The organism is Massilia soli (assembly GCF_016809835.1).
GTDB classification, from domain to species: Bacteria; Pseudomonadota; Gammaproteobacteria; order Burkholderiales; family Burkholderiaceae_D; genus Telluria_A; species Telluria_A soli.
The window spans coordinates 451,716-497,251 of sequence record NZ_JAFBIL020000005.1; the positions used below are offsets into that span (position 1 = coordinate 451,716).

Annotated in this window: 45 protein-coding genes; 22 read left to right on the forward strand and 23 right to left on the reverse strand. The window is 64.0% G+C overall.

Annotated features, from left to right (window positions below; all coding sequences use genetic code 11):
• Positions 1-29: 29 nt before the first annotated feature.
• Both priB and rpsF read right to left on the reverse strand, forming a co-directional pair.
• Positions 30-323, reverse strand: a complete 294-nt coding sequence (gene priB / locus I4X03_RS14845; protein WP_223469008.1) for a primosomal replication protein N — start codon at positions 321-323, stop codon at positions 30-32.
• Between the two features lie 42 nt (positions 324-365).
• Complete coding sequence (gene rpsF, locus I4X03_RS14850; protein WP_223469009.1) at positions 366-785, reverse strand: 30S ribosomal protein S6; 420 nt, start codon at positions 783-785, stop codon at positions 366-368.
• Between the two features lie 239 nt (positions 786-1,024).
• On the opposite strand from rpsF, the gene lexA reads away from it, so the two are divergent.
• Complete coding sequence (gene lexA, locus I4X03_RS14855; RefSeq protein ID WP_223469010.1) at positions 1,025-1,660, forward strand: transcriptional repressor LexA; 636 nt, start codon at positions 1,025-1,027, stop codon at positions 1,658-1,660.
• A 43-nt stretch (positions 1,661-1,703) separates the two neighbouring features.
• Here the strand turns inward: lexA and I4X03_RS14860 are convergent, their stop codons facing one another.
• From I4X03_RS14860 to accD, 8 genes are all read right to left on the reverse strand, one after another.
• Positions 1,704-2,411, reverse strand: coding sequence for a tetratricopeptide repeat protein (locus I4X03_RS14860; RefSeq protein ID WP_223469011.1), 708 nt, complete (start codon positions 2,409-2,411; stop codon positions 1,704-1,706).
• A gap of 90 nt (positions 2,412-2,501) precedes the next feature.
• A complete protein-coding gene (locus I4X03_RS14865) occupies positions 2,502-3,317 on the reverse strand; it encodes an SEL1-like repeat protein (protein ID WP_223469012.1) in 816 nt (271 codons plus the stop codon).
• 92 nt (positions 3,318-3,409) lie between these two features.
• Positions 3,410-4,645, reverse strand: a complete 1,236-nt coding sequence (locus I4X03_RS14870; RefSeq protein ID WP_223469013.1) for a cystathionine gamma-synthase family protein — start codon at positions 4,643-4,645, stop codon at positions 3,410-3,412.
• A gap of 50 nt (positions 4,646-4,695) precedes the next feature.
• Positions 4,696-6,216 carry an amidophosphoribosyltransferase gene (gene purF, locus I4X03_RS14875; RefSeq protein WP_223469014.1) on the reverse strand — a complete coding sequence of 507 codons (1,521 nt, stop codon included), beginning with the start codon at positions 6,214-6,216 and terminating at the stop codon, positions 4,696-4,698.
• Positions 6,217-6,257: 41 nt separating this feature from the next.
• Positions 6,258-6,746 carry a CvpA family protein gene (locus I4X03_RS14880; protein WP_223469015.1) on the reverse strand — a complete coding sequence of 163 codons (489 nt, stop codon included), beginning with the start codon at positions 6,744-6,746 and terminating at the stop codon, positions 6,258-6,260.
• Between the two features lie 26 nt (positions 6,747-6,772).
• Complete coding sequence (locus I4X03_RS14885; RefSeq protein WP_223469016.1) at positions 6,773-7,633, reverse strand: SPOR domain-containing protein; 861 nt, start codon at positions 7,631-7,633, stop codon at positions 6,773-6,775.
• Between the two features lie 4 nt (positions 7,634-7,637).
• Positions 7,638-8,942, reverse strand: coding sequence for a bifunctional tetrahydrofolate synthase/dihydrofolate synthase (folC, locus tag I4X03_RS14890; protein WP_223469017.1), 1,305 nt, complete (start codon positions 8,940-8,942; stop codon positions 7,638-7,640).
• A 58-nt stretch (positions 8,943-9,000) separates the two neighbouring features.
• Positions 9,001-9,876 carry an acetyl-CoA carboxylase, carboxyltransferase subunit beta gene (gene accD, locus I4X03_RS14895; protein ID WP_223469018.1) on the reverse strand — a complete coding sequence of 292 codons (876 nt, stop codon included), beginning with the start codon at positions 9,874-9,876 and terminating at the stop codon, positions 9,001-9,003.
• A 736-nt stretch (positions 9,877-10,612) separates the two neighbouring features.
• Here accD and I4X03_RS14900 point away from each other — a divergent pair.
• The 18 genes from I4X03_RS14900 to I4X03_RS14985 all read left to right on the forward strand — a co-directional run bounded on the left by I4X03_RS14900 (position 10,613) and on the right by I4X03_RS14985 (position 27,956).
• Entirely contained in the window at positions 10,613-12,013 is a 1,401-nt protein-coding gene (locus I4X03_RS14900) for a GAF domain-containing sensor histidine kinase (RefSeq protein ID WP_223469019.1), read from the forward strand.
• A gap of 5 nt (positions 12,014-12,018) precedes the next feature.
• Positions 12,019-12,708: a LuxR C-terminal-related transcriptional regulator gene (locus I4X03_RS14905; RefSeq protein ID WP_223469020.1), complete on the forward strand. Its 690-nt coding sequence runs from the start codon at positions 12,019-12,021 to the stop codon at positions 12,706-12,708.
• Positions 12,709-12,735: 27 nt separating this feature from the next.
• Positions 12,736-13,047, forward strand: a complete 312-nt coding sequence (locus tag I4X03_RS14910; RefSeq protein ID WP_223469021.1) for a hypothetical protein — start codon at positions 12,736-12,738, stop codon at positions 13,045-13,047.
• Between the two features lie 54 nt (positions 13,048-13,101).
• On the forward strand, positions 13,102-13,281 hold the full coding sequence (locus I4X03_RS14915) for a Flp family type IVb pilin (RefSeq protein WP_223469022.1): 180 nt from the start codon (positions 13,102-13,104) through the stop codon (positions 13,279-13,281).
• A 64-nt stretch (positions 13,282-13,345) separates the two neighbouring features.
• Positions 13,346-13,915 carry an A24 family peptidase gene (locus tag I4X03_RS14920; protein WP_223469023.1) on the forward strand — a complete coding sequence of 190 codons (570 nt, stop codon included), beginning with the start codon at positions 13,346-13,348 and terminating at the stop codon, positions 13,913-13,915.
• Between the two features lie 14 nt (positions 13,916-13,929).
• On the forward strand, positions 13,930-15,297 hold the full coding sequence (locus tag I4X03_RS14925; RefSeq protein ID WP_223469024.1) for an ATP-binding protein: 1,368 nt from the start codon (positions 13,930-13,932) through the stop codon (positions 15,295-15,297).
• 1 nt (position 15,298) lies between these two features.
• Positions 15,299-16,120 carry a Flp pilus assembly protein CpaB gene (gene cpaB / locus I4X03_RS14930; RefSeq protein ID WP_223469025.1) on the forward strand — a complete coding sequence of 274 codons (822 nt, stop codon included), beginning with the start codon at positions 15,299-15,301 and terminating at the stop codon, positions 16,118-16,120.
• Positions 16,121-16,139: 19 nt separating this feature from the next.
• Complete coding sequence (locus I4X03_RS14935) at positions 16,140-17,612, forward strand: type II and III secretion system protein family protein (protein ID WP_223469026.1); 1,473 nt, start codon at positions 16,140-16,142, stop codon at positions 17,610-17,612.
• Between the two features lie 9 nt (positions 17,613-17,621).
• Positions 17,622-17,903, forward strand: a complete 282-nt coding sequence (locus I4X03_RS14940) for a pilus assembly protein (RefSeq protein WP_223469027.1) — start codon at positions 17,622-17,624, stop codon at positions 17,901-17,903.
• 8 nt (positions 17,904-17,911) lie between these two features.
• Positions 17,912-19,204, forward strand: coding sequence for a pilus assembly protein TadG-related protein (locus I4X03_RS14945; RefSeq protein ID WP_223469028.1), 1,293 nt, complete (start codon positions 17,912-17,914; stop codon positions 19,202-19,204).
• An 8-nt stretch (positions 19,205-19,212) separates the two neighbouring features.
• Positions 19,213-19,665 (forward strand): TadE/TadG family type IV pilus assembly protein, encoded by a 453-nt coding sequence (locus I4X03_RS14950; protein WP_223469029.1) that lies wholly within the window; start codon positions 19,213-19,215, stop codon positions 19,663-19,665.
• Positions 19,662-20,108 carry a TadE family protein gene (locus tag I4X03_RS14955; RefSeq protein WP_223469030.1) on the forward strand — a complete coding sequence of 149 codons (447 nt, stop codon included), beginning with the start codon at positions 19,662-19,664 and terminating at the stop codon, positions 20,106-20,108. Before I4X03_RS14950 ends, I4X03_RS14955 begins: the two co-directional genes overlap by 4 nt.
• A 42-nt stretch (positions 20,109-20,150) precedes the next feature.
• The gene (locus tag I4X03_RS14960) at positions 20,151-21,377 is read left to right on the forward strand and encodes a CpaE/TadZ family protein (RefSeq protein ID WP_223469031.1); all 1,227 of its coding nucleotides are present in this window, start codon (positions 20,151-20,153) and stop codon (positions 21,375-21,377) included.
• On the forward strand, positions 21,359-22,702 hold the full coding sequence (locus tag I4X03_RS14965) for a TadA family conjugal transfer-associated ATPase (RefSeq protein ID WP_223469032.1): 1,344 nt from the start codon (positions 21,359-21,361) through the stop codon (positions 22,700-22,702). The genes I4X03_RS14960 and I4X03_RS14965 overlap by 19 nt, the downstream gene beginning before the upstream one ends.
• Positions 22,703-22,711: 9 nt before the next feature.
• Positions 22,712-23,683 (forward strand): type II secretion system F family protein, encoded by a 972-nt coding sequence (locus I4X03_RS14970; protein WP_223469033.1) that lies wholly within the window; start codon positions 22,712-22,714, stop codon positions 23,681-23,683.
• A 28-nt stretch (positions 23,684-23,711) separates the two neighbouring features.
• Entirely contained in the window at positions 23,712-24,653 is a 942-nt protein-coding gene (locus tag I4X03_RS14975; RefSeq protein ID WP_223469034.1) for a type II secretion system F family protein, read from the forward strand.
• Between the two features lie 10 nt (positions 24,654-24,663).
• Positions 24,664-25,692, forward strand: a complete 1,029-nt coding sequence (locus I4X03_RS14980) for a LytR C-terminal domain-containing protein (protein ID WP_223469035.1) — start codon at positions 24,664-24,666, stop codon at positions 25,690-25,692.
• A 20-nt stretch (positions 25,693-25,712) separates the two neighbouring features.
• Positions 25,713-27,956: an Ig-like domain-containing protein gene (locus tag I4X03_RS14985; protein ID WP_223469036.1), complete on the forward strand. Its 2,244-nt coding sequence runs from the start codon at positions 25,713-25,715 to the stop codon at positions 27,954-27,956.
• Positions 27,957-28,164: 208 nt separating this feature from the next.
• Here the strand turns inward: I4X03_RS14985 and I4X03_RS14990 are convergent, their stop codons facing one another.
• From I4X03_RS14990 to I4X03_RS15050, 13 genes are all read right to left on the reverse strand, one after another.
• Positions 28,165-28,431 (reverse strand): hypothetical protein, encoded by a 267-nt coding sequence (locus I4X03_RS14990; RefSeq protein ID WP_223469037.1) that lies wholly within the window; start codon positions 28,429-28,431, stop codon positions 28,165-28,167.
• 158 nt (positions 28,432-28,589) lie between these two features.
• Positions 28,590-29,393 carry a tryptophan synthase subunit alpha gene (gene trpA / locus I4X03_RS14995; RefSeq protein WP_223469038.1) on the reverse strand — a complete coding sequence of 268 codons (804 nt, stop codon included), beginning with the start codon at positions 29,391-29,393 and terminating at the stop codon, positions 28,590-28,592.
• Positions 29,394-29,428: 35 nt separating this feature from the next.
• Complete coding sequence (gene trpB / locus I4X03_RS15000) at positions 29,429-30,676, reverse strand: tryptophan synthase subunit beta (protein WP_223469039.1); 1,248 nt, start codon at positions 30,674-30,676, stop codon at positions 29,429-29,431.
• Positions 30,660-31,367: a phosphoribosylanthranilate isomerase gene (locus I4X03_RS15005; protein WP_223469060.1), complete on the reverse strand. Its 708-nt coding sequence runs from the start codon at positions 31,365-31,367 to the stop codon at positions 30,660-30,662. Before I4X03_RS15005 ends, trpB begins: the two co-directional genes overlap by 17 nt.
• A gap of 1 nt (position 31,368) precedes the next feature.
• Positions 31,369-32,193: a tRNA pseudouridine(38-40) synthase TruA gene (gene truA, locus I4X03_RS15010; RefSeq protein WP_223469040.1), complete on the reverse strand. Its 825-nt coding sequence runs from the start codon at positions 32,191-32,193 to the stop codon at positions 31,369-31,371.
• Entirely contained in the window at positions 32,193-35,063 is a 2,871-nt protein-coding gene (locus I4X03_RS15015) for a motility hub landmark protein FimV (protein ID WP_223469041.1), read from the reverse strand. Before I4X03_RS15015 ends, truA begins: the two co-directional genes overlap by 1 nt.
• 203 nt (positions 35,064-35,266) lie before the next feature.
• Complete coding sequence (gene asd, locus I4X03_RS15020; RefSeq protein ID WP_223469042.1) at positions 35,267-36,394, reverse strand: aspartate-semialdehyde dehydrogenase; 1,128 nt, start codon at positions 36,392-36,394, stop codon at positions 35,267-35,269.
• Positions 36,395-36,418: 24 nt separating this feature from the next.
• A complete protein-coding gene (leuB, locus tag I4X03_RS15025; RefSeq protein WP_223469043.1) occupies positions 36,419-37,489 on the reverse strand; it encodes a 3-isopropylmalate dehydrogenase in 1,071 nt (356 codons plus the stop codon).
• 14 nt (positions 37,490-37,503) lie between these two features.
• A complete protein-coding gene (gene leuD / locus I4X03_RS15030) occupies positions 37,504-38,151 on the reverse strand; it encodes a 3-isopropylmalate dehydratase small subunit (RefSeq protein WP_223469044.1) in 648 nt (215 codons plus the stop codon).
• 104 nt (positions 38,152-38,255) lie between these two features.
• Positions 38,256-38,378: an entericidin A/B family lipoprotein gene (locus tag I4X03_RS15035; RefSeq protein WP_223469045.1), complete on the reverse strand. Its 123-nt coding sequence runs from the start codon at positions 38,376-38,378 to the stop codon at positions 38,256-38,258.
• 29 nt (positions 38,379-38,407) lie between these two features.
• The gene (gene leuC, locus I4X03_RS15040) at positions 38,408-39,811 is read right to left on the reverse strand and encodes a 3-isopropylmalate dehydratase large subunit (RefSeq protein WP_223469046.1); all 1,404 of its coding nucleotides are present in this window, start codon (positions 39,809-39,811) and stop codon (positions 38,408-38,410) included.
• A 216-nt stretch (positions 39,812-40,027) separates the two neighbouring features.
• Complete coding sequence (locus I4X03_RS15045; RefSeq protein WP_223469047.1) at positions 40,028-41,896, reverse strand: chemotaxis protein CheA; 1,869 nt, start codon at positions 41,894-41,896, stop codon at positions 40,028-40,030.
• Entirely contained in the window at positions 41,896-42,738 is an 843-nt protein-coding gene (locus I4X03_RS15050; protein WP_223469048.1) for a protein phosphatase CheZ, read from the reverse strand. The genes I4X03_RS15045 and I4X03_RS15050 overlap by 1 nt, the downstream gene beginning before the upstream one ends.
• A 434-nt stretch (positions 42,739-43,172) precedes the next feature.
• On the opposite strand from I4X03_RS15050, the gene I4X03_RS15055 reads away from it, so the two are divergent.
• From I4X03_RS15055 to I4X03_RS15065, 3 genes are all read left to right on the forward strand, one after another.
• A complete protein-coding gene (locus I4X03_RS15055) occupies positions 43,173-43,637 on the forward strand; it encodes a universal stress protein (protein WP_223469049.1) in 465 nt (154 codons plus the stop codon).
• A gap of 106 nt (positions 43,638-43,743) precedes the next feature.
• Positions 43,744-44,388, forward strand: coding sequence for a response regulator (locus I4X03_RS15060; protein ID WP_223469050.1), 645 nt, complete (start codon positions 43,744-43,746; stop codon positions 44,386-44,388).
• Positions 44,389-44,842: 454 nt separating this feature from the next.
• A partial coding sequence (locus I4X03_RS15065; RefSeq protein ID WP_223469061.1) for a Crp/Fnr family transcriptional regulator occupies positions 44,843-45,536 on the forward strand: 694 nt, incomplete at its 3' end.

The window sequence follows — 45,536 nt, forward strand, 5'->3', positions numbered from 1 at the left end:
GAGGCTCCTGTATCTAAAATGTGCTCCGCTTAGGCGGTGGCACTGAAATCAATGATGTGAAACACCAGGCTTTTGCTATTGCGGTTCTTCTTGGCGAGGAAACCTGTGAACTGGTGCACCGCCCCTAACTCGGCCTGGCTGAAGCGGCCTGAAATTTCGCCCGCGGCAAGCGCGGCAATTTCAAACTCGGTCAACCTGGCTACCCCTGCTTCCATCTGCTGCGAACTGTGCAGCAAGGTGGCGGACACGATCGGCACGCCGGCCGGGGTATAGCGCAATACGTCGCGCTCGATAATCTGGGCTACTACCTGAAGTTGATTCACCGAGGTGCAATCAAGTTCGCGTTCACGTTTCCGTGCAAAGAATTAAGCCGCTGTAGCTGGAGCGGCAGCCGATGCTGCTGGAGCAGGCGCTGCGGCTGGTGCCGGAGCTTCTGCACGGTGGCTCTTGGCTGCGTCTTCACGTTGTACCGACTTCATCATCGGCGACGGCGCGGTTTCAGCCTTCTTCATCTTAACGGTGAGGTGACGCAGCACGGCATCATTGAATTTGAACGCGGTTTCGAGTTCCACCAGGGTCTCGTTGTCGCATTCGATATTCATGCAGATGTAGTGCGCTTTTGGCAGCTTCTGGATCGAGTAAGCCATCTGGCGACGGCCCCAGTCTTCGACGCGGTGAATGTTACCGCCGCGTGCGGTGACGCTGGCCTTGTAACGTTCGATCATCGCCGGGACTTGCTCGCTTTGGTCCGGGTGGACGATAAAAACGATTTCATAATGACGCATGCATAACTCCTTAAGGACGTTTAAACAAGTGCCCACCTCGGCGTCAAGACGAGTGTGGGAAGGGAAATAGCCGGCTATTATAAACCGGAAATGGCGCAATGGGCAATCCCCCTGCGTCGTTCATGGCGCTTCCTGCAGCGCTTAGAGTGCAGTTCAGCGAGAAAATTCAACTTTTACTTGCATTAGGCGAAATACTGTACAAAAATACAGGCTGATCATCCACCCAGCACCCAACAGCCATGCTAAAGCTCACTCCGCGGCAAGAACAAATCCTGAACCTGATCAGGGACGCGATCGAAAACACCGGCTTCCCTCCGACCCGCGCCGAAATCGCCAATGAACTGGGATTCAAGTCCGCCAACGCGGCCGAGGAACACCTGCAGGCGCTGGCGCGCAAGGGCGCCATCGAGATTTCGCCGGGCACCTCGCGCGGCATCCGCCTGGTTGGCGCCAGCGTCGAAGCGATGCCGGTCGTGCCGGCCGCGCTGATGATGTCGCTGCCGCTGGTTGGCCGTGTCGCCGCCGGCTCGCCCATCCTCGCGCAGGAACATGTCGAAGCCACCTACAGCGTCGATCCGGCGATGTTTTCGGCCAAGCCCGATTTCCTGCTGAAAGTGCGCGGCGAGTCGATGCGCGACGCCGGCATCATGGATGGCGATTTATTGGCGGTCAAAAAGATCGACAGCGCGAAGAACGGCCAGATCGTGGTCGCCCGCCTGGGACAGGAAGTGACGGTCAAGCGCTACAAGAAGACCGGCGACCTGATCGAATTGTTCCCTGAGAATCCCGATTTCAAGGTGATCCGCGTCGATCCGTCGGAAGACGACTTCGCGCTCGAAGGCCTGGCGGTTGGCCTGATGCGGACCTGGCACTAAAACGTGCCGGTCGTTCCCGCGCAAGCGGGAACCCACTGCCGCCTCAGCGGCTCTTTGCCGACTTCACCATCTGGTTATGCTCGGTGACATATTTGTCGGTGGCATCGCGCCACACGGCAAAGTCAGCCAGCACCAGCTTCGACGACACCCGCGCTTCTTCAGACAGGTTCGCCAGCACCCGCGCCAGGTGCTTGTTGGCCTGTTCGCTTTCGTCCTTGGTCAGCAGGTCGGCGATGTCTTTCGGGATCAGCTTGGTCAGCGGCGACGAATTATTCAGATGCTGCACGTAGCCGTTGTAGCACTCCTGCCACGCAGACACCTTCGCACTCACCGCTTCGATCTCGTCGTTCTGCTTCGACATCGCCGGGATGCGCGGCGCCACGCAGCGATACTTGCCCGCCTTCAGGTCGGACCCATCGTAGGTCGAGATCCAGTACGCGATGTCGGCGCGGCGCGTTTCGCGCCGCTTCATCATCTCCAGCGCGGCGATCGCGGTCTTGTTGCCCTTGGCGGCTGATTTCTTGAACCACCCCTCGGCCTTCTCGAGGTCGATGACCCCTGCTTCGCCGTACAGATACATTTCGCCAAGGTGCAACTGCGCTTCCGCATTGCCAGCATTGGCGAGTTTGGTGTACGCCTGCATGGCTTGCGGATAGGACTTTTTGGCGAACAGCGCATTGGCGTCGCCGATCGGGTCGGCCAGCGCGGCGCCGCAGATCAGGAGGGAGAGAACGAACAGGTATTTCTTCATTGTCGCGCCTGGATGGTCATGGAGAATCCCAGATCATAACTGGAATTTCCACAACCATCCATCGGCTTGGCGCATGGCGCCAAGCCGCTGTTACTTGCCTACGGCTCGCGGCCGTGGCGGCGGCGCGCTGTCGCGCGGCGGATTGGCTTCCGTCTGGCGCCCTGCCAATTGATGCATCCGCAGCTCAAGCTGCTCTTTCTCCATCTTGCTGCGCACACTGAGCAGGCGGTTCTTGTCGGCGACGAAGGTCACCGTCGATTTTTCCCACGCGCCGTGCTGAGCGACCATCTCGGCTGCGCCGGCCTGGGCGGTATCGGCAACCCGGGCGTACACGCGGTCCAGGTGGGTTCGGGCCTTGTCGAATTCGGCTTCGGTCATCAGGTCGATGATATCGGCAGGAATGCGCTTACCCGGCGGCATCGCATCGGACAGATTGGCGATCATGCCGTTGTAGCAGGCGGTCCAGGCGTTATAGGCCGCGCTTGTCGCGGCGATCTCGCTGTTGGACTTGGACATGGCCGGCATGGCCGGGCGCTCGCAACGGTACTTGCCGGACGTCAGGTCGGCACCGTCATATTTGTCGGTCCAGTAGGCGATCTCGGCACTGCGTTGCGCGCGCAGCCCGGTGCGCGCCATGGCGGTCCTGGCGTCCGCAATACCCGCGGCGGCTGCTTGCGCAAACAGGGCGTCGCCCTTGGCGCTGTCGGCGGGAACCCCCTGGCCGTACCAGTACATCTCGCCGAGCCGGAAGCGCGCCTCCGCATTGCCGGCGGCAGCCAGCTTGGTATAGAGCTGCAACGCTTGCGGGTACGATTTGGCAACCAGCGCCTTGTTGGCGTCAAGCAGGTCATCCGCGAACGCGGCGCCGGGAAGCGACAGTGCGACAGCGAGTATGAAGGCACGCATGATCGGTCTCATCAAAAAGTTGAAAACCTGATCATACGCCCGGTCTCGCGCTGTGGAACATCACCTAGCAAAAATACTAGGTTTCCAAGTATTTACAATGCGCCTCTGAAGTCCGCCAGCAAATCCGCCGTGTCTTCGATGCCCACCGACACCCGGATCAGCGACTCGGCGATCCCCATGCTGGCGCGGCGCTCGGCGCCCATCTCGAAGAAGATCGTGTGGGATACCGGGATCACCAGCGTTCGCGTATCGCCCAGGTTGCTGGCCGATACTGCGATGGTCAAGCGATTCAGGTAATCGAAACAGTCGATGCCGTCTTTCAGCTCGAAGCTGAACAGCGAGCCGTACGACTTGAACAGCTCCGTGGCGATGGCGTGCTGCGGATGCGATGCCAGCCCGGGATAGTGGACCGCGGCGACGCGTTCGTCGGCCTCGAGCATCCGCGCCAGCGCCAGCGCGTTGGCGCAGGTGCGCTCCATGCGCAGGGCCAGCGTTTCGGCGCCGACCGCGATGTGGTGCGCCGCTTCCGGCCCCAGCGAAGCGCCGAAGTCGCGCAGCGCCTTGGCGCGCAGCTGCGCCAGGCCCCACTGGGCGGGGGCGGCGCGCTTGTAATTGGCCGCGATGTGCGGGTAGTTGCTCCAGTCGTAGGCGCCGGTATCGGTCAGGCTGCCGCCCAGCGCGTTGCCGTGTCCGCCGATCGACTTGGTCAGCGAATTGACCACCAGGCCCGCGCCCACCGACTTCGGGCGGAACAGATAGGGCGTCGTCATCGTGTTGTCGACCACGTACAAGATGCCGCGCTGCGCGCACAGCTTGCCGATGCGCGCCAGGTCGGCGACCTGGGTGCGCGGGTTGGCGATGGTCTCGACGAACACGATGCGCGTGGCGGGCGTGAGCGCCGCTTCAACGTTCGCCACATCGGTCGCATCGACGAAATCGACCGCGATGCCCTGCCCTGCCGTGGTCTGCCACAGGCTGTTGGTATTCCCGAATAAAAAGCTTGAAGACACCACATGGTCGCCGGCGCGCAGCAGCGCCTGGAAAAGCGCGCCAATCGCACCCATGCCGGTAGCGAAGCACAGGGTGCCGACGCCGTCTTCCATGCGGGTGATCTTGTCTTCCAGCGCAGAGATGGTCGGGTTGCCCTGGCGGCCGTAGCGGAAGCCCGGCTCCTTGCCCTGGAAGACGGCGGCCAGCTGGCGCGCGTCGTCGTAGCCGAAGGTGACGGAGGTGTGCACCGGCTTGTGCAAGGAACCGTGCTCGATCCCCTTGCGGCGATCGTTGTGCAGGATGGTGGTGGTAAAGCCGTAGTTCTTCTTGTCGCTCATGATCGATGAGGTGAAGCCCGGCGGCGCAGGACCGCCGGGATGCGGCGCGATTACTCGCTGGTCGCGAGGTTCAGGTTCAGGCGCGTGCGGGCTGCGTCTTCTTCAACGGCGGCCTTCGGATTGTGGCGCGCGAACTCCAGGCGGTCGAGGTACTCCGGGGTCACGTCGCCGGTCACGTACACGCCATCGAAGCAGGACGCTTCGAAGCTTTGCAGCGCCGGATTGACGTCCGAGATCGAACGCTTGAGCGCATCGACGTCCTGGTACACCAGCGCGTCGGCGGTGATCTCGCGGCAGATCTCCTCGTTGCTGCGGCCGTAGGCGATCAGTTCGTCGCGGGTCGGCATGTCGATGCCGTACACGTTCGGGAACAGCACCGGCGGCGCGGCCGAGGCAAAGTACACATTGCGGGCGCCGGCTTCGCGCGCCATCTGCACGATTTCACGGCTGGTGGTGCCGCGCACGATCGAGTCGTCGACCAGCAGCACGTTCTTGCCCTTGAATTCGGCGGTAATCGCGTTGAGCTTCTGGCGCACCGACTTGCGGCGGATCGCCTGCCCAGGCATCAGGAAGGTACGGCCGATGTAGCGATTCTTGATGAAGCCTTCGCGGTATTCGACGCCGAGCTTGAGCGCCAGCTGGATCGCCGCCGGCCGCGACGAATCGGGAATCGGCATCACCACATCGATATCGCCCGCGGTGAACTGGGCGCGCACTTTCTCGGCCAGGTATTCGCCCATCTTGAGGCGGGTGGCGTAGACCGACGCGCCGTCGAGGATCGAGTCCGGACGCGCGAGGTACACGTATTCGAACGCGCACGGGTTGAGCGACGGATTGTCGGCGCATTGGCGCTCGTGCAGCTTGCCGTCCATGTCGATGAACAGCGCTTCGCCCGGGGCGACATCGCGCAAGAAGGTAAAGCCCATGCCTTCGAGGGCCACCGATTCGCTGGCCACCAGGTACTCGGTGCCGTTGTCGGTTTCATTGATGCCGACGCACAGCGGACGGATGCCGAACGGGTCGCGGAATGCCAGCAAGCCGTGGCCGGCGATCTGGGCGACGACCGCGTAGGCGCCGCGCACGCGGCGGTGCACCGCGGCGACGGCCTTGAACACCGAGTCGGGATCGAGCGCCAGGCCGGTGGTGCTTTCCTGGATCTCGTGGGCCAGCACGTTGAGCAGGACTTCCGAATCGGAGTCGGTGTTGATGTGGCGGCGGTCATTGCGGAACATCTCGGACTTGAGCTGCTCCTGGTTGGTCAGGTTGCCGTTGTGCGCCAGCGTGATGCCGAACGGCGCATTGACGTAGAACGGCTGCGCTTCCTCTTCGCTGGACGAGCCTGCGGTCGGATAGCGGCAGTGGCCGATACCGGAATTGCCCTGCAGCGAACGCATGTTGCGCGTGCGGAAAACGTCACGCACGAGGCCGTTTGCCTTGTGCATGGAAAACATGCTGCTGTGATTGGTTGCGATACCGGCTGCGTCCTGGCCGCGGTGCTGCAACAGCAGCAACGCGTCATACAACAGCTGGTTGACGGGATTATTCGAGACGACGCCGACGATGCCACACATGGTGCGCTCCTAAAGACTGGACTTGCTGGATTTTAAAAATTTCAAAACTTAACGTGTTGTGCGAGTGAGCCTGGCAGGAAAGGCCGGACAGTACGGGCGCCGGTTTCAGCCATCGGGCTGAGCAAGGCGTCCTTCCAGAACGCCTGCTGGGGAATCGATGTCATGCCGCACAATATGACGCCGGCTAGCACGATTACAATGCCCCGCGCCAAACCGAACAGGCCGCCAAGGCCGCGGTCGGCGATGCTCAGGCCGGACGCCTTGACCAGCGCATCGACCGCCATCGTGAACAGGCCCATCAGGATGCGCACGCCGAGGAACAAGGCGACGAACGCCACCATCAGGCGCACCGCCTCCCCGGGAATCATCGACGGCAGCATCGGCGCCAGTTGCGCGCCGTAGGCATTGGCGACCACAAACGCGGTCACCCAGCTCACCAGCGACAGGATTTCCTTGACCAGGCCGCGCAAGGTGCTGATGACAACCGAGGCAGCCAGCACGAACAACACCAAATAATCAAAAAGCGTCACGCGCTGCTTCCGTCCGCGCTAAGCCATCAGGCCGGAACCACGCTGCCGCCAAGACCGAGCTTGCTTAGCTTCGCGCGCGTCTTGTCGGCATCTTCCTTGCTCGACGGTCCGACGCGCACGCGAATCAGTTCGCCCTCTTTGGTCTTCACCTTCTGGGTGAACGAATTGATCCCCTCGGCGCGCAGCCTGGCGCGCAGTTCGTCGACCTTTTCCTGGCTGGCCAGCGAGGCGACCTGCACCACGAACTTCTGGCCTGCCGCGTCAACCGGCTTGTCTTCCAGAATCGCGATCGCCCGCGCGGCTTCGGCCGGGACCGGCTTTTCCTCGACTTTTTTGGCCACTACCTTGTCGGCCGGCTTCTCGGCTGGCTTCTCGACCGGCTTGGGCGGCGCTGCCACCTTGGCTTCGGCAGACTTGTCTTCCTTTGGCACCATCTTCAGGGCCGGCTTGGGCGTGGCCACATCGACCGTCGCGACCTCGCGCGGCGCTGCCGCCGCCGGCGTTTCGACGATCTCTTCGCGCTCGTCGAGCGCGGCCGATGGCGCTACCGGGGCCGCGGCGACCACGCGCTCCTTGGACGGGATGCGGATATCGATATCGGACGACAGTGGTTTCGGCTCGGAGTCGAGCAGCATCGGCAAGCCGACGGCGACGGCCAGCGCCAGCGCGATGGCGCCGACCAGGCGGCGCCGGGCACGCTTTTTCTCTGGGAGGATCGGATCGGCGCCGGCCTTGGCGCGCGCGCGCCGCGGCGCTGGCGCGCCAGCGCTCGAGGCGCGCTTGGAGCGCGCTTCCGCGCCGGCTGCGTCGTCTGGCGAGGTGTAAAAACCACTCTCTTCTGCAGTGGTCTCTTGCTTGTTTTTACCGGAATTCGAGAACAAGCCCATGCGTTTATTTGTCAGTGTTTGAGGATTTTCGGGCTGCCATTACGCCAGCGACGGTGTAAAACGAGCCAAAGACCACAATTCTATCATTCTCCCCGGCCCGGCTCATCGCATTCGCGAAAGCGGCGCCCGGATCGGCAAAGGCGCTGACCGAAAAATCGCCATCTTTGGCGTCGGCTGGCCGCAGCGCGTCCAGCTTGGCGGCCAGCTTGCCGGCAGACGCCGACCGCGGCGATGGCAGGTCCGCCACGCACCAGTGGTCGACAAATTCGGCCATCGGCGCAACCACGCCGTCGATGTCCTTGTCTTCCATGATGCCGAACACCGCATAGGTGAACGGATGGAAGCCCATGTTGCCGAGGTTCTGGCCGAGCGCAGACGCGGCATGCGGGTTGTGCGCCACGTCGAGGATCACGGTCGGGCGTCCCGGCAGCACCTGGAAGCGGCCCGGCAGCTCGACCAGCACCAGGCCAGTGCGCACTTCCTGCGCGCCGACCGGCAGTTCGAGGCGCAGCACTTCCAGCGCCGCCAGCGCGGCCGAGGCGTTGAGCAGCTGGTTGGCCCCGCGCAGGCTCGGGTAGCCGAGCGAGTTGCGGCGCTGGCCGCGGCCGCCGTAGTTCCACTGCTGCTTGTCGCCCGAGTAGTTGAAGTCGCGCCCCAGCAGCCACAGGTCCGCTTGAATCGCTTCGGCATGCGCCACCAGCGAGGCAGGCGGTACCGGATCGCTGCAGATGGCCGCTTTACCGGGCCGGAAGATGCCGGCCTTTTCGAAACCGATCTTCTCGCGCGTGTCGCCCAGGTAGTCGGTGTGGTCGATGTCGACCGATGTGACGATGGCCACGTCGGCGTCGATCACGTTGACCGCGTCGAGGCGTCCGCCCAGGCCCACTTCGAGGATCGCGACATCGATGCCTGACCCGGCCAGCAGGTGCATGATCGCCAGCGTGGTGAACTCGAAGTAGGTCAGCGCCGCGTCGCCGCGCTGGGCTTCGACGGCGTTGAAGCTGGCCACCAGCGCCTCGTCGGACGCCAGTTCGCCGCCAATCCGGGCGCGCTCGTTAAAGTCGAGGAAGTGCGGCTTGATGTACAGGCCAACCTTGTACCCGGCGCGCAGCAGGATCGATTCGAGCATCGCGCAGGTCGAGCCCTTGCCGTTGGTGCCGGCGACCATGATCACCGGGCAATCGAAGGCAAGCGCCATGCGCTCCTTGACCGCGCGCACCCGGTCCAGGCCCATGTCGATGTGGACTTCGGCGTGGCGCGACTCGAGCAGCGCAAGCCAGGCAGGCAATGTGGTCGGGAGGTTTGGCATGGGATGTACTTCGGTGGCGGCGCGCGCGCAGCAACTGCGCGCGGCCTGATGGAACGAGTTATTCTGCGATGACTTCGACCGCCTGGTTCTGCAGCAGTGCCAGCAGGCGGGCGATTTCTTCACGCATTTTGCGGCGGTCGACGATCATGTCGACGGCGCCCTTGGTGACCAGGAACTCGGCGCGCTGGAAGCCTTCAGGCAGCTTCTCGCGTACGGTGTTTTCGATCACGCGCGGACCGGCAAAGCCGATCAGCGCTTTTGGCTCGGCGATCACGACGTCGCCCATGAAGGCGAACGACGCGGACACGCCGCCCATGGTCGGATCGGTCAGCACGCTGATGAACGGCAGCTTCTTTTCCGACAGCTTGGTCAGCATCGAGGTGGTTTTCGCCATCTGCATCAGCGACAGCAAGCCTTCCTGCATGCGCGCACCGCCGGTGGCGGTAATGCAGATGAACGGTACTTTCTGTTCCAGCGCAATCTGGGCGCCGCGCACGAAGCGCTCGCCGACCACCGAACCCATCGAGCCGCCCATGAACTCGAATTCGAAGCAGGCCACGACCACCGGCAAGCTCATGATGGAGCCGCCCAGCACGATCAGCGCATCGGTCTCGCCGGTCGCTTCCATGGCCGCTTTCAGGCGGTCAGGGTATTTCTTGCTGTCCTTGAACTTGAGCGTGTCGACCGGCAGGGTCTCCTGGCCGATTTCATAGCGGCCACCCTCGTCGAGCAGCGCATCGAGACGCTCGCGGGCGCGGATGCGCATGTGGTGGCTGCATTTTGGGCATACATGCAGGTTTGATTCAAGGTCGGTGCGGTAGAGAACCGCTTCACACGACGGACACTTCACCCAGAGGCCTTCCGGCATGGTTTTGCGCGCAGCGGCATCGGAGCGCTGAATCCGCGGGGGTAGCAGTTTTTCTAACCAACTCATGTGTTCTCCTCGTGCAGCGTTCTACAGTGGTCGATAGTTTAGCCGCTAAGGCGATGCTTGTCGAACACTACGTCCCGAACATTGCCTAGTTGACATTGTTAAACATGCAGCACCCATGATTGGACCGCGTGTTCAACTGCAAGTTCGGTTGAACTTTTTATAATCAACACGGTTGCCTGTGATTAGCCCGGCGCGTACGCCGTATCGTCGAAACGGAAACGTACTGGAGATGGAAGATATAGCTTTTACACAACCAAAATCGAAAAAACCGATGTTTTTTTGATTAGATATTCAAGCTGATGGTATATTTACTAATCAAAATGCATACGTTGGATTTGCGCTAGCGCAAAGAATCGTCGAATAACAGCACACCATAACAATCCTCCGGGCGCAGGGTAAAAGCGCACCGGTTTGGGACTTTCATCAAAGGCGATGGATTCGCCTTTGCACTGGCAGTGGGGGCCATGTGAAAACTGTTCGCTGGCGCGTCGCCTCGGACCGGGACGACGCCGATGAAATAGTGCTAATCGCCAAGATGCGGCTGATACTTGCCAGCGCGACGTTACTAACAGTGACAATTGACCCGGACGGTCTCGGCCAACCCAGCCCAGTCACTGAATTTGTGTTTTATTTATATACAGCGCACAGTCTCCTCATCTACATTCTCACAGAAACTAACGCCGCGATCCGGCGCTCCAAGCTGATCCATTGGCTGGACGTGTTCTGGTTTGCCCTGTTGCTGACCCTTAGCGGGCCCTTGTCCGCCTTCTTCTTCCTGTTCTTCTTTGCCATCTCGACGGCCGCATTCCGCTGGGGCTACGACGAGGGCGCGCGGGTTACCCTGGCGTGCGCGGCGCTATACGCCCTGGCGGCGATTCGCGCACCGGATGCGACGGTACTGGCACGGGTCATGCTGCGCACCGCCTACCTGATCGGGCTCGGTTACATGGTATCGCACTGGGCCAATCTGCTGCTGACCCATCGGCGCCAGATCGGCCTGCTGCGCGACGTCAGCCGCCTGTCCAACCCACGCTTCGGCGTCGACCACACGATCGCCTCGGTGCTCGAACATGCGCGCGACTACTTCAAGGCATCGAGCTGCCTGATCGTGACACGCGACCGGCAGGCCAACGGATGGCTGCTGCGGTCGGCAGGCAGCAATGCCGGGGCCTTCAACTGCGGCCAGTGCGTGCTCGATGATGCCGCAGCCGCCCCGCTGCTGTCCTTGCCCGCCGGGATCAGCGCATTATTCTGCGCTCCAGCGTTGGAGCGACTTCCATGGCCGGGGAAATTCCTCACCTGCGAAAACGGCTCGGACGACTGGCAACGCGGCCCGGCACAGGAAGGCCGCCGCCTGGCCGACCTGCTGGGCGGGCGCAGCTTCATCTGCGTGCCGATCCCCTTGCGCGGCGAAGACGGCAGGATGTTCGTCGTCGCGCCCGGCGCCACGCTGGGTCGCGCCGACGCGCGTTTCCTCGCCCAGGTAGCCGCCCAGGCCTTCCCTGTCATCGAAAATATCGAACTGCTCGACCGCATGGCGTCGGACGCCGCGCGGCGCGAGCGCGAGAAGTTCAGCAACGACCTGCACGACACCACGCTGCAGCCCTATATCGGCCTGTCGCACGCCTTGCAAGGGCTGCTCGACAAGGTGCGCGCGGACGACCCGATCGCGGGCGAACTGCGCCAGGTGGCCGACATGGCCGACAACTTCATCCGCGACCTGCGCCACTTCAGGGGGACGATCAGCCATAAGGCATCCGCGGCCGGCGAGCCGGCGTTCCTGCTGGCGCTGCGCGCCCATGCCGCCCAGGTCAAGGATTACTTCAACCTCGATATCACGGTAGGCGAACATGAGCGGCTCGGAATCAACGACCGCCTCGGCGCGGAGGTGTTCCAGCTGGTCAGCGAAGGCATGAGCAACATCCGCCGCCATACGCTGGCCGCGCGCGGCAGCGTCAGCATGCGCCGCAGCATGGGATGGCTGCACATCCGCATCGAAAACGAAGGCAGCGGCACCCGGCCGGCGCCATTCGTGCCGCGCTCGATCTCCGAACGCGCCGCATCGCTCGGCGGCTATGCCTACGTGGCCAGCGGCGACGACGGCGCCACTGCCGTCAACATCGACATTCCGGTGTAAGCGCCATGATGCCCGCTCCCTGCCAGGCAGTCAGCGTCATGCTGGTCGACGATCACAAGACGATGCTGTGGGGGCTCGAGCGGCTGATCGGCGGCGAGCGCACCGGCATGAAGGTCGTCGCCAGCGCCAGCAATCGCGCCGAAGCCCTGGCGCAGGCTGCGGCCTGCTCGCCCGATGTGATCTTGCTTGACCTCGACCTCAATGGCGACTGTTCGCTCGATTTCCTGCCTGCCCTTCTGGTCAGCGGGGTGTCGCGCGCGCTTGTATTTAGCGGCACGCGCGACCAGGCCATGCTCGACCGCGCCATACTGGCCGGCGCGCGCGGCGTGCTGCGCAAGGACGCCCCGGCCGAAGTGGTGCTGCGCGCGATCGACAAGATCCATCAGGGCGAACTGTGGATCGATCATGAAATGATGGCACGGCTGTTCGGCCACTTCACCCGGCCGCGGCCCACCGTCAAGGCGGACCCCGAAGCAGAGAAGATTGCCTCTTTGACGGCCAGGGAACGTGCGATCGTCAGCGCGATCACCAACGGCAACGGCATGACCAACAAGGCACTGGCCCAGAGCCTGTTCATCTCGGAGCACACGCTGCGCAACTACCTCGTGTCGATCTATAAGAAGCTGGGCGTGAACAACCGCCTGGAACTGTACGTCTACGCCGTCAGGCACCCCATCGCGCACGCCGCGTGCTAAGTACGGGGCAACCGCACCGCCTGCCCCGTGACACTTGTCACGCTTCGGCCGGGAAAAATCAACACAAATGTCGGCGCCTCAAAGGTGCTTTTGTGCGATGCCCGCGACGGCGCATGCGCCTACAGTAAGACATCAGCGCCGGAGTTGAAAGCCGGACGAAAAATTCCGAGCGATGCGCAGCAGAACCGTGGAAGCCCAGCCATGTACTTTTACGATTTTCTCTTGCCCGCGTTCGTCGGTTTTTTGGTCGGCAAGTCGGGGGGCTCCCTGTACGAATATGCCCTGGCCTGGTCACTCGCGGCAGTCATCTGCGTGCTCGCGATTATCGCGTTGCTGTAGTGCCCGGGCGCTGTAGCGTTCAACCATCCATCGACACCACTTGAAGGGGAAATCATGAAATTCATTCAGAACTTTATCCAGGACGAAGCCGGTGTGACCGCCATCGAATATGGCCTGATCGCGGCCCTGATCGCGATCGTGATCATCACCAGTACCACGCTCGTGGGAACGAAGTTGGAAGAGGTGTTCGAAAGGGTTGCGACCGCGCTCACCACCGCCCTTGCGGCCGGCTAAGGTTATCGGCAAGCTGCCCGGCCGCACCGCGGTCGGGCACACACTCAACCTAACGCCAAATGCCATGACTACCTCCTTGCCTCCGGCGAACTACAGCTTGACGCTCTTCGGTGCCTACACGCTGGAACTGCACCTCGTCGTTTTGCTTGCAATGGTCACGGCCGCCATGGTGATTGACATCCGCGAGCACCGGATTCCCAACTGGCTGGTCGCAGGCGGCATGCTGTTCGCCTTCAGTCACCACGCACTCGCCCCGGGCGGACAGGGCTGGGGCTATACGCTCGGCGGCCTGGCCGTCGGCATGTGTGCGCTGATGCCCCTGTATGCGTTGCGCACCATGGGCGCCGGCGACGTCAAGCTGATGGGCATGGCCGGCGCCTTCCTCGGCGCCAGCGCCACCATCAGCGCGGTGCTGGCCACCTTTATCGCCGGCGGCGTCCTGGCGTTGCTGGCAAGCGCACAGAAGCGCATGCTGCCCCAGCTGGCTGCCAACCTGCGCTCGATGCTGGTGCAGCGCGACCTGCACCTGTTCGCCCCCACCATCGCCGGAGCTACCGGATCGGTCGGCAAGATGCCGTATGCCATGGCGATTGCCGCCGGCACCGCCATCGAGGTGTTCTGGATGCGCACTTGACGAGCGGCCCGCCCATGGACACCCTGACCGAATCGAAAGCAGAACGCATGGACGCATTCGCGGCCGCGACAAAAGCGGCGGCCAGTGCCTTCGTGCCGCCGCCGCCGCGCACTGTCAACGAGACCGGGCTGCCGTTCATCTTCCTGGTCGAGCTGGCGGTCAAGGTGCTGTTCCTGCGCGGCCTGGTGAGGCTGGTCGAACTGGCCAGCCACATGAAGCTGAGCGTCAGCGTGCTCGATCCGATGATGGCGTTCATGCGCACCGAAAAACTGTGCGAAGTGACGCGCATCGGCAGCTCCGGCACCGACGCCGACATCGCCTACAAGCTGACCGACCTCGGACGCAGCAGGGGCGTGGAATACCTGAACCGCTGCGGCTACGCGGGTCCAGCCCCGGTCACGCTGGAATGCTACAGCACCGAGATCCGTGCCCGCAGCGTGGCGTCGCTGCGCATTGCGCGCGCCGCCGTGCTGGCGGAATTTGGCGACATCGTGGTCAATGCCGGCGTGCTTGACCAGCTGGGTGCGGCGATGAACTCGGGCCGCGCCATGTTCATCCACGGTCCGGCGGGCAGCGGCAAGACCTACCTTGCCGAGCGCCTGGCAGGCCTGCTGACCGGCACCATCGGCGTGCCCCACGCAGTGTATGCCGGCGGTGAGGTGATCCAGATGTACGACCCGGTGGTGCACCGCCCACCTGAAGCCGGCAGCGGGCCGGAGAACGCCTTCCATCCGCGCCAGCTGCGCGATGCGCGCTGGGTCACCTGCCTGCGTCCTGCGGTGCTGACCGGCGGCGAACTGACCCTCGACATGCTTGACCTGAAATTCGATGAGACCACGCGCTACTACCAGGCTCCGCCCCACCTGAAAGCCAACAACGGCATCTTTATCATCGACGACCTCGGGCGCCAGCGCTGCTCGCCCACCGACCTGCTGAACCGCTGGATCGTGCCGATGGACCGCAAGACCGATTTCCTGTCGCTCCATACCGGCTACAAGTTCGAGGTGCCTTTCGATGTCATCGTCGTGTTCTCGTCCAACCTGCCGCCGGCCGACCTGGGCGACGGCGCGTTCCTGCGCCGCATCGGCTACAAGATCCATGTCGGGCCGATGTCCGAACGCGATTACCGCGAAGTCTTCATGCGCGCCTGCGACCAGCATGGCATCGCACGGTGCGACGACACCTTTGCGTACCTGGTGCGCGAGCACCACCAGCGCGAAGGCCGCCCGATGCTGGCCTGCTATCCGCGCGACCTGCTCTCGCAGGTGCGCGACAAGGGCGCCTACGAAGGCGAAGTACCGCAGCTGACGCCAGCGGCCATCCAGTGGGCCTGGAACAATTATTTCAGTGGCGCCGGCGATTCGCATATTCAGGGAGATTGACATGAAAAACACACGTGGACTGGTGATGCTGGCACTGGCGCTGGTGCTGGCCTTCGGCGCGGTGATCGCGGCGGCGCGCTGGATCAATACCCGCGCCGGCAGCAACACGGCCAAGGTCGCCGTGGCGATGGTCGACATTAGCCTGGGCTCGCGCATCACGCCTGAGATGATCAACATGGTTGACTGGCCGGCCGCCGCGATGCCGCCCGGGGCCTTCAGCGATGCCAAGCTGGTCGACGCGCGCGTCGCGCGCTCCACGATACAGCGCGGCGAACCCATCATGGAAGCCAAGCTGGCGCCTCCCGGCACACAAGGCGGCTTGTCGGCCGTCGTCGCCAGTGGCAAGCGCGCAATGACGGTGCGCGTCAACGATGTGGTCGGCGTGGCCGGCTTCGCCCTGCCCGGAAATTTCGTCGACATCCTGGTCAACACCCAGGAAGACGTGGTCAAAACCGACACCCGGCGCGACGCGTCGATCTCGAAGATCGTCCTCGAACGGATCCTGGTGCTGGCCATCGCCCAGGACCCGAACCGCGACGACACCAAGCCAAAGGTGGTCAACGCAGTCACGCTTGAACTCTCGCCCGAGCAGACCGAGAAGCTCGACCTGGCGCGCAGCGTCGGCACGCTGTCGCTGGTGCTGCGCAACCAGATCGACCCGGATCCGGTGAAGACCGGCGGCGCCACCAAGAACGCGCTGCTGGGCGTGGCGCGCCCCGCCGCCGTACGTCCTCGCCCTGCAATCCGCAAGGTGACCCTGGTTCGTCCGGTCCAGCAGGTCGACGTGATCAAGGGCCTGGACCGCAGTACCCAGAAGTTCTAACCCCACAGGGAGACGCGCCATGCGCACCGACTGCAAGCAGGCGAAGACTACCGACAGGCTGGCGCGATGGCTGGTATGGGCATGCTGCGCCCTGGCACCGGCCGTCAGCGGCGCGAGCGCGCCTGCGCCGGTCGCCAAACAGGCCGGTAGCGCTGGCGTGACCACGCTGGCGCCCCAGGTCACGCTGGCCGAAGGCAAATCGACGGTCATGCGCCTGCCCTTTCCCGCTGCCCGCCTTTCGGTTGGCAACGCCAAGATCGCCGACGTTATCCTGCTCAACCCAAGTGAGGTGTACATGCTGGGCAAAGGGGTCGGCACCACCAACCTGATCCTGTGGAACAAGGCCAACGACGCGACCATCATCGACATCGTGGTCAACATGGACACCACCGCCCTGCATGCGCGCTTCGCGCAGCTGCTTGCCGGTGAAAAGAACCTCACCATCAGCGCTGCCGCCGATACCCTGGTGCTCTCTGGCGAGGTGTCCGATGCGGTCAAGCTCGACCAGGCGCTGCGGCTTGCCAATGCCTATGTCAAGAGCACCGGCAGCAGTGCCGGCAGCGGTGACGCCGCCGGCGGCGCCGAACCGCCGCAATCGCGCGTGATCAACATGATGTCGGTCGCCGCGCCCCAGCAGGTGATGCTCGAAGTGAAGGTAGCGGAGATTTCCAAGACCCTGGTCGACCAGCTTGGCATCAGCATGGGCGCGAGCCGTACCAACGGCAGCTGGACCTACAGCTTCCTCTCGAATCTGCTGTCGAGCAACCCCAGCCTGCTCGACGCCTTCAACAGCGGCAGCGGGAATTTCGTCACGGTGGACGCACAGAAGCGCAACGGCTTGATCAAGGTGCTGGCCGAGCCGACCATCATGGCCATCAGCGGCCAGGAGGCCAGCTTCCTGGCGGGCGGCAAGATCTTCATCCCGGTGGCGCAGACCAACACGAATGGCGTTCCCCTGATCACGCTGTCCGAAAAGGAGTTCGGCATCGCGGTCAAATTCACCCCGACGGTACTGGATGGCGGCCGGATCAACCTGCAGGTCGCACCCGAGGTGTCGGACCTGAACAAGGAAGGTGTAGGCATCAACGCGACCGGCGTCTCGGGCACCGCGATCCTGCCGTCGTTTACCACCCGCCGCGCGACCACCACCGTGCAGCTGTTCGACGGCCAGAGCTTTGCCATCGGCGGCCTGATAAAGAACAACGTCACCACCAACGTCAAGGCCTTCCCCGTGCTGGGCGAGATCCCGGTGCTGGGCGCGCTGTTCCGCAGCAGCGATTTCCAGACCGACCGCTCCGAACTGGTGTTCATCATCACGCCCCACCTGGTCAAGCCGCTGCCGCCCGATTACAAGCTGCCGACCGACAGCTATACCGAACCGACCCGTACCGAATTCTTCCTGGGCGGGAAACAGGAAGGCAAGCCGAAGACCGCGCCTGTGCGGACCGGCGCTGCCACGCCGGTGCCGCCATCCGGATTTGACGTCAACTAGGAGTTTGCGATGACCCTCAAGCGCGTCCTTCGTTTGTCCGCCTGCAGCGCGACCATGCTGGCCGCCAGCTGCGCGCTGCCGCCCAACGCCCAGCCAGACCCGCTGGGCGCCACGGTCAGCCTGACCATGGCGCAGCAGGTGATCAATCCGGCCGCCGGCGCCAACCCCGATCCGGTGGCGGGGATCGACGGCAAGGCAGCCAAGGGCGGTTATGACGCTTACCAGAAATCGTTCCGCGCGCCGGTGCCGCAGCCGAACGTGTTTACCATCGGCGTCGCCGGAAACCGCTAGGCAGCGCCATGGCTACCGGCCTTTATCAATCCAGGCTACGCCACCGCGCCGGGCATGAGGGCGGCGTGGTGGCGATCATCGTCGCACTGTCGCTGGCGGTGCTGGTCGGATTCGCCGGACTGGTACTCGATCTCGGTCACCTGTTCGTCAACAAGACCGAACTCCAGAACGCCGCCGACGCCTGCGCGCTGGCGGCGGCCAACCAGCTGGTGTGCGATCCGTCGGCCGGTCCCTGCCCGGCCGGCTTTCTCCAGGATGCGGAGGCGGCTGGCACGTTTGTCGCGGCGCGCAATGCCAGCGACTTCCAGAGCGATGCCGTCGCGATCGCACCGGCCGATGTGCGCTTCCACACGGCGATCGGTCCCAATTCCTCGTACCTGTCGCGCGCCAATGGCGCCAACCCTGCCTCTAAATTCGCCATGTGCATCGCCAGGTCAGGCCCGATCGCGCCCTGGTTCATGCGGGTGCTGTCGGCCGGCGTGCCGGGACGCGTCGAGGCCCAGGCGGTCGCCACGCTCGCGCCGGGGCAGACTGCCTGTAACTCGTCGCCGATCGGGGTTTGCGCCAAGTCCCTTTCGCCGCCCGACTATGGCTACGGCACGGTCGGCGAGTGGATCGTCTCGCGTTTCAACAATGGCGGCGGCGCCGACGATTCCGCCCTTGAGGGGAACTTCCGCTGGGTGGACTTCACGCCCAGCGCTGGCGGCACCAGCGAGATCCGCGACCAGTTGCTGGGCAATGGCGCGGTCTGCGGCATCCGGGTGGGCGACAACATTCGCGAGGAAGGCGTCAAACAAGGCGCCAAGAGCGCATGGAACACGCGCTTCGGCATTTACCCTAACGGCGCCAACGCGCCCGCGCCGTCGGCGGTCGCTCCGGACAAGACCGGCTACGCCTATCCCAGCAAGGCGCCCGGCGTGGTGATCCCGATCGGCCAGTCCGCCTACGCCGACTACCGCCTCAAGCAGGCCGCGCATGCGCCGTTCGAGACCCGCGAATATGCGCCCGCCGGCGCGGCCGGCAATGTCAACGGCGACCCGCTGACCAGCGCGGACCATCTGCGTTATGGCAGCCAGCGCAGGCTCGTGACGGTGCCGATTGTCGAATGCGGACGCTCGCCCGCGCAAGTGAGGATTCTCACCATGGGCTGCGCGCTGATGCTCAATCCGATGTCCAATGGCGCAACCGGGGACCTGTACCTGGAATGGCGCGGCCTCGCCGACCTTCCCAATAGCCCGTGCCGGACCGCCGGTATCGCCGGCGGCACCACCGGTGCCCTGGTGCCAACCCTGGTCCAGTAGGAGAATCCATGAACCGATCAGACAAACAACATGGCGCGGTACTGGTGGAACTGGCGCTGTTGCTGGGCCCCCTGCTGGTGCTGGCGTTCGGGATCACCGAATACGGACGCGCCATGTACCAATACAACGCGATCGCCAAGGCAGTGCGCGACAGTGCGCGGCACCTGTCGCAGTTCGCCCCAGGCGACCCGATCCGTATCGGCGAGGCGCGCTCGCTGGTCTTCTGCGGCGCGACCGACTGCGCCGGCCGCGCGCCGCTGGTGCCGGGCCTGACGCCCGATCACGTACAGGTGTCGGACCGCACCTCGAATCCCGCCTACAACCTGCAGCCTACCGGGCGCGGCACCGTCAACCTGGTCCGGGTCGAAGTGGTCGGCTTCGATTTCCGCACCGTCGCTCCGGCATTCGTTGGCGACGTCGAGTTCGCGCCCATCCACGCCACCATGGTGCAGGTGCTATGAATCCCCGCCTGCGAGTCCCCTCGCGCCAGCACGGCGTAGCCGCCGTGGAGTTTGCGCTGATCGCCGCCCTGCTGTTCACGCTCCTGATCGGCATCATGGAGTTCAGCCGCATCACCTTTTACTGGAACGCCGCCACCGAGGCCACCCGGCTGGGCGCCCGTCTCGCCATCGTGTGCGACCTCGACGACAGCGCCATCAAGACCCGCATGCACGCGCTGTTCCCGGTGCTGGCGGAGAACGATATCGACATCGAGTACGCGCCAGCCGGCTGCGCCACCAGCACCTGCGAACAAGTACGCGTCAGCATCGACGCGCCAGAAGAGCTCAATACCTATATCCCTGGCTTCGACATGGGAGCGATCTTCCCGCCGTTCGTCACGACCTTGCCGCGTGAAAGCATGCGATCGAGCTTCGACGGCGCCGACAACCCGGTATGCATGTAGCGCGCAGTTAAACAGCCATTGCCCAACCCTGATGGAGTCATCGTGAATATCACCGTCGTATCCCGCAACGAAAAGCACCTGGTCGAGCTGGCCCGCCTGCTGCGCCAGCGCGCACCCGGCGACAAGATCGAGCTGGTCAGCGGCCAGCTGGAGCGGTTTACCGCGGCGATGGGCCAGGCCGCCCCTGACCTGTTGCTCGTCGAGCAGCCCCAGCAGGGCGACCTTACCAGGATCGAACACCTGGGCGCGGCCCATCCGCGCATGGCGACGGTGCTGGTGACGGAAGTGCAGTCGCTGGCATTCATGCTCGAAGCGATGCGCGCGGGCGTGCGCGAAGTCGTCCCGCTGCCGCCCACCGCGGAACTGCTGTACCCGGTGGTCGACCGCATCGAGGAAAAGCTGCTGCAGCAGACGCATGCCAACGGCAAGGTGCTCGCGTTCGTGTCGTGCAAAGGCGGCAGCGGCGCCACCTTCCTGGCGACCAACCTTGGCTATGCGCTGGCCGAGCTGGCGGGCAAGCGTGTTGCGCTGATCGACCTGAACCTGCAGTTCGGCGATGCGTCGCTGTTCGTGGCCGACCACAAGCCTTTGGCCACGCTTGCCGATGTCGCGCTGCAGATGCACCGGCTCGACGCCTCGTTGCTGGCCTCCAGCATGATGGTCATCACGCCGCAGTTTTCGGTGCTGGCAGCGCCGGACGACCCTGTCCATGCGGGCGACGTCAAGCCGGAACACATCGACGCCTTGCTGCGGCTGGCTCGCCGCAATTACGACTTCATCATCCTTGATGTCGGCCGCAGCCTGGACCCTGTCAGCGTGCGCGCACTGGACCAGGCCGACACTATCTACCCGGTGCTGCAAACCACCTTGCCTTATATCCGCGACGGCAAGCGACTGATCGAGGTATTCCGCTCGCTCGGCTACCCGCAAGAGAAAATCCAGGTCATCGCCAACCGCCATCAGAAAAAGAGCGATATCAATTTGCACGACCTGGAATCGGCTTGCGGAACCGGCGTCTTCATGTCGATCCCCAACCACTATGAAGCCGCCGCCGCCTCGGTCAACCAGGGGGTGCCGATACTCAGGCTCGCCCCGGGCAGCCCGATCGCCACCTCGCTCAAGGCCTTCACCTCGCACCTGGCCGGCAGCAGCGGCGGCGCCAAGCGTAGCCTGCTGGCGCGCCTATTTGAAAAATCACCCGCAGCAGCGAGCGTTCCAGGCGCAGCGGCGCAATTTGGGGAGAAACAGGCATGGATGCAGAAATCCTGACCCTCAGGGACCGGCTGGCGGCGCCTGCGGCGAACCAGCGCGGCGGCGCGCCGGCCGCGTATCAGCAGCTTAAGCACAGCATCCACCAGGCGCTGCTCGACAGGGTCGACCTGGAAAGCCTGCAGCAGCTGTCGCAGGACCAGATCCGCGATGAGCTCAAGCTGCTGATCGAGCACCTGCTCGACGAAGAAAGCGTCGCCATCAACGAGGCCGAACGGCGCGCCCTGACGCGCGATATCCAGAACGAAATGCTCGGCTTCGGCCCGCTCGAACTGCTGCTCGCCGATCCCAGCGTCTCCGATATCCTGGTCAACACCTGCAGCAAGGTGTACGTTGAACGGCGCGGCAAGCTGGAACTGACCGACGTGCGCTTCAGCGACGACGCCCACCTGATGAAGATCATCGACAAGATCGTCTCGCGCGTGGGGCGCCGGATCGACGAATCGTGCCCGATGGTCGACGCGCGCCTGCCGGACGGCTCGCGCGTCAACGCGATCATTCCTCCGCTGGCGATCGACGGCCCGATCATGTCGATCCGGCGCTTCGCCGCGGACCCGCTGCGCCTGGCCGACCTGGTGGCCTACAAGAGCATGACCAGCGCGATGGCCGATGTGCTGCAAGGACTGGGCAAGGCGGAGATCAACATCCTGATCTCCGGCGGCACTGGCAGCGGAAAAACAACGATGCTCAACGTGATCTCCGGCTTCATCAGCCCGGAGGAGCGGATCGTCACGATCGAGGACGCCGCCGAACTGCAGCTGCAGCAGCCGCATGTGGTGCGGCTGGAAACCAGGCCGCCAAATATCGAAGGCCAGGGCGAAGTGACCCAGCGCGCGCTGGTACGCAATGCACTGCGCATGCGCCCCGACCGCATCATCCTGGGCGAAGTGCGCGGCGGCGAGGCGCTCGACATGCTGCAGGCGATGAACACGGGCCACGAGGGATCGATGGCGACCATCCATGCGAACACGCCGCGCGATGCCCTCACCCGGCTCGAAAACATGATCAGCATGGCGGCCGCGTCGCTGCCCACCAAAGCCATGCGCCAGCAAATCAGTTCGGCCATCGGCGTGGTCCTGCAGGTGGCGCGCCTGACCGATGGCAAGCGCAAGCTCGTGTCGCTGCAGGAGATTACCGGCATGGAGGGCGACGTCATCACCATGCAGGAGATTTTCCTGTTCAAGCAGACCGGACTCGGCGAAAACGGCGCGGTTGTGGGTCACTTTTGCGCCACCGGCGTGCGGCCGCGCTTTGTCGAACGCTTGCGCTGCTACGGCATCGAGGTCCCGGAACAGCTGTTCGATCCGACCCGGCACTTCTCTTAGGCAGCCATCATGGATTCCCTCTACATCCTGTTTGCCACGCTGATCTTCGTCGCCGTCGTCCTGCTGATCGAGGGCGCATACATCGCCTGGAATGCGAGCCGCGGCCCCGCGGCCGAACGCCTGAACCGGCGCGTGCGCGTGATGTCGGGGGAGCATGGCGGCAAAGCGGTATCGATCACCAAGAAACGCGCACTGAGCGCCAATCCGCTGGCCCTCAAGGTGCTTCAGGCAATGCCGCGGGTCGGTACGCTGGACCGGCTGCTGCTACAGTCGGGAAAAACGTGGTCGGTGGCGCAGTTCGTGGTGATCTCGTTGGGCGCGGCGGTGCTGGCCTTTGTAGCGGCAGGCTGGTTCGCGGCGCCATGGCTGGTCAAGCTGGCCATCGCCGCCATCGCCTTCAGTGTGCCGCTGCAGCTGGTGCTCAAGGCGCGCGCCAGGCGCATCAACCGCATCGAGGTACAGCTGCCCGATGCGCTTGACCTGATGAGCCGCGCGCTGCGCGCCGGCCACGCCTTTCCAACCGCGCTCAAAATGGCGGGCGACGAGATGAAAGACCCGCTTGGCAGCGAATTGTCGAATGCCTTCGATGAAGTCAATTTCGGCGTCTCGATGCCCGATGCGCTGCAAAACCTCGCCAACCGCATACCCAGCACCGACGTGCGCTACTTCGTCATCGCGGTGCTGATCCAGCGCGACACCGGGGGAAACCTGTCCGAACTACTGGAGAGCATCAGCACCATCATCCGCGACCGCATCAAGCTGCTGGGACAGGTACGGGTGCTGTCGGCCGAAGGAAAAATGTCGGCATGGGTGCTGTCGCTGCTGCCGCTCGGCGCCGGCGCGCTGATCCAGCTCACCAACCCGAAGTTCCTGGCCGTGCTGTTCAGCGACCCTGCGGGCCAGAAGATGATCGGCGCCGCGGCCGGCATGATGCTCGTCGGCATCATGGTGATGCGCAAGATCATCCGGATTCGGGTATGACTGCGACTTGAGATGAACGGAGCCCCTGATGACCATCCTTGAAATCGGCTTCCTGGCCGTGGTTTTCTGCAGCGTCTTCGGCGTCGCCCTGATCGGGCTGCGCATTGCCGCCAGCACGCCGATCCAGGGGCGGCTGGACGCGGCAGGGGTCCGCGCCGAGCCAGGATCGGTCGGCCCGTCGCCATGGATGACGCGCGTGGTCGCAGTCGCCGCGCCTGTGGCCAAGCTGTCCTTGCCCGACGATGAATCGGAAGCATCGGTGATCCGTGCGCGCTTCATGAATGCCGGGTTTCGCCACCCTATGGCGCCGGTGATCTTCTTCGCCGCCAAAACCTTCCTCGCGCTGGGTCTTCCGCTCGCGGCTTTCTTCAGCCTGAGCGTCTCAAGCGCGGCCTTTGGAACCAATGCGCTGATGCTGTATGTGCTGTTTGCAGCGGCGACGGGCTACTACATTCCCAACGTGATCCTCAAGCGGCTGATACAGCGGCGCCAGCGCGAGATCTTCGAGAGCTTCCCCGACGCGCTCGACCTGCTGACCGTCTGCGTCGAAGCCGGCCTGGGCATGGACGCCGCGCTGGCCCGCGTGGCCAACGAGATCGGCCTGAAGAGCCGCATCCTGAGCGACGAACTCAATCTGGTGACGCTCGAACTGCGCGCCGGCAGCACCAAGGAAAAAGCCTTGCGCGGCTTGGCGCTACGCACCGGCGTCGAAGATGTCGATGCACTGGTGTCGATGCTGATCCAGGCCGAGCGTTTCGGCACCAGCATCGCCGCGTCGCTGCGGGTGCAATCGGAACAGTTGCGCACCAAGCGCCGCCAGCGCGCCGAAGAGCAGGCCGCGAAGATCGCCCTCAAACTGCTGTTCCCGCTGATTTTTTTCATCTTCCCATCGCTGCTGGTGGTCCTGATGGGACCCGCATTCATCCAGATCTACCGTGTGCTGCTGCCGACGTTCGGCGCGACCAACTGAAGGAACCGACATGTCCAGGCTGCCAATAGCGCTTCCGCTTCTCGCCTTGTTCCTGCTGCCCTCGTGCGCCAGCCTGCCGGCCCCGCTGCAGATGATCATGCTGCCGGCCGAACAGGTGCGCCATGGCGGCGGCGATGTCGCGGACAGCTATTACCGGCTTGGCCGCCAACACCAGCAGCGTGGCGACCTGACGCTTGCCCTGACGGCCTACACCTACGCCATCGCCCGCAATCCGCAGGGCGCCGATGCACGCATCGCCGCCGCCGTCATCCATGCCCAGCAGGGGCGGCTGCCGCAGGCGCGGGCGATGCTGCAGGCCGTGTGCGATGAGTATCCAGACCTGGTCCAGCCACGCAATAACCTCGGCTATGTGCGTTACCTTCAAGGCGACTACGCCGAAGCTGCCGCGGCATTTCGTGGCGTGCTGGCGATAGAGCCGAACAACCAGCGCGCCCGCAACAACCTGCTGCTCGCGCAAGGCGCCGGCCATCGCCACGCCGCTGGCAGCCCAGCCCTGGCGCCCCCCCTGCCAGCCGTCGCCGCCGCGCCAACCGCGCCAGTTGCTGCGGCGGCGGAAGGCGGCATGCGCCTGGTGCAGCACGCACCGAACCGGTATGAGCTGCAGCTTGTGCCCGGAATGGCGCCTGCGCAGGCGCAATCGCCTGTCCCGGCAGAGGCCACGCCGCCGCGCGCGCCGCGGCTGGAAATCGCCAACGCCAATGGCGCCCCGGGCATGGCCAAGCGCGTACGGCAGGCGCTGGCGGCGCGTGGCATCGCCGCGGTGCGCCTGACCAACGCCAGGCCTTTCGGGCGAGCCGGCACCAGCATCGAATTCCGCCCCGGCTTCGAACAGCAGGCACGCGCGCTCCAGGCGGCGATGGGTGGAGCAGCGGCGCTTTCGCCAAGCGCGGCGCTCAAGGCCCATGCGGACCTGCGGCTGGTCCTGGGCCGGGACGCCCTCCCCGCGCTCGACCGCGACGGCGCGGCGCCACCTGGCCGCCTGCTGGTGTCAGCGGCCGCGGCGCAGATCAAACACTAACCGCGACATCAGGAGCGCACATGAGAACAATAACCACCCGCGCAGCCAACTGGACCGTCATCGCTATCGCCGCCATGCTGGGTGCATGCGGCGGCGGCGGCGGCGGCGATGGGGGCGGCTGCCTCAACCTCGACCCGTCGCGCAACCCGGCATTGCCGGCATGCAGTGGCGCCGCGCCGGGAGCCCCGGCGGCGGCGCTTGCACCGATTGCCGTTTCGCTGGCTGCACCAGGCGGCGCTGCGACATCAACCGTTTCGCCGAAGACGCCGGCGACCGCGCAGGCGGTGGTCAGGACCGGCAGCGGCAATCCGGTTGCGGGGGTGGCGGTCACCTTCACCAGCAGCGATACCAGCGCGGCACTGGTACCCGCGTCGGGCACCGCGTTGACGGATTCGTCGGGCGTGGCCAGCATTGGCGTTGCGGCGGGCACCCAGGCCGGCGCATACACCATCACAGCGTCGGCGACCAAGGACAACGCCAGCGCCAAGGGCAGCGTGAGCTACACCGTGGTATTCCCTGTGCTGACCATGAGCGCGCTGACGATCGGACCTTCGCCTCTGGCCGCCGGCGGCACCGCCAGCCTGTCGGTCACCGTCATGGACGGCGCTACGCCGTTCGCGCCAGCACAGTCGGTGGCCTTCACCTCGCCGTGCGCGGCGGCCGGCAAGGCGGTCATCAGTTCGCCCGTCAGCACGGTCAACGGCGTGGCCTCGACCTCGTACATCGACAAGGGCTGCGGCGCGCCAGACGTGGTGACCGCCACGACCACGCTCGCAGGCGCTGCCACCAGCCAGTCCGGCACGGTCAGCGTGCAAAGCGCAGTGGCCGGCCAGCTGGCCTTCGTGTCGGCGCTGCCGCAAAATATTTCGCTCAAGGGTACCGGCGGCGCGGGACGCCAGGAATCGTCGGTGATCGTCTTCAAACTGCGCGACAAGAACGGCAATCCTGTCTCCGGCAAGCAGATTGATTTTTCGCTGACGACGACGGTCGGGGGCCTGGCGATCAATCCGGCCACCTCCACCACCGGCGCCGACGGCAGCGCCAGCACGGTGGTGGCGGGCGGCACGGTGAACACGCCGGTGAGGGTGATCGCTACCGTCGCCGGCACCACCATCACGTCGATGTCGGACCAGCTGGTAGTCTCGACTGGCGTACCGGATCAGAACAGCTTTACCATCGCGACCGAGATCTACAACGTCGAGGGAGCGAACTACAGCGGATGCCCGTCGCCAGTGGGTTCCAGGGTCACGGTGCGGCTGGCCGACCACTTCAACAATCCGGCGCCCGACGGTACCGCCGTGAGCTTCACCGCCGAAGGCGGAACGGTGGACGGATCGTGCCTGACCGGCCTGGAATCGACCACGCTCACCGACGGCACGGTCGTGCTTCAGAAAGGCATACCCGGATCATGCTCGGTGCGCTTCTGCGCGGCCAACCCGCGCCCGGCCGATGGTCGGGTGACCATCCTTGCTTACGCGCTGGGCGAAGAGAGCTTCGTCGATACCAAGGGCACCAACCTGTATTACGATGCGATCGATCCGTACCAGGACCTGGGCGAACCGTTCCGCAACGATCGTGCGATCACGAACCTGAATGCCAATGCCAACTGGGGTGTCGAAGACGCGACGCCGACCGTCCAGCTCAAGCCGCGCGATCCTGATGGCGACCGCTGGTCGCTCGGCAATCGCGCCAGGATTGCTGGGGAGACCTTCATCGACTCGAACAGTTCAGGAGGCTGGAACAGCGGCGGCGATGGCATCTACAACGGCGTGCTCAAGCCCATTCCCGACACGCGCATGCAGGTGACCCATGTGCGCGGCGCGATCGTGCAAGTGATGTCGGCCAGTTCCGCGGCGATCACATCGACGGGCGCCCAGTCGGTGGCGCTGAGCCACTGCGTCAGCGGTACGCCGTTCGTCAACAACGCGGTCACGCTGCGGCTGGCAATCCGCGATACCAACCCGACCGTGTTCGCACTGAACAACCTGCCCGGCAACATTCTCCCGGCAGGAACCAGGATCGAGTTCTCCGCGTCCAACGGCACCATCCTCGGCGACCGGGTGCACATCGTCCCCAACACCAACAGCCCGGCGGAGCAAGAGTGGACCTACACGGTGATGATGCAGAGCGACGCGACCCAGACATCGCCTGTCAGCGCGCCGCCGCTGTACTGCTCGAATACGGTCACCAGCGGCGAGTTGACGGTGAAGGTGACGACACCCATGGGCGTCGTCACGACCCGCAGCTATCCGGTGACCGACTGAGGGAAGGCTTCGTCGCGCGATGCGCGATCCGCTCGTCCGGGCTGCCCCCATCACATCGGGGACAGACCACCATTTTAGAAGTTTTCACCAAACGAATAGTTCCAAAATCGGGGTCTGTCCCCGATTTTGGAAGATTCGGGCGGGCCTGCGCAGCAGGCTTGGCCGAGCGGATGCCCGCCACGAACCACTGCGACGCTTCAGGAACGGCTTAAACGTCGGCGGTGGTGTATTCGATGCCGCCGACCATGCGCGCGGAAAGGTTGTACAGCCAGCCGCTGATGATGATGCCAATGAAGCAGAACAGCGCGTAGAAGAGCGGCACCATCAAAAACAGGGCCGCCCCTCCAACCCCCGGCATCATCACCGGCGCGAACGTGAACATCAGTCCGACGATCGGCACGGAGAGCAGGAGGTACATGAGCGCAATGACTTTAGCCGACTGCACGAGGGATACTTTCACGATCTGTTTTTTCATGTGGACACCGTGGTAAGGTTTATCGGATGCAACTCCGCCTCACTATAGCTAGCTGGCCGCACACAAACATTGCTTGAATCGTGGTCCATCCCCGATTCAACGCAAGAGAAATCGTGAAGAATGCCCCTCGAACCTGCAACTTACATCGTGACAGGCGATCAGGTTTTGCTGTCGAGCGCAGCCCGGATCCCGGACACGAACGAGCGCACCGCTTCGACTGCCTGCTCTTTCGGCGTGTTCTCCAGCTCCTGGATGATGCGGCTGCCGATGACCACCGCATCGGCCACCGCGGCCACCGCTTTGGCAGTGGCGGCGTCGCGGATGCCGAAGCCCACGCCGATCGGCAGCTTGACGTGCTCGCGGATCGCCGCCACCCGGCGCGCCACGTCGTCGGTGTCGATGGTGCCGGCCCCGGTCACGCCCTTGAGCGAGACGTAGTAGCTAAAGCCGCTGCCGACCCGCGCCACCTGCGCAATGCGTGCCGGCGTCGAGGTCGGCGCCAGCAGGAAGATCAGGTCGAGATCATTGGCGCGCATCGCGGCCGCAAACTCTTCGCATTCTTCCGGCGGATAGTCGACCACGATGGCGCCGTCGGCCCCCGCCTCTGTCGAGGCGCGGATGAAGGCGTCCGGTCCGATCCGCTCGATCGGATTGGCGTATCCCATCAAGACGACCGGGGTGTGCTGGTTGGTCTTGCGGAATTCGCGCACGTAATTGAATACGTCGCCGAGACCGATGTTGAATTTCAGCGCGCGTTCGCAGGCGCGCTGGATCACCGGGCCTTCGGCCATCGGGTCGGAGAACGGGACGCCCAGTTCAAGGACGTCGGCGCCGCCCGCGACCAGCGCGTGCATCAGCGGCACCGTCATCTCGGGACCCGGGTCGCCGGCGGTGATAAAGGTCACCAGGCCGGTTTTGTTTTGCGCCTTCAGCGCGGCAAAGGTTGGTGCGATTCTGGACATGTTCTGTTCTTTCGTTGTGGTGGGTGTATCGATGGTTAGCTGAAGTCCAGCCCCATCTTTTCCGCCACGGTGTGCATGTCCTTGTCGCCCCGGCCCGACAGGTTCGCCAGTACCAGCTGGTCCTTCGGCAGCGTCGCTGCCAGCTTGGCCGCGTAGGCCAGCGCGTGCGCCGATTCGAGCGCCGGGATGATGCCTTCGATGCGGCAGCAGTCGTGGAACGCCTGCAGGGCTTCATCGTCGCTGATCGACACGTATTCGGCGCGCGCCGAGTCCTTCAGCCACGCGTGCTCCGGCCCGACACCCGGATAATCGAGGCCTGCCGATACCGAGTGGGTCTCGATGATCTGGCCGTTGGCGTCCTGCAGCAGGTAGGTACGGTTGCCGTGCAGGACGCCGGGAATACCCGCGCTCAAGGACGCTGCATGCATGCCCGAGGCGATGCCATGGCCCGCCGCTTCCACCCCTACCAGCCGCACACTCTTCTCGTCGATGTACGGATAGAAAATTCCCATCGCGTTCGATCCGCCGCCGATGCAGGCGACCACGTAGTCGGGCTGGCGCCCGGTCATCTCGGGCATCTGCACGCGGCACTCTTCGCCGATCACCGACTGGAAGTCGCGCACCAGCATCGGGTACGGGTGCGGTCCGGCCACCGTGCCGATGATGTAGAAGGTATTTTCAATGTTGGTGACCCAGTCGCGCATCGCTTCATTGAGCGCGTCCTTGAGGGTCTTGGAGCCCGATTCGACCGGCACCACGGTAGCGCCGAGCAGCTTCATGCGGTACACGTTCTGGGCCTGGCGGCGCACGTCTTCGCTGCCCATGTAGACCACGCATTCAAGGCCGAAGCGCGCGCAGATGGTGGCCGTGGCGACGCCGTGCTGGCCGGCGCCGGTTTCGGCGATGATGCGCTTTTTGCCCATGCGGCGCGCCAGCAGCGCCTGGCCGATCACGTTGTTGATCTTGTGCGCCCCGGTGTGGTTCAGGTCTTCGCGCTTGAAGAAAATCTGCGCGCCGCCCATGATCTCGGACCAGCGCTTGGCATGGTAGATCGGCGAGGGACGGCCGACGAAGTGCTTGAGCTCATAGCGGAATTCGTCGAGGAACTCGGGGTCCACGCTGTACCGGGCGTAGGCTTCGCTGAGTTCGGCCAGGGCGTGGCTCAGGGTTTCGGCCACGAAGGCGCCGCCATACTGGCCGAAATGGCCCTTGGCGTCGGGAAGCTGGTAGTCGGTGGTCTTGAAGAGGTTCGCGGCTGGGCCGCGTTCAGGTGCTTCTTTCATGATGGTTTTCGCTTTCAGAGGTGGCGTCGGCTACCCGGACCGCCTGCACGAAGGCAGCGATCTTGTGGGCGTCCTTGATGCCCTTCTGCTGTTCGACACCACTGCTGATGTCGACCGCATACGGGCGTACACGTACCACCGCGTCAGTCGCGTTTTGTACGCTCAAGCCACCACTCAAAACGACCCGAGGCGCGATTTCTTTTGGGACTATGGACCAATCGAAGACCTTTCCTGCGCCACCGTAGGCGTCCACGAAGGTATCGAGCAAAAGGCCCGAAAACAGCGGACTGGCGGCGCGGTATTCACTTTCGTATTCTAGCAAATCGGCGCCGCGCGTGTCGGGCCGCACCCGAAATACCCGCATGAAGGGCCGGTTGGCGGCCGCCGCGAGTGCCGCGCACTGCTGCGGGGTCTCGTCGCCATGGAACTGCAGCAGCGCCAGCGGGACGATATGGGTGATCGCCGCGACTTCGGCCACGCTGGCGTTGACGAACAGGCCGACGCTCGATACGAACGGCGGCACGCCCGACACCAGCGACGCCGCCTGCGCCGCCGTGACAAAACGCGGGCTCTTTGGGTAAAACACGAAGCCGAGGGCGTCGGCGCCGGCGCCGGCCGCGGCGGCGACATCCTGCGCGCGGGTCAGCCCGCAGATCTTGATGCGTGTGCGCTGCAAGGCAGCCTCCTTCAGGTTAGAACCAGCCGAGGGGCGAGCTGTCTTCCTGCGGCAGGCCCCACTTGGGATCGTACCCTACTTTGGCCAGATACAGCCCGTCCGGCATGAAGGTCGGTGCGGCCATGTCGCGGTCGCCGCTTTCGAGCACTTCGCGCATCCACGCCACCGGCTGGCGGCCAATGCCGACATAGACCAGCGAGCCAACCAGGTTGCGCACCATGTGGTGCAGGAAGGCCGCGGCGGTGATGGTGAAGATGATGACGTCGCCGCGCCGCTCGATGCGCAGGTCGCGCAGCTGCTTGACCGGGGACTTGGCCTGGCACTGCGACGAGCGGAACGCCGAGAAGTCGTGCGTGCCGACCAGGCACTGCGCCGCTTCGCGCATCAACGCGACGTCGATCGGGCGAAACACCCAGCCCGCACGCCCGGCCAGGAGCGCCGAGCGGTTCGCGTTGTTATACAAGACGTAGTGGTAGGTGCGCGAATGGGCCGAGAAGCGCGCGTGGAACTCGTGCTCCGGGTCGGGCGCAAGCTCTTTTGCCCAGCGCACCACGATCGAATCGGGCAGGAAGGCGTTCACGCCGCGCACCCACGCGTTGATGGGGCGCGACAGGCTGGTGTCGAAGTGGATTACCTGTTCCAGCGCGTGGACGCCGGCATCGGTGCGGCCGGCGCAGGTGGTTGGCAACGCGACGCGCGCAAATTCCGCGAGCGCCATTTCCAGCCGGTCCTGCACCGTATTCCTGTCGGGCTGCTTCTGGTAGCCGCTCCAGCTGCTACCGTCATACTGGACGCCGAGTGCTATCCGTTTCTGTTCGGGTCCTTCTGGTAAAGCCTTCATTAACCCAGCTTCGCCCGCATCTCGTTGGCCTTGCCAACCTGCGCCGAGTTACCGCCCTTGATGACTTCATCGAGCAGTTCGCGCGCGCCTTCCTTGTCGCCGATCTCCTGGTAGGCAATGGCCAGGTCGAGCTTGGTTTCCATTTCCATGTCGGCGTTCGACAAATCGTCGATGCCATCGCCGGAGTCGTCGAGGCGGTCGAGTTCATTCAGGTCGGGCAGCGCGGTGTCGTCCGCGCGATGCGGCTCGACCGCAGGCAGGTCAAGGTCGATGCCCGACATGTCGAACTGCGGCGCGGCCGGCGCCGACAGCGGCGCCTGCGGGGTTTCGTCGAGCGGATCGAACGTCATGTCCGGCAGCGCAAATTCGTCTTTCAGCTGCAGGCTGTCGTCACGCGCGCCGGTTTCGGCAACTGGCGCCGGCGCTGGCGTCGGCAGGTCGAAGTCCATGGTGTCGAGGTCGAGCAGCGAATCCGGGCGGCTGTCCGCCTCGGCGGTGGCGCTTGGCGGCACCGGCGGCACGTCGAAGTCGCTCAGGTCGACGGTGCCGTAGTCGCGCGGCGGCTCGTCGGCCTTGTCCTGGCCGAGGTCCAGGCTGATGTCGTTGAACGGCGTCGGAGCCGGCACAGCGGTCTCCTGTTCCTTGGCTGGCGAGTCGAACGACATGTCGAAGTCCATGTCGAACTCCTGCGCGGTCGGCACCGGCGCCGGCGCTTCATCGGCCAGCTTGTCGTCGCTCGGTCCGGACATCGGGATCGGGTCGTTCTGCGCAATTGGCTCGAATGACAGGCCGCCCAGGTCGAAGTCCAGCGAGTGGTCTTCCGCTGGCGCAGGTGCTGCCGCCACCACTTCCGGCGCTGGCGCCTGGTCGGCTTTCTGAGTGTCGTCGGCCAGGCCGAGGTCGAAGTCCATGGTCGCGTCGCTGGTATCGTCGGCATTCAGGGCGTCGTGCAGCTCCTGCGACAGGATCGCCTGCTGGCCGCGCTCTTCAGCGCTGGCTTCAGGCGCCACAACGGCGGCGCCTGCGGCGCCCGCGTACAGCGGGTTGAGCGGGTCGAGCGCCAGGCCAAGCGCCGCTGCCTGCACCCAGTCGTCGCCCTGGCCTTTGGTGATGCCGTACATCTCGCTGGCCTGTGCTTCGAACGCGCGCTGGTCCTTGCGGGCCGCGTAGATCTCGAGCAGTTTCAGGCGCACCGGATTGCGTTCAGGGTGGCTGCGCAGCGCTTCCTTGAGAATCTCCTCGGCTTGCGCGTCGCGGCCGTAGGCGATGTAGACATCGGCTTCGGCGATCGGATCGACTTCATTGGTATCGAGCTGGCTGGCCGATGGCGCGAAGCTGGAGTTGAACACGCTGTTGCTGGTGTCGACGCTCTGGCCGCCCGCCTCGGCGAACATCGAGTGCGCCTGGTCGGTCGGCGCACCGAGGATCGATGGTTCGGTCGGTCCCTGGTCGACTTCCTGCTTGCGGCGGCGCGCCGACGCGATGCCCACCAGCGCCAGCAGCAGCACGCCAAGGGCGGCCAGCACATAGCTGATGTTATCCATGATCATGTCGGCGAACGACGGTTCTTCGGCCGTACGCGGCTTCTTGACTGCTGGCTTGACCGGCTTGGCAGGCGCAGGCACAGCAGCTGTAGCGGTATCGGCCGCCACCGGGGCTGCTGCGGCTGCCGCAGCAGCTGCTGGCGCCGCGGCCGCGGTGGCGTCCACGCCGGCCTTGCTCTTGACCGTCATCAGCTTTTCAAGGTCGTTGACGTTGCGTTCGAGCTCCTTGACGCGGGCGGTGGCTTCGGCCAGCGCCTTGTCCTTGGCGATGCGGTCTTCCTCGCTCGCCGCCGAGGTCCTGCCCTGCTCCGCGCTGGCTTGCGCCGCGCGCGACAGCTGCAGCTTGTCCTTCGATTCGGTGACGGCGGTTGGACGCTCTTCGACACGCGCCGTGATCTTGCCGGCGGCGCTCTGGCCTGCGTCCGGCGCCTTGGTCGGCGCGCTGGTGGCGACCTGGCCGGCCAGCTTGTTGCGGTAGGCGTTGAAGTCAGCCGCGTGGGCGACGACCACGCCGCGCGCTTCGCCTTCGCCGGTGCCGCGGATGGCACTTGAATCAGGCACCGACAAAATGCGGCCCGACTTCAGGCGGTTCATGTTCTTGCCAATGAAGGCGTCAGGGTTGGCGCGGTACAGCGCGACCAGCATCATGTCGAGCGAGATGTCGACCGGCTTCACCTGGGTCGCGATCTCGCCGAGCGTATCGCCTGGCTTGACGCGGTATTCGCTGGCGGTCGAGGCCGGGCGTTCGGCGCGCGGCGCCGGCTGCTGCGGCACCGGCGCAACCGGACGCGGAGCCGGACGGTAGTCCGGCGCTGCCGCGGCCGCGGCCGGCGCAGGCGCAGGGGCAGGACGCGCAGCGGTGCTCGACGGCGCGGCCACTTGCGCCGGCTGCGTCGTGCGCAGTTCGGCAGGATCGAGCAGGAAGGTGTACTCGCGCACCAGGCGCCCGCTGTCCCAGCTCAGCTCAAGCAGCATGTCGACGAACGGCTCGTTGAGCGGCTGCGACGAGGTGATCCTGACGATCTGCCGCCCTGCGCGCTGTTCGATGGCGAAGCGCAGCGACAGCAGCGCGGGATTGAATTCGATGTTCGCCAGGCGGAACGCGTCGGGTGACGCGAGCTTGGCGACCAGGCCGGAGGATTCCTCGGCCGACACGGACGTCAGTTCAATTTCGGCGCGCAGCGGTTGGCCGAGAGAGGACAGGACGGTCAGCTTGCCAAGACCGGCAGCGTAAGCCGAAGAGGACAGCAACACGGCACTGGCGACCGCGCCGGCCAGTGCCTTCATCGCGAATGAGACGATCTTGGGGCGATTGTTTACGTGCATAGTTGGCAGCATCAAGGTTAGCTAGGGGAAAAAGCGGTTTTCCCGGGAGTCCCAACATATCATCATGCTTTGGAGCATGCAAGCGTTTGGCCCGATAAGTGAGACTCTACGCCCGTAAAACGGGCGTTTTGATGCATTCTTTAGCAACCCCAAGCAACGCGGCGCAAGCAGTGCCGCGGGACGGCACTGCACATCTTGACAACTTACTTGTCAAGGATAATACGAAGCATGCGGCGCAGCGGTTCGGCCGCGCCCCACAGCAGCTGGTCGCCGACGGTGAAGGCCGACAGGTACTCGCCGCCCATCGACATCTTGCGCAGGCGGCCGACCGGAATGGTCAGGCTGCCGGTTACCGCCGCCGGCGACAGGTCGCGCATCGATGCTTCGCGATTGTTCGGCACCACCTTTACCCATTGGTTGTTGGCGGCGATGATGTCGTTGATCTCGTCGAGCGGCACATCCTTCGTCAGCTTGATGGTCAACGCCTGCGAATGGCAGCGCATCGCGCCGATGCGCACGCACAGGCCGTCGACCGGAATCTCGCGGCTGCCGAACGATGCGCCGCGGCCGAGGATCTTGTTGGTCTCGGCGCCGGCCTTCCACTCTTCTTTCGACTGGCCGTTGCCCAGGTCCTTGTCGATCCACGGGATCAGGTTGCCGGCAAGCGGCACGCCGAACTGTTTGGTCTCGTCAGCCGACATGCCGTGCTGGGTCGCCAGCACCGCGCGGTCGATGTCGAGGATCGCCGCTGCCGGGTTGTCCAGCAGCGGCTTGACGGCGCCGTTGATGGTGCCGAACTGGGTGAGCAGCTCGCGCATGTGCTGGGCGCCGCCGCCTGACGCGGCCTGGTAGGTCATCGACGTCATCCACTCGACCAGGCCATGCTGGAACAGGCCGCCGAGGCCCATCAACATGCACGACACCGTGCAGTTGCCGCCGACGTAGTTCTTCACGCCTTTGGTCATCGCGTTCTTGATGACGTCGAGGTTGACCGGGTCGAGCACGATGACGGCATCGTCGTTCATGCGCAAGGTCGATGCGGCGTCGATCCAGTAGCCGTTCCAGCCAGCGGCGCGCAGCTTCGGGAACACGTCGCTGGTGTAGTCGCCACCCTGGCACGAGATGATGATCTCGCATTTCGACAGCTCGGCAATGTCGCTCGCGTCCTTCAGGGTAGTCTCGTTCTTCGCCATCGCCGGCGCTTTGCCGCCGGCGTTAGAGGTCGTGAAGAACAGCGGTTCGATGTGGGCGAAGTCGCCCTCGTCCTGCATGCGTTGCATCAGGACCGAACCCACCATACCGCGCCAGCCTACCAAGCCTACTAATTTCATTGTCGTTCCTCGTCTATTTAAAAATTACCGTAATGCGTTCACGACCGCGTCGCCCATCTCGGCGGTGCCCACCTTGGTGGTGCCCGCCTCGTAGATGTCCGGCGTGCGCAGGCCTTGGGCCAGGACCTGCTTGACCGCGGCCTCGATGCGGTCGGCCTGCGCCGCCATGTTCAGCGAGTAGCGCAGCATCATCGCCGCCGACAGGATGGTCGCCAGCGGATTGGCGATGCCCTTGCCGGCGATGTCGGGCGCGGAGCCGTGCGACGGCTCGTACAGGCCCTTGTTGTTGGCATCCAGCGACGCCGATGGCAGCATGCCGATAGAACCGGTCAGCATCGCCGCGCAGTCGGACAGGATATCGCCGAACATGTTGCCGGTGACGATGACGTCGAACTTCTTGGGCGCGCGCACCAGCTGCATCGCGGCGTTATCGACGTACATGTGTTCCAGCTCGACGTCGGCGTAGTCCTGGTGGACCTCGGTGACGATGTCGCGCCAGAACTGGAAGGTTTCCAGCACGTTGGCCTTGTCGACGCTGGTCACGCGCTTGCCGCGCTTGCGCGCCGCCTGGAAGGCCACGTGGGCGATGCGGCGGATTTCGGATTCGGCATAGCGCATGGTGTCGAAGCCTTCGCGCTCGCCCTTGAACGGGCCGTCCGGGCATTCGCGCACACCGCGCGGCTTGCCGAAATAGATGTCGCCGGTCAGTTCGCGGATGATCAGGATATCGAGCCCCGAGACGACTTCAGGTTTGAGCGTCGAGGCGCCGGCAAGTTCCGGATACAGGATCGCCGGGCGCAGGTTGGCGAACAGGCCAAGCTCACGGCGCAACCCGAGAATCGCCTGTTCCGGGCGCAGCGCGCGCTCGAGCGTATCGTACTTGTAGTCGCCGACGGCGCCGAACAGCACCGCGTCGGCGCCCTTGGCCAGCGCCAGCGAGGCGGGAGGCAGCGGATGGCCGTGCGCCGCATAGCCGGCGCCGCCGACGTCGGCCTGCTCCATCTCGAAGTTCTCGCCCAGCGCGTTCAGCACGCGCACGGCTTGCGCTGTGATTTCAGGACCGATGCCGTCACCCGGCAGGATTGCTATTTTCATTGTGCTGTTCCGGGTCAGATGGCGTTGACCAGCCAGGGCTGGGCCGCCAGGTGGCGTTCTTCGAAGGCGCGGATCTCGTCGGCGTGGCGCAAGGTCAGGCCGATGTCGTCAAGGCCGTTGGTCAGGCAGTACTTGCGGAAGGCGTCGATCTGGAATTCGTACACCAGGCTGCCATCGAGCGTGCCGATGGTCTGCTTCTCGAGGTCGACCGCCAGGCGGAAGCCGGGGAAGGCCTTGACCTCGTTGAACAAGTGCTCGATCTGGCTCTCGGTCAGCACGATCGGCAGCAGGCCGGACTTGTAGCAGTTATTGAAGAAGATGTCGGCGAAGCTTGGCGCGACGATCGCGCGGAAACCGTACTGGTCGAGCGCCCACGGCGCGTGTTCGCGCGAGGAGCCACAGCCGAAGTTCTTGCGCGCTAGCAGGATGGACGCTCCCTGGTAGCGCGGCTGGTTCAGCACGAAGTCCGGGTTCAGCGGACGCGCGCTGTTGTCCTTGCCCGGCTCGCCGTGGTCAAGGTAGCGCCATTCGTCAAACAGGTTGGGGCCGAAACCGGTACGGTGGATCGACTTCAGGAACTGCTTCGGGATGATGGCGTCCGTGTCGACATTGGCACGGTCGAGAGGGACGACAAGTCCCTCGTGTAGCGTAAATTTGTCCATATAGCTCGCTTAAGCCGTCGTTCCCGCGAAAGCGGCAACCCATGCGCCGCTTGGTCAATGGCGAATGATGGATTCCCGCCTGCGCGGAACCGACGGTGGTGGTGTTATTTCCCGCCCGCGCCGGTAACGATCTGGCCGGCCCGCTGCACGTCGCGGCCAACGCCGGAGATGGTGTTGCAGCCGGCCAGGAACAGGGCGATCAGGGACAGGGCGAATACTTTTTTCATGGTGTGGCTCTCAAAATTGAATGGTTGTTTTAGCGCAGTGCGCGTACATCGACGAAATGGCCGGCGATACCGGCCGCCGCCGCCATGGCAGGCGACACCAGGTGGGTGCGTCCGCCCTGCCCCTGCCGTCCCTCGAAATTGCGGTTCGAGGTGGAGGCGCAGCGCTCGCCCGGTTCTAACCGGTCGGCGTTCATTGCAAGGCACATCGAGCAGCCTGGCTCGCGCCATTCGAAGCCCGCGTCCTTGAATATCTTGTCCAGGCCTTCGCGTTCGGCCTGCTCTTTTACCAGCCCGGAACCCGGCACCACCAGCGCCAGGCGCACATTCGAGGCGCGCTGCTTTCCGCGCACAACGGCGGCGGCGGCGCGCAAGTCCTCGATGCGCGAGTTGGTGCACGAGCCGATGAACACCTTGTCGATGCGGATGTCCTCGATCGGGGTGTTGGGCTTGAGGTTCATATAAATGAGCGCCTTTTCCATGGCGTCGCGGCGCACCGCGTCCTTTTCCTGGTCCGGATCGGGCACCCGGCCGTCGACCGAAGTGACCATCTCGGGCGAGGTGCCCCAGGTGACCTGTGGCCTGACGTCGGCGGCGTTCATCGTGACGACCATGTCGAACTGCGCGCCCGGATCGGAGTGCAAGGTGCGCCAGTAGCCCACCGCCTGGTCCCAGTGCGGGCCGACCGGCGAGTAGGGACGGCCCTTGACGTAGTCGATGGTGGTGTCGTCGACGGCGATCATGCCGGCGCGCGCGCCCGCTTCGATCGCCATATTACAGATCGTCATGCGCCCTTCCATCGACAGCGAACGGATGGTCGAGCCGCCGAATTCGATGGCGTAGCCGGTGCCGCCCGCGGTGCCGATCTTGCCGATCACGGCCAGCACGATGTCCTTGGCGGTGACGCCCGGCGGCAGCGCGCCGTCGACCTGCACCAGCATGGCTTTCGACTTACGCGCCAGCAGCGTCTGGGTCGCCAGCACATGCTCGACTTCCGACGTGCCGATGCCGTGCGCCAGGCAGCCGAAAGCACCGTGGGTCGAGGTGTGCGAGTCGCCGCAGACGACCGTCATGCCCGGCAGGGTCGCGCCCTGCTCCGGCCCGATCACGTGCACGATGCCCTGGCGGCGGTCGTTCATGTTGAAATACGTGAGCCCGTAGCTTTTGGCATTGGCGTCCAGTGTCTCCACTTGCAGGCGCGAGGTGGGGTCGGCGATGCCGCCCTTGCGGTCGGTGGTCGGGACGTTGTGGTCTGCCACCGCGAGGTTGGCGGAATTGCGCCATAGCTTGCGGTTGGCGGCGCGCAGGCCGTCGAAGGCCTGTGGGCTGGTCACTTCATGCACCAGGTGGCGATCAATGTACAGAACCGTCGTGCCGTCTTCGTCGGCACGCACGACATGGGAATCCCAGAGTTTGTCGTAGAGCGTTTTTATCATGATGGTGGTGTAAGGCGATGCATGAATCAAAGACCGAAAATGATTATGCCATATTTGTGCACTGCGTCAGCAAGAATGACTTTTTCGAATTTTATGTGCCATTAACACCTCTTCTGCACATGATATTCGCAAAACGAACTCATTTTGCAAATAAAAAAAATGCCTGCTGAATTTCAGCAGGCATTTCGACTTCCGTGCAGCAAGAAGTATTTTTACTTATGCAGCCAGTTTGACGGCGCCGCGGCAGCCATCCATCAGGAACGACAGGCCGATCACCAGCACCAGGTCGCCTTCGGCGGAGCGCGCCGTGCCGGTGATGCCCTCGACCGACAGCGCGGTCATCGGCTTGATCACCAGGTCGGCGGTACCATCGACGGCCGACACCGCGAGGATGTACGGCTGCGGCGCGGCCACCACGATGCCCACCTTTTCCGAGCAAGGCTCGTAGCCGAGCGACGCGGCCAGCGAGCGCACCGGCAGCGGACGGCCCTGGTCCTTCAGGACCGGCGCGCCGCCAACCTGGGCGAAGGTATCCGGCAGTTCGACCACGCGCTGGACCACCGCCATCGGCAGCGCCAGCAGCGCGCCCGAGGTCGAGACCAGCATGGTTGGCACGATCGACAGTTCGATCGGCAGGCGGATGGCAAACTTGGTGCCGTGGCCGAGCGAGGATTCGATGTGGATCGCGCCGCGGTTCTTTTCGACCGCGGTCTTCACCACATCCATGCCGACGCCGCGGCCCGAGACCGACGACGCCACTTCCTTGGTCGAGAAGCCCGGCAGGAACACCAGCTGGTAGGCTTCCTCGTCGCTCTGCGCGCCGTTCTCGTTGATCAGGCCCTTCTGGATCGCCTTCTTGCGCAGGCTGACCGGGTCCATGCCCTTGCCGTCATCCTGCAGCACGATCATGACGCTGTTGGCTTCCTGCCATGCCTTGAGCGAGATGTAGGCCTTGGCCGGCTTGCCCGCGGCGACGCGGTCTTCCGGCGATTCGACACCGTGATCGAGGGCGTTGCGCAGCATGTGCACCAGCGGGTCGTACAGGCTGTCCACCACGACGCGGTCGACTTCCGTCTCGGCGCCCTCGATGGTCAGCTCGACATCCTTGCCCAGGTCCTTGGCCAGCTCGCGCACCAGGCGCGGGAATTTCTGGAACAGGCGGCCGACCGGCTGCATGCGGGTCGCCAGCGTGGCGCGCTGCAGTTCGGCCGAATAGCGCGATGCGCGTTCCAGCGTTTCGGTCAGGGTCGCCATCAGGGTGGCCGCGGCGCCTTCGAACTTGAACTGCGCCAGGCGTTCGAGCAGCACGGCGGCCTGGTTGGCTGCCTGCACCGATTCGCCTGCCACTTCGAGCAGCGCGTCGAGCTTGACGGCGTCGACGCGGATGCTGTCTTCCTTGGCCGGCGCCGACGCGGCGCGGAATTCCTGGACTTTTTCTTCGCGGCGGTCGACCCCATCCCAGCCTGCCGGCCTGGCGGCGGCATCGGCGGCGGCCGGCGCTGCGGCCGCCGGCGCTGCGGCTGCGACTGCGGCTGCGGCAGCGGCTGGCGCGGCGGAAGGCGTGTGCGTTCCAGCCGGCGTTACCGCGACATACATCGCTTCCCAGTCAAGGCCATCGGCGCCTGGCGCAGCGGCAGCGGCTGCGGCAACCGGTGCCGCCGCTACCGGCGCCGGTGCGGCCGCTTTCGGCGCGGACTGCGTCTTGCCTTCGATGGCGTCAACCAGGATGCGCTCGAGCGCATCCGGCATCGACGCCAGTTGTTCGGCCGGGGTACCGTTGTTCAGGTCGGTCAACTGGTCGGCAACGAAGCCCGACGCCTGCAGCGCGGCTTCGATCGCGATCGGCGTTACCGGCGCGGCGCCGGTACGCAGGGCGTCGAACAGGTTTTCGGTCAGGTGGCAGGCGGCGACCAGCGCCGGCAAGTTCATGAAGCCCGCGCCACCCTTAATGGTGTGGAACGAGCGAAACACCGCGTTCAGCGTTTCCTTGTTGTTGGGATCGCGTTCGAGGCGGAGCAGGTGTTCTTCTACATTGACCGCAAGATCCATCGCCTCGACGACGAAATCCTTGAGCATATCGTCCATTAGAATCCCAGATCGGCAAGAAGGTCGTCTACATTGTCCTGGTCAAGCGCGACGGATGGTGCCGACGGGCCAGACATGAGTGGAGCCGGCTTGGCAGCGAGCTTTTCGCGCACCGCCGGTGGCGCGTTGTCGCGCAGCAGCTCAGCCAGTTCCTGCTCGACTGCCTTGGTGATGGTGACGACTTTCTTGATCAGCTGGCCGGTGATGTCCTGGAAGTCCTGGGCCATCATGATTTCCAGCAGGCGCGCCTTTTCGGCTTCGGTCGCTTCGGCTACCTGCTGCGCGAACTGGCGCGAATCGCCGGCCAGCGCCTTGAACTCGTCCAGCGACAGCTTGCCTGCGAACAGGTCGTTCCAGCGGGTATCCATGGCTTTGGCTTGCTTCGACAACACGTCCTGGGCCGGCATGCCTTCGTCCAGGGTATTGAGCACCTTGTTGGCAGCCTGTTCGGTCAGCGAAGCGACGTACTCCAGGCGGTCCTGGGCATCGTTGATCTGGCTCGACGCTTCGGTCAGCGCCTTGTCGTAGCCCAGTTCACGCAGCGAATCGTGCAGCAGGCGCACGATGCCGCCGAGACGCTCGTACATCGGGTTGTCGCCGTGGTCGACTTCTTCATGCGGGGTGTTGGCGGCAGCGGCCGGCTCGGCTGGCGCGGCGGGCGCGGCCGGCACAGCGGCCAGCGCAGGGCGGGTCGAGGACACCTGGTCGAACAGCGCGTCCATGTCATCGTCGTCCGCAGCCGCAGCCGCGGGCGCGGCGGCCGGAGCGGCAGCCGGAGCGCTACTGCGCTGCGAGGATACTTCCTCGAATAGTGCGTCGAAATCGTCAGCGGCGTCAGTCATAATCCCTGCTTCTCCATTTGGTAGATGCGCAACGTCAGTTGCGTGGTGCGTGTCGGTGCGGTGCGAGTCGGCAGAATTAAATGATGCGCGGCAACATCGCGGGTTTACGCGAGTGTATCAGCGCGCTGTGTCGTGGTAAATGTCCAACCGCAGCGGTGATCAATTTGTTGAGAGAAACTTATTGCCTCGACAATCAAAGTGTATGTTTACTGCTCTTTTCGCCGTTTTGCCCCCTTTTTTCGGCCTGCGATGTATCGGCTGGGCCACAAATCGCTGCGTCCAGAATTAGCAAAAAACGAATGTTTACGTGCCAACCGGCTGATTTGTTGTCGGAATGAATATGGATGGGCTTGAGCAAGATCAAGCATGATCGTTCTAACAAGTTGGAAAACGCCGACTACAATAGAATTATGTCTGCTTTGGGAGGACTCGCCATGTACCGGAAAATTCTGATCACCACGGACGGCTCGTCGGTGTCGAAAGCCACCGCCTGCGCCGGTGTGAAGTTTGCGCAACAGATGGGCGCTGAAGTACTGGCCTTGTATGTCGCACCCGAGTACCAGTACCCGGTCTACGTGGAAATCATTCCTCCGACCTACCCCAGCGAAGAGGAGTACCTGGTCCAGATGCAAAAGGTAGGCGGCGAGCATCTGCGCTCGATCCTCGATGCGGCCGGCAAATGCGGCCTGCAGCACAGCGGCATGGTGGCGTTCGCCGATTCGGCGGCGCAGAAAATCGTCGACGTGGCCGATGAACAAGACTGCGACCTGATCTTCATGGGCTCGCACGGGCGTAGCGGCTGGGGTCAGATTTTGCTGGGGAGCGTGACCAATAAAGTGTTGTCGCACACGCAAAAGCCGGTGTTGGTCCATCGCCTGATCAAAGAACCGGCCGCTTAGTCACTGTGCATTGATTCACTCTTGGTTTGGCATTACTCTTGAATGATGGTTTACCAGTTCGACTGCTTTGCCGGCCGCACGCCGGTTCACATCAAGGGCGTACTCTATGATAAGAATTGTCATCGCTGACGATCACACCATCATGCGCGAAGGCCTCAAGCGCATCCTGGACGGCGCGCCGGACATCGACATCGTGGGCGAGGCAATCAACGGATTTGAAGTACTGTCGCACGTGCGCCAGGGCGGTTTCGACCTGCTGCTGCTCGACTTGTCGATGCCCGGCCGCAGCGGCGTCGACCTGATCCGCCAGATCCGCAGCGAATCGCCCAAGCTGGCGATCCTGATCCTGACCATGCATGAAGAAGAACAGTATGCCGTCCGGGCCATCCGCGCCGGCGCCCAGGGCTACCTGACCAAGGAAAGCGCCGGAACCCAGCTGGTGGGTGCGATTCGCAAAGTGGCCTCGGGCCGCCCCTATATCAGTACTGAAGTGGCTGAGCAATTGGCGCTCAATATCATGACGCCCAACGAACAATTGCTGCACAAGCAATTGTCGGACAGGGAATTTGAAGTATTTTCTTCACTCGTCAGCGGAAAATCGATCACCGAGATTGCCAACACCTTGCATCTCAGTGTCAAGACAGTGAGCACCCACAAGACCCGCATCATGCAAAAGATGGGCATGACCTCGCTGTCGGAAATGGTGCAGTACGCCGTGGCGCACCGCCTGTTGTCGCCTTTTAAATCCTGAAGGCGAAAGAGTTTTAGACAAACCGCTGCGGTATTTGTGCCACCTTTGGCTACAGCAAGTCAAAATCTCCTGATCCACGTCAGACCCTCCGCCCCCTCTGGGCACGCCCGGCTTCCCTGTGAAAACGCCACGCACACCGTAGGACGACTCCTACGGCTTGTGTTCCAGTCCTACGCCTAGATTCAGCGCTCGCTGATATCAATGCCGGACTCGTGTTGGCATACTAAATCTAACGATTCGACTTGCTTCCGGTTCATTTCCTTGGTCCCGACCTGTCAGATCGCGCTGTCCCTGGTCACGTTTGAAGCACCGGTCCGCAATCTCACAGATCGTTGTTCCCCTGTGATTGTCTACAGCTCTGAAACTTTTAGTTCCTTCCTGGGAGATGAGCATGCTGTCAACGGATTCTTCAGAAACACGCCCCACCACCACGTCGACCTTGCATTCCTCGCCGATGGAAGCAGGCCGTCAACGCCAGGGCCGGCTCTGGTCCAACCTGAAAGAAGTGTGCGATCTGCTTCACATCACGGCGGCGGTGTCAGTCAACTCCGAGGAACTCCTGTTCCAGCACGTCCAGTTCAAGACTGGCCAGCGCGTGCATACGATCGGGCAAGCCTTCGATACCCTGTATATCGTTAATTCCGGTTTCCTGAAGACCGTACTCATCGACGAGTTCGGCAATGAGCAAGTGCTCAGCTTCCCGATGAAGGGCGACATGCTCGGCGTCGATGGCATCCACACCCGCCACTATGCGTCGGAAGCGGTGGCCTTGTCCGACTGCGACCTGATCCTGCTGCCGTTCAAAAAACTGACCGCCCTCGGGCGCGTGCACATGGAGCTGGAAAACGTCATGTATGGCGTCATGAGCCGCGAACTGGTGCGCGAGCAGGCCATGATCGGCATGCTCGGCGCCCTCAGCGCCGAGGCACGGGTTGCCCGCTTCCTGGTATCGCTCGCCGACCGCTTCGCGGCGATGGGCTACTCCAGCAAGCTGTTCAACCTGCGCATGACCCGCCACGAAATCGGCAGCTACCTGGGCCTGACGCTCGAAACGGTCAGCCGCACGCTATCGGCATTTAATGAAATCGGCCTGATCACGGTCGACCAGCGCACCATTGGCATCAAGGACGCCGAAGCCCTGAAAACCT

Excerpts from the sequence above, each read along its gene's own strand:
- rpsF (WP_223469009.1), bottom strand. The coding sequence starts at position 785 with ATGCGTCATTATGAAATCGTTTTTATCGTCCACCCGGACCAAAGCGAG.
- lexA (WP_223469010.1), top strand. The coding sequence starts at position 1,025 with ATGCTAAAGCTCACTCCGCGGCAAGAACAAATCCTGAACCTGATCAGG.
- I4X03_RS14860 (WP_223469011.1), bottom strand. The coding sequence starts at position 2,411 with ATGAAGAAATACCTGTTCGTTCTCTCCCTCCTGATCTGCGGCGCCGCG.
- I4X03_RS14865 (WP_223469012.1), bottom strand. The coding sequence starts at position 3,317 with ATGCGTGCCTTCATACTCGCTGTCGCACTGTCGCTTCCCGGCGCCGCG.
- I4X03_RS14870 (WP_223469013.1), bottom strand. The coding sequence starts at position 4,645 with ATGAGCGACAAGAAGAACTACGGCTTTACCACCACCATCCTGCACAAC.
- purF (WP_223469014.1), bottom strand. The coding sequence starts at position 6,216 with ATGTGTGGCATCGTCGGCGTCGTCTCGAATAATCCCGTCAACCAGCTG.
- I4X03_RS14885 (WP_223469016.1), bottom strand. The coding sequence starts at position 7,633 with ATGGGCTTGTTCTCGAATTCCGGTAAAAACAAGCAAGAGACCACTGCA.
- folC (WP_223469017.1), bottom strand. The coding sequence starts at position 8,942 with ATGCCAAACCTCCCGACCACATTGCCTGCCTGGCTTGCGCTGCTCGAG.
- accD (WP_223469018.1), bottom strand. The coding sequence starts at position 9,876 with ATGAGTTGGTTAGAAAAACTGCTACCCCCGCGGATTCAGCGCTCCGAT.
- I4X03_RS14905 (WP_223469020.1), top strand. The coding sequence starts at position 12,019 with ATGATGCCCGCTCCCTGCCAGGCAGTCAGCGTCATGCTGGTCGACGAT.
- I4X03_RS14915 (WP_223469022.1), top strand. The coding sequence starts at position 13,102 with ATGAAATTCATTCAGAACTTTATCCAGGACGAAGCCGGTGTGACCGCC.
- I4X03_RS14920 (WP_223469023.1), top strand. The coding sequence starts at position 13,346 with ATGACTACCTCCTTGCCTCCGGCGAACTACAGCTTGACGCTCTTCGGT.
- I4X03_RS14925 (WP_223469024.1), top strand. The coding sequence starts at position 13,930 with ATGGACACCCTGACCGAATCGAAAGCAGAACGCATGGACGCATTCGCG.
- cpaB (WP_223469025.1), top strand. The coding sequence starts at position 15,299 with ATGAAAAACACACGTGGACTGGTGATGCTGGCACTGGCGCTGGTGCTG.
- I4X03_RS14935 (WP_223469026.1), top strand. The coding sequence starts at position 16,140 with ATGCGCACCGACTGCAAGCAGGCGAAGACTACCGACAGGCTGGCGCGA.
- I4X03_RS14940 (WP_223469027.1), top strand. The coding sequence starts at position 17,622 with ATGACCCTCAAGCGCGTCCTTCGTTTGTCCGCCTGCAGCGCGACCATG.
- I4X03_RS14945 (WP_223469028.1), top strand. The coding sequence starts at position 17,912 with ATGGCTACCGGCCTTTATCAATCCAGGCTACGCCACCGCGCCGGGCAT.
- I4X03_RS14950 (WP_223469029.1), top strand. The coding sequence starts at position 19,213 with ATGAACCGATCAGACAAACAACATGGCGCGGTACTGGTGGAACTGGCG.
- I4X03_RS14955 (WP_223469030.1), top strand. The coding sequence starts at position 19,662 with ATGAATCCCCGCCTGCGAGTCCCCTCGCGCCAGCACGGCGTAGCCGCC.
- I4X03_RS14965 (WP_223469032.1), top strand. The coding sequence starts at position 21,359 with ATGGATGCAGAAATCCTGACCCTCAGGGACCGGCTGGCGGCGCCTGCG.
- I4X03_RS14970 (WP_223469033.1), top strand. The coding sequence starts at position 22,712 with ATGGATTCCCTCTACATCCTGTTTGCCACGCTGATCTTCGTCGCCGTC.
- I4X03_RS14975 (WP_223469034.1), top strand. The coding sequence starts at position 23,712 with ATGACCATCCTTGAAATCGGCTTCCTGGCCGTGGTTTTCTGCAGCGTC.
- I4X03_RS14980 (WP_223469035.1), top strand. The coding sequence starts at position 24,664 with ATGTCCAGGCTGCCAATAGCGCTTCCGCTTCTCGCCTTGTTCCTGCTG.
- I4X03_RS14985 (WP_223469036.1), top strand. The coding sequence starts at position 25,713 with ATGAGAACAATAACCACCCGCGCAGCCAACTGGACCGTCATCGCTATC.
- I4X03_RS14990 (WP_223469037.1), bottom strand. The coding sequence starts at position 28,431 with ATGAAAAAACAGATCGTGAAAGTATCCCTCGTGCAGTCGGCTAAAGTC.
- trpA (WP_223469038.1), bottom strand. The coding sequence starts at position 29,393 with ATGTCCAGAATCGCACCAACCTTTGCCGCGCTGAAGGCGCAAAACAAA.
- trpB (WP_223469039.1), bottom strand. The coding sequence starts at position 30,676 with ATGAAAGAAGCACCTGAACGCGGCCCAGCCGCGAACCTCTTCAAGACC.
- truA (WP_223469040.1), bottom strand. The coding sequence starts at position 32,193 with ATGAAGGCTTTACCAGAAGGACCCGAACAGAAACGGATAGCACTCGGC.
- I4X03_RS15015 (WP_223469041.1), bottom strand. The coding sequence starts at position 35,063 with ATGCACGTAAACAATCGCCCCAAGATCGTCTCATTCGCGATGAAGGCA.
- asd (WP_223469042.1), bottom strand. The coding sequence starts at position 36,394 with ATGAAATTAGTAGGCTTGGTAGGCTGGCGCGGTATGGTGGGTTCGGTC.
- leuB (WP_223469043.1), bottom strand. The coding sequence starts at position 37,489 with ATGAAAATAGCAATCCTGCCGGGTGACGGCATCGGTCCTGAAATCACA.
- leuD (WP_223469044.1), bottom strand. The coding sequence starts at position 38,151 with ATGGACAAATTTACGCTACACGAGGGACTTGTCGTCCCTCTCGACCGT.
- I4X03_RS15035 (WP_223469045.1), bottom strand. The coding sequence starts at position 38,378 with ATGAAAAAAGTATTCGCCCTGTCCCTGATCGCCCTGTTCCTGGCCGGC.
- leuC (WP_223469046.1), bottom strand. The coding sequence starts at position 39,811 with ATGATAAAAACGCTCTACGACAAACTCTGGGATTCCCATGTCGTGCGT.
- I4X03_RS15045 (WP_223469047.1), bottom strand. The coding sequence starts at position 41,896 with ATGGACGATATGCTCAAGGATTTCGTCGTCGAGGCGATGGATCTTGCG.
- I4X03_RS15050 (WP_223469048.1), bottom strand. The coding sequence starts at position 42,738 with ATGACTGACGCCGCTGACGATTTCGACGCACTATTCGAGGAAGTATCC.
- I4X03_RS15055 (WP_223469049.1), top strand. The coding sequence starts at position 43,173 with ATGTACCGGAAAATTCTGATCACCACGGACGGCTCGTCGGTGTCGAAA.
- I4X03_RS15060 (WP_223469050.1), top strand. The coding sequence starts at position 43,744 with ATGATAAGAATTGTCATCGCTGACGATCACACCATCATGCGCGAAGGC.